The sequence below is a fragment of the Arthrobacter sp. SPG23 genome, from assembly GCF_000876655.1.
Classification (GTDB): Bacteria; Actinomycetota; Actinomycetes; order Actinomycetales; family Micrococcaceae; genus Arthrobacter.
In genome coordinates, this window is sequence record NZ_JYCN01000018.1 from 55,944 (window position 1) to 112,413 (window position 56,470).

Consider the following 56,470-nt stretch of genomic DNA (forward strand, 5'->3'; position numbering starts at 1 on the left):
CACGAATTCGGAATGGCTGGTGGTGACTCGCACTTTGCCGCGCTCTGTAGTGATGGCCACGGCTTCATGGCCCAGCATGATCAGCCCGCCGGCAGTCCGGATATCCCCGGCCATGGATTCCGTGATGGCGGCAAAGTCGACGGCGGCGGTATGCGGTGAGTGAAGCGCTGCCACTCCTGCGACGTGCGGTTCGACGTCGCGCATGGCGTCGGCACCGAGGCGGCGCAGCCCGGGTACTCCGTTTGCGATCGACCTCTTTTCAATGTTGGCAAGGGCGGGAAGTTCATCCTCCGTAACGGCAACCACGAGTTTGCCCAGTTCCCGGTACGGCAGGTTCCTCTCCCGGCAGTAGTCCCGGGTCAGCACCCGGCCGCGTTTGCACAGCATGGCTTTCAATGATCCCGGGGTGTAATAAAGGCCCGCGTGCACCACCCCGGAGTTGTGCCCCGTCTGGTGCACGGCAACCCGCTGCTCCTTCTCCAAGACGGTGACGTCTGCCAGGCCGCGGCTGCTGAGGGCCCGTGCAATCGCGATTCCGACGATGCCGCCTCCAATGACGCCGATGTGCTCAGTCATTGATCCGAAACCCCCGGCGGGCCCTCTTCAGCGGCCACGCTTCGGCACCCTGCGGCAGCATCAAAGCCATGCGTGCCGCCGCAGCGGAGGTTGGGCCCCGCCGGGGCGTTGTACCAGCACCTGATTGACGCCGGTCAGGCCATCCTCGAAGCCCAGCGCACTGGCTGCCATATAGAGCCTCCACACGCGTGCCCGCCCGGGGCCGCCGGCGCTAACGGCTTCGTCCCAGTTCGCTTCCAGGTTGCGCACCCATTCGCGGAGGGTCAGGGCGTAGTGGCGCCGAAGCGCCTCAACGTCAAGCACTTCCAGCCCACCGGCCTCCAGGGCACCGATCATGTCGGCGAGGCTGAGCATTTCGCCGTCGGGGAAGACGTAGCGGGGTATGAAGGAGTCCGGGTCCGGGCTCGTGGGGCCGGCGTTCCACGAGATGGCGTGGTTCAGCAGCCGGCCGCCGGGACGCAGGAGGCCGTGGAGCTGGGATACATATCGGGAAATCTGCTCGCGGCCCACGTGCTCGGACATGCCGATCGAGCTGATCGCATCGAACGGCCCGTCGTCCACGTCGCGGTAGTCCTGGACCCGGATGTCGACACGGTCCGTCAGGCCGGCGTCTGCCACGCGCTTGCGGGCCAGCCCGGCCTGCTCGTTGGAAAGCGTTACACCGACAACGTCGACACCGAAGCGTTCGGCAGCGTGGAGTGCGAAACTGCCCCAGCCGCAGCCGACGTCCAGTACGCGCATGCCGGGCTGCAGTCCCAGCTTGCGGCAGACAAGGTCGATTTTGGCCTCCTGGGCGGCTTCGAGGCTGTTGGCCCGGTCACCGTGCCCGTCCGTTTGGTCGTTCCAGACAGCGCACGAGTAGACCATCGAAGGGCCAAGAACCAGGGCATAGAAATCATTGCCCACGTCATAGTGGTGCGAGATCGCAGCCGCATCCCGGCTCTTCGAGTGGCGCCGGCCTTGTCGATGGACCTTGGATTCCTCCGGAGGCGGGGCCGGGTTCGGGCCGAGCGCGCCGACCCTGATTGCGGTCCTGAGCAGTGTCCACATTTCTTTCGCGTTCAACGGGGGGAACGGCCCGGGTTCGGCGAACTTTCCTGCAGAGCTCAGCGCGGCGAAGCTGGCGAAGATGTCGCCCGGCGCGTCGATGTCCCCTGCCACATACGCCCGGCTGAGGCCGAGCTGCCCGGGCGACCACAGCATACGCCGCAGGGCCCGCCGGGAGCGGAACTCGAGTATGGGGGCGTCGGCCGGTCCCGCCTCCGAGCCGTCCCAGGCCCGCAGCCTTAGCGGGATCCCTTCAGTGCCGAGGACGATGGCCAGTGCTTCGGCCAGCCGTGCTGCCGCACCCGTTGTCTTCCCCATGTACATTGCCTCTCATCCGTGCCGAAACCGGTGCCTGTCCGTTCCTCATCTCATGGCTGCGTGAGCGCTCTGCCTGCCCTCATGCGCACCTGTAGTTGTTCAATCTATGGTGCAACCCCATCCGATGTCTTGGGCCGAACGACACCCCTCGCCTTCCGACCCGAAAAATGGTCGACCTGCGCGCACATTGGGAGGAGGATTAAAGGGCATTCACTATAAGGAGGCCAGTGATGTGCTATCCGTATAACAAGGAGTTCCGGAGGGACGTTCGGAAAGAAGAGCCGCGGGAACCAGCAAAGCAACCCGAACCGCGCGTGGAGGCCAAGGAGTTCAAGTTCTGGGCTTTTCCGCGCCGTGAGCGGAAGTTCACGGGCTCGGAACCGGTGGTGGACCGCACCCCCGAAAAGGTCTAGGGAACCCGGACAAGGATAAGGAAAGGCCCCGCAGATGCGGGGCCTTTCCCAGGCTCTGGACCCCCGGGGGTCAGCATCCCGGGGATCTCCGGCCTAGAGGTCTTCTTGCCTAGAGGTCTTCTTGCCTAGAGGTCTTCTTGGGAGAGCGCCTTGGTCTCTGCCGGCGTCGGGCGACCCAGACGTTCGTCGAGCGCCACACGGAGCTTTGCTGCGGCAACCTGGACTCTGTGCTCGGATGGCGTCAGCTGCCTTCCGCGGGGAGTGGAGACGTGACGGGGTGTCCGGGATTTCTTCTGCTCCGGTGTGCTGGTGCTCATGGCCTTCCCTCCTCCGCTCGGTCCTTACTCGTGGTTCCATTGTCGCCGATCGGTTCCCCGGAGTCCACGGCCTCGACGTCTTCGTCCCACGAGCCGTCGCCGCCGTTGGCCTCCGTCACCGATTGCCACGCGATGTCCAGCAGCTCAAGTTCTTCTTCGCGGGCGAGATCGCTCCGCGCCAGGACCGCCAGGGAAGCAAGGCCCAGGGCCTTTGCATCCTGGTCTGCCTCCAAGGCCTTGTCCAGTGCCCACTGTGTGCGCTTCCACCACTCTGCCCGGTCGTCAGCCCGCGTCCTTTGCCTGAGCGCCTGTGCGTCAGCCACGGCTTTTTGCCGAATTGTGCGCCATCCGATGAACGCGGCGAGGACGGCGCCGGCCAGGACCGCCAGCGGCCCCAGGGCGGCCACGATCTGCCACCATTCGGCAGGAGCCGAAAGTGCTGCTTCGAGCGGGGCCGCGGAGAACTTCACATAGCCAGCCTAGGCCTTGGCCTTTCGCATGGGCTGCATTTGATCTGGCCCGGCAGCGAGTCTCCTGATCCGGTGCATCATTGGCCGGTACCGTTACTTAGGGGGTGCATGATATGGAGAACGGCGTTACGGACCGGCTGTGGGATAAGGACGTTCAGGGGTTCATTTCTGCCTGCCGGCAGGAGAAGCTGTGCGACATTGCGTTGGACCACCGGGACGGGAACGGGAAGGCGCTGCTGACCGTGGCGGCCACGTACCGGTCCCGGAAAGGGCGCATCGTACCCGTAGGTTACCGGTGGGCGGATTCGAAATCGGGCCTGACAGCCGAGGTCTACGTCGGCAAGGCAAAGGCTCCGGCGGAGCTGGAACTGGACGGGCTGTTCAGGCTTGCCCTGAGGGCGGGGCTGTGGGGGGAGCGGCGACACGTCGCCTTCGCGCTCATGGCGATCACTGACGTTCAGGCAAAGGCCGACGGCGTCCGCGGCCGCCTGCAGCTTGAGTACCTGAAGGCGCTGGGCGGCGATGAGCCGAATTCTGCGGTGTCGGGCCGGGTCGACGCAGCCGGGACACCGGAACGCAAGGCGCTGATGGCGCAGGCGGACGGGCTGACCATGCAAACACTCAACGATCTTGCCTACTTGTACGGCGCCCGCTCGGGACATGGAGCGCACTAGGCTCATTCCGGGACGCGCGGGGCAGCCGCCCCCGCGCACGCCAGGGCCGGTTGTGACCGGCGCCATCATGTGGCCTGCAGTGGCGGTCCCTGCAACGGCGATACCCTGAGTTGCAGGTTCCGCTTCAATGAAGGACACAACGATTCCACGCCGCAGTACCAAAGCACTGACCCTTGTGACCGCTCTACTTCTCATGGGAAGCCTTTCCGGTTGCGGGGCCGTGGAATCCGCCGGAACTGCAGTCGCGAAGGCTCTACGCAGCGCAGCACCGTCCTCTGGCGAGCACAATCCTGCCGCGCCGCCTGCAGGGAACACGGATGAAATTTCTGCCGCCATCGCGCGGATTGCCGCCATCCCGGTAAAGGGGCGTGCGCCGAAAACCGGCTACAGCCGCGACCAGTTCGGCCCTGCCTGGGCTGATACGGACCACAATGGCTGCGACACGCGCAACGACATCCTTGCCCGCGACCTCACCGGGGAATCGTTCAAACCCGGCACTCACAACTGCGTTGTTACAACCGGCACGCTTGCTGATAAATACACCGGCAAGACGATCCACTTCGTCCGCGGGGCGGATAGCAGCTCGGCCGTCCAGATAGACCACATCATTCCGCTGTCCCTCGCTTGGCAGACCGGCGCCCAGCAGATCAGCCAAGACCAGCGCAAGGAGCTTGCCAACGACCCGCTAAACCTCATGGCCGCCGACGGCACGGCAAATTCATCCAAGGGCGACAAGGACGCGGCCACCTGGCTGCCGCCGAACAAGGCCTTTCGGTGCGAATACACGGCCCGGATGACGGCAGTGAAGGCGAAATACAAGCTGTGGGTCACTCAACCTGAACGCGACGCAATCCAAGGGATCCTGGCTGCCTGCGCGGCGGACGGCGTCGTCAACAGGTGAGTGCTCTTCTGCCCGGCGAATGTGGGCGCGGGAGCGGCGGCCCGTGTTTGTACTGGCCGGGCATCCCTCGCAAGTCACGGCGCCCAGGGAGGTAGCCCGGTACTTTTGACTCTGGAGCCCGGCACCGAGCAAAGCCACACTGATGCCATGAGTAGTGTGCTGACGCTGTTTCCCCCGGTCGAACGCAACGTGGGTGCCAACCGGGCGCTGCATCCTGATTGTTCCTGGATCCGTCTGGTGCGCAGCGGGGCCGGACTTGCAATGCTCGCCGCCCTGGCCCAGGAGCTCTACGACGCGACGCAGCCGGGCAACTCCGTCGACATTCCCCAGCTCATCTCCCAGTTCACGTTCCACTCAAACCTCGTCCTTGCGCTCGTGCTCCTTGTTTCCGCCGGGCGCCCGCGTGCGCGGCTGCCGCAGTGGTGGGATCACCTGTTCGGCGCGCTTGCGTTCTACCTGGTGATGACGGGCATTATCTACGTGGTGCTCGTGGCCCCGCCCGGTGAGCCGTGGTGGACGCTGGACATGTACTGGCCCTGGATGATCACCCACCGCATCGCACCGCTGGTTGCGGGGCTCGACTGGCTCCTCGTCACTCGCACCGTCCGCGGCCCGTGGGTGCGGCCCCTCGTCTGGCTTTGCTACCCGGTCGCGTTCCTGATCTTCTCGTGGGTGCGCGGCGCCCTCGACGGCTGGTATCCCTATGACTTCCTCGACCCGGGGGTCGACGGCGGCTGGCCGGCGGTGATCGCCACGAGCGCCCAGGTGCTCGCGGCGTTCCTCGTGGTCGGGGTGCTCGTGCACCTCGCCGGCAATGCCCGGGTGGGCCTCGCCCGCCGCCTCGGAAAGGATTCCCGTGCCTAATCGCCGGTTGTGGCCGCCTCGCCTCTGCGCCACGCTCGTGGGCCTGGCGGCCCTGCTTCTCGCCGCGTGCTCTCCTCCGGCTGGCCCAAGCGGACCGTCGTCGACCCCGCCCTCATCCGGCACGGGCAACCCCGCCTGCGATCTCCTCACCCCGGAGATCGCGGCGAAGGCTGTGCCGGGGATAGTGCCTGTGGGCCAGATCATCCCGGCCAAGCCGCCGGGAAGCAAAGCGTACGTGTGCACCTATTCGAGCAAGTCCGATACAGGCATGACGGCCCTGTCTGTAGCGCTCACGTCTCCCGCGTCGGCCGCCGACATCTCGAAAGCGAAATCGACGTCGGACTGCTCACCTGTCACAGGCATCGGTGACTTTGCCTGCCTGCAGTGGACAGGCTACTTCCGCGGTGAAGCCGGCGGCGCGTCCGCGAATGTCGTCCTGACGGCAGTGCGGGGCAACGAGGCCCTCGAGATGCCCTACGTGACCGGACCACCCATGGCCGGGGGCGGCCACCCCGACGGGGACGCCATGGCCCGGGCGCTGTCGCAGGCAGCAGTGGACGCCGGCTGGGGCAACGGCACTGCGCTCAACGTACCCGCCGCTCCGCGCGTGGGTCCGCCGGCCACGACGAACAACGCGGTCTGTGCACTGATCAGTACCGAAGAGGTCAGGCGGGCATTCGGGGCGAAGACCCAACCGCAGATCCTCCCGGGCGAGGTCAGTTGCCGCTACACGTTCGGCGACCTGGGCACACCGGGCCCGGACTCCCTTGTCTTCTCGGTTGAAGTCCTGAAGGGCGCAGCGTCGACGCTGGACGGTCCCGGCTTTCGCGGCGAGCCGCTCGACGGCGTCGGGGACAGGGCGGCCTTCATGATGACAACCGAACCCGCCGGCCCCAAGTCCCTCCGTCCCGCCGGAGATGTACCGATTACGATCCTGTCCGTCATGGTGGTCAGGGGCCAGAACCTCGCGACGTTCACCGCGCAGGTCCTGATCTCCCCGGCTGGCCCCTCGGCCGAGCAGATGAAGGATCAACTCATTACCCTCGTGCGCGGCGTCGAGTTCTGACTGACCAAGCGGCATGGACATCCGCTCACGTGGACTTGGGCCCGTGTGGTTGGAAACAGAAAAAAACCCCAGGAATCATGATTCCTGGGGTTTTCCCTTGTGCGCGGAGGGGGACTTGAACCCCCACCCCCTTTCGAGGACTAGCACCTCAAGCTAGCGCGTCTGCCATTCCGCCACCCGCGCAGGTGGTAATTCGGAGATCGTTTCCGCCTTTCAGCGTTTTGGATTTCTCCGAAGCAGCGAGAAAGACTCTAGCACGACTTTTCGGGAAACAAATAATCGAGGGTTGGAGGGGGCTTGTGGGTAGGCTGAAACCAGCATTCAAGCCGCCCCCACGAGGAGTGAAACATGACTGAAGTACGCCCCGAGGATGAAGTCGTCAGGATCTGCCAGGAACTGATCCGGATAGATACTTCGAACTACGGCGACGGAACAGGACCGGGGGAGCGCGCGGCTGCGGAATACGCCGCCGGCCTCATCACGGACGTGGGGCTGGATGCGGAGATCTTCGAATCGGCGCCGGGGCGGGCCAACGTCGTAACCCGTATTGCGGGGGAGGACCCCTCCGCCAGCGCCCTGGTGGTGCACGGGCACCTCGACGTCGTGCCCGCCTTCGGGATCAGTGGTCAGTCGATCCCTTCGGAGCCGAACTCAAGGACGGCATGATCTGGGGACGCGGCGCCGTGGACATGAAGGATATGGACGCCATGATCCTCTCCGTCCTGCGGAACTTCGCCCGCACCGGCCGCAAGCCCAAGCGGGACCTGATCTTCGCGTTCTTCGCCGACGAGGAGGCCGGCGGCACCTACGGCGCCCGGTACGCCATCGAGAAGCGGCCGGAACTCTTCGACGGCGCCACCGAGGCCATCTCCGAGGTGGGTGGCTTCTCCGCCACCATCGGCGGGCAGCGCACCTACCTGCTGCAGACCGCCGAGAAGGGCCTCTCCTGGCTCCGCCTCGTCGCCCACGGGCGCGCCGGCCACGGCTCCCAGATCAACACCGACAACGCCGTTACGCGGCTCGCCGGCGCAGTGTCCCGCATCGGGGAATACAACTGGCCGGTGGAGCTCACCCCCACCACACGGCAGTTCCTCGACGGCGTGACGGAACTCACGGGCGTGGAATTCGATCCGGACGACCCGGAGAAGCTCCTCAAGGAACTCGGAACCGTTGCACGGTTCGTGGGAGCCACGCTTCAGAACACCACCAACCCCACCCTGCTCAAGGGAGGCTACAAGCACAACGTCATCCCCGAGTCGGCTGAGGCCCTCGTGGATTGCCGGACACTTCCGGGCCAGGAACAGCAGGTACTGGAGATCGTCAAGGAGCTGGCGGGTACCGGAGTCGACGTTTCCTACGTCCACAACGACGTCTCGCTTGAGGTGCCGTTTGCCGGGAACCTGGTGGACTCCATGATCGATGCCCTGCACGCCGAGGACCCCGGCGCCAAGGTCCTTCCCTACACGCTGTCAGGCGGCACGGACAACAAGTCTCTGAGCCGGCTGGGCATCACCGGATACGGCTTCGCTCCGCTGCAACTCCCGGATGAGCTGGATTTCACCGGCATGTTCCACGGCGTGGATGAGCGCGTGCCCGCTGACTCACTCAAGTTCGGCGCCCGCGTACTGGACAGGCTGCTGACCACCTACTGAGTCCGCCGGCACCCGAAAAAAGAAGCGCCCACGAAAGCCAGGCCATGACACCGGACCAGATCCTCACCGAGCCCCTGCTGGAGCGCATCCGCGCCCGTGCAGCCCGCTACGACAGGGAGAACGAATTCTTCACCGAGGACCTTGCGGAACTCGCCGCCGCGGGCTATCTCAAGATCTTTGTCCCCGCGTCCGACGGCGGCCTGGGCCTTGGCCTCGCCGAGGCCGCCCAGCTGCAAAGGAGGCTGGCGACGGCGGCCCCGGCCACCGCGTTGGCGATCAACATGCATTTGGTGTGGACCGGCGTCGCGCACGTCCTCGCCGCCCGCGGCGATTCGTCCCTGGACTTCGTCCTCCGCGAGGCGGCACAGGGTGAGATCTTCGCCTTCGGGAATTCGGAAGCCGGCAACGACTCGGTGCTCTTCGATTCACGGACGGTAGCCACGCCGAAGGCAGATGGCAGCTACAGCTTCACCGGGCGGAAGATCTTCACCAGCCTGTCGCCGGCGTGGACCAGGCTGGGCATCTTCGGCAAGGACGGTTCGGCCAGGGACGGCGAAGGGGAGCTGGTGCATGGCTTCCTCAGCAGGGAGTCCGCCGGCTACGACATCCTGGAAGACTGGGACACCCTGGGTATGCGGGCGAGCCAGTCCAACACCACGGTGCTGGACGGCGCCGTGGTGCCCGCGGACCGGATCTTCCGGAAACTCCCGGTGGGGCCGAACGCGGACCCCTTGATCTTCGCGATCTTCGCCTGCTTCGAGACCTTGCTGGCCGCCGTCTACACCGGCCTCGGCGAGCGGGCGCTGGTCCTGGGCGTGGACGCCGTCAAACGCCGGACCTCGTTCAAGAACGATGGGCGCAGTTATGCCCAGGACCCCGACATCCGGTGGAAGGTGGCGGAAGCCGCCATGGCCATGGACGCGCTGTATCCCCAGCTTGCGGAGCTCTCGCGTGACGTTGATGGCTTAGTGGATCACGGGACCCAGTGGTTCCCGCGGCTGGTGGGCCTCAAGGTCCGGGCGACGGAGACGGCGCGTACGGTAGTCGACCTGGCAATCCGGGTATCAGGGGGATCCAGCTACTTCCGGGGCTCGGAACTGGAACGGTTGTACCGTGATGTGCTCGCGGGAATGTTCCACCCTTCGGATGACGAGTCGGCGCACAATACGGTGGCCAACGCCTGGCTGGGCCCGTTGGCCACTCCTTAGCGCGCTAAACCGTGCGCTGCACCTGGATGACTTTGCGGCGCAACCAGAAGCGCCTGCCTCCGCCCACGTAGAGCCTGCTGCGTTCCAGCTCCCACTTGCCGTATTCGGAATGTTCAACAAGGCGGCGGCGCGCCTCCGGAAGGGAATCCTCAGGGCCGACCGTCAGTACGAGGTACTCGTACTGCCTCGCGTAGTCCCGCTCCCGCTGGACTGAACTGCTCAGAAAATGTTCTTTCATTGCTCTCCATTTTCGTCCTTTTCCGGCTAACGTGAAGTCATGAGCATCGATCCGCGTGTCGCGCTTCAGTCCTTGACCACAGCCCTGGAAGAACACCTGATCGCAGCCTCCGCACGGCGGGGCGAGGGAGACCCGACGGTCGAAGCGGCGTTCTTTGCCGTTGCTGATGCTTTCGAAGTCTACGACGATTCCCTCTACGAGGCCTACGGCGAGGTTACCCCGCTTGAGGTGATCGACGACGTGGAAGACGACGACGATGAAGTGGAAGCCGAGGACGACGAAGACCTGGAGATCGTCGACGACTAGGCCGGGTCAGGCGCCGCCTTAGTCCACCGCAGAAACATCTTCCAGCGCCCGCGCGATTTCGGCAGGCACGTGAGTCAGTTGCGAATCCAGAATTTCCTTAAGCTGCACGGGAGACCTGGCACCCACCACCGCTGTGGCCACGCCATGCTGTGACAGCAGCCAACTCAGGGCAACGTCGATGGACGACCGGCCCAGGCCCCTCGCGGCCATCGAGACCGCCTCAACGATCCTCGAGGCACGCTCCTCCAGGTAGGGCTCCACGTAGCTGGCAAGCCTCGTCTGTGCCGCCCGGGAATCCGCCGGAATGTGCCCGCGGTATTTCCCCGTCAGGACGCCGCGGCCCAGCGGCGCCCAGGCAAACAATCCCAGGCCGGCGTCCTCGACGGCGGGGATGAGTTCTGCTTCGGGTTTCCGCTGCAGCAACGAGTACTCCGTCTGGCTCGCCACCAGCGGGAAGCCGGCCACGGCCGCGGCCTTGGCGGTCTGCCACCCGGTGAAATTCGAAACTCCCACATAGCGGGCGCGGCCCGTGCGCACCGCGAACTCGAGGGCTGACAACGTCTCTTCCAACGGGACATTGGCATCCCACGCCTGGGCAAACCAGACGTCAACATAGTCGGTGCCGAGCCGGGCCAGGCTGGCCTCCAGGCCGGAGAGCATGCCGTTACGTGAGGTGTCCACGCTGCGCCGGCCGTCCGACGTCGAAATGCCCGCCTTGGTGGAAATCACCACTTCCGAGCGGGAGACGACGTCACCCAACATGGACCCCAGAAGGGCTTCCGCCTGGCCGTCGGCGTAGGAGGCGGCGGTGTCGATCAGGGTTCCGCCGGCGTCAACGAACGACCGCAGCAGTTCGGAGGCGTCCTGCTCATCCGTCTCCCGGGCCCACGACATTGTTCCAAGGGAGAGTGAGGACACGCGCAACCCACTGTTGCCGACATAACGCTGCTGCATAGCAGTTAGCTTACGGGGATTCACCATGCTTCATGACGTAGGGTCTATAAACGTGAACTGGTTTGAAGCGGCCCTGCTGGGTCTTGTCCAAGGGCTGACCGAATTCCTCCCGATTTCCTCAAGCGCCCACCTGCGCATCGTCGGATCGTTCCTGCCGGATGCGGCGGACCCCGGGGCGGCCTTTACCGCCATCACCCAGCTCGGAACCGAGACCGCGGTGATCATCTACTTCTGGCGGGATATCGTCCGGATCGTCAAGGCCTGGTTTGGTTCCTTAACGCGGCGCGTGCCGTCGGATGACCCGGATGCCCGCATGGGCTGGCTGGTGATCCTGGGCAGCCTCCCCATCATCGTCCTGGGCCTGATCTTCCAGGACCAGATCGAGTCCGTCCTCCGCAGCCTCTGGATCGTGGCCACCATGCTGATCGTTTTCGGCCTGATCCTCGCCGTGGCAGACGCGGTGGGCCGCCAGGAGCGCGACCTGACGAAGCTGACGTATAAGCACGGCATCCTCTACGGGTTCGCGCAGGCCTTGGCACTCATCCCCGGTGTGTCACGGTCCGGTGGAACCATTACCGCCGGACTGCTGATGGGGTACACCCGCGAGGCCGCAGCCCGGTATTCGTTCCTCCTCGCTATTCCGGCCGTATTCGGCAGCGGGCTGTACCAGCTGTACAAAGTGGTGTCCAAGGACGGCATCACGGGCCCCTACGGCCTGCCGGAAACGGCTTTGGCCACCGTGATCGCCCTCGTTGTTGGCTACGTCATCATCGGCTGGTTCCTGAAGTTCGTCTCCACCCGGAGCTACCGGCTCTTCGTCTGGTACCGGATTTTCCTTGGCCTGGCGCTGTACTTGCTGCTCGGTTTCAATGTCATCAGCGCCTAGCACTAGGCTTGGCCTGTGAAATCCTGGATCTCCCGCCCTGTCCCTCAGCTCCCGGGCCGCATGCCCGCCGTTCGGATTTTCGACACCGCCGAGGGCGCCTACAGCACCCTCGAAGCCACGGGTGAGCAATCACTGTACGTCTGCGGCATCACCCCCTACGACGCAACCCACATGGGGCACGCGGCCAGCTACGTCGCCTTCGACCTGCTGAACCGTGCGTGGCGCGACGGCGGCCAGCGCGTCGCCTACGTCCAGAACGTGACCGACGTCGACGATCCGCTCCTCGAGCGGGCCACGGCAACGGGCGTTGACTGGCGCGAGCTCGCCACAAGCCAGATCAAGCTGTTCCAGACCGACATGGCCGCCCTCAACGTCCTGGCACCGGATCATTACGTCGGGGCGGTTGAATCCATTCCGGAAATCGTTCCCGCCATTGAACGCCTCCTGCACCTCGGCCTGGCCTACCGCGTCCCCGGCTCTGGCGGGGAGCCCGACGGCGACGTTTATTACGACGTCGAGGCCGCCAGCAAGCACTCCGCGGAGGCCCGTGACGCCTGGACCCTCGGCTCGGTGTCCGGCCTCTCCGAGACTGAGATGCTGGAGCTCTTCGCCGAACGCGGGGGCGATCCCGGCCGCCAGGGTAAGCGGCAGGCCCTGGATCCGCTGCTGTGGCGCGTGGCCCGCGAGGGTGAACCCCGCTGGCCCGGCGGGGAACTGGGGGAGGGAAGGCCCGGCTGGCACATTGAGTGCACGGTCATTGCGCAGAAGTACCTGCCGGCACCGTTCACCGTCCAGGGCGGAGGATCAGACCTCATCTTCCCGCACCACGAGATGGGCGCAGGTCATGCCTATTCCTTGGCCGGCGTCCCCCTGGCACGGCACTTTGCCCACGCCGGAATGGTGGGCCTCGACGGCGAAAAGATGAGCAAGTCCAAGGGGAACCTGGTGCTCGTGTCCAAGCTCCGGGCCGCCGGCGAAGAACCTGCCGCCATCCGCCTGGCAATCCTGGCCCACCATTACCGCACGGACTGGTCCTGGACGGAAGCGGGCTTCGCCGAAGCGAAGACCAGGCTTGGCGAGTGGCGCGACGCCCTGACCATAGCCCCGGAGGGTTCCGCCGCCACGCTCATTGCGGAGATGCGGAGCGAGCTGGCCAACGACCTGAACGCCCCCGGCGCCCTCGCGGCCGTGGACCGCTGGGCCGCCGATGCGCGGAAGCACACAGGTGCCGGCTCGCCGATGGACCAGGCGCTGGCCAGCGACGCCGTCAACGCCCTGCTCGGCGTCGAACTCTAAATCTCTTTAAACAAAACGCGGTCCCGGGCGAACTTCGCCGGGGACCGCGTCCTGTTTAACGCTGCGCCCTACTGCTTGTCCTTGCCGCGGCGTTTGAGGTACCGCTCGAATTCGCGGGCAATGGACTCGCCGCTCGCCTCCGGAAGGTCAGCGGTGTCCTTTGCTTCCTCCAGCTGCCGCACGTAGGCCGCAATCTCCGGGTCCTCGGTGGCGAGCTCATCCACCCCGCGCTCCCAGGCGTCGGCTTCTTCCGCCAGTTCGTGCGTGTCGAGCGGCACCTGCAGCAGCTCCTCGATCCTGTGGAGAAGGGCCAGCTGCGCCTTGGGCGAGGGGGCCTGGGCAACGTAATGCGGGACGGCCGCCCAGAGGGACACGGTGGGCAGTCCGGCCAGCAGGGCCACTTCCGACAGCACACCGACGATTCCAACCGGCCCCTCGTACTGCGATGCCTCCAGGTTCATGCGTTCCCGGAGGGCGCTGTCGTCCGTGGACGTGCTCACCGGAATCGGGCGACTGTGAGGCACGTCAGCGAGCAGCGCGCCCACCAGGATGACGTAATCCACGTGCAGGGCCTCGGCATGGACCAGCAGTTCAGCAGTGTATGCCCGCCATTTATAGGACGGCTCCGTGCCCTGGACAAAGATCACATCGACATTCGCGTCCGGCGCACTGGCTTTGTAAATCCGCGTGGATGGCCATTTGATCTTGCGTTCCCCGGATGAGGTCCGCCGGATCGTGGGCCGTGTGAACTGGAAGTCGTAGTACTCGTCGGCATCAATCGATGCCACTTTCTTGCCGCCCCACAGTTTGTTCAGGTAACGCAGGGCATCGCTCGCTGCTTCGCCGGCATCATTCCAGCCTTCAAAGGCGGCGAGCATCACCGTGATGCGCTGGCCTTCCGGCACGGGCTGCAGCAGCCGCTCCGGCTCGGGCGTGGCACCCGGTTCGCTGGTGTCTCCGTCGAAGCTATTCATTTCTTCACCCTACGTCCAAGACACCGCCGGGTGCATGGAATGAAGCGCCACAAATCTTCCGCGGGGCGCAGCAGCGCCGCGGCAACACAGCAGCATCCTGCAGGATATTCGCCGAGGGCGTAGTGCAGGCACCCTCCCGATTGCCGCACCGTAGACTTGGAGCTATGCGATCCTCAGCCTCCGAGCCACTTCTCAAAGCCGCTTTATGGGACATGGATGGCACCATCGTCGACACTGAACCGTACTGGATCGAAGCTGAGCACGCGCTCGTTGCCGCCCACGGCGGCCAGTGGTCCCACGCGCAGGCCATGCAGCTGGTGGGACAGTCGCTGGTCTTTTCAGCCGGAATTCTCCAGGAGGCCGGAGTCAGGCTCGAAGCGCGGGAAATCATCGACTCATTGACGGCCCAGGTGGTCAGCAAAGTCCGCAAGTCGGTTCCCTGGCGGCCGGGTGCGCGTGAACTGCTGGACCAGCTCCACGAGGCAGGCATCCGTTGCGCGCTGGTGACGATGTCCGAGGGGCCGCTTGCACGCGAGGTTGTCGCAGCGCTGCCGAAGCCCTACTTCGAATTCCTGGTCACCGGCGACACCGTCACCAACGGCAAGCCCCACCCGGAGGCCTACCTCAAAGCGGTCGAACTGCTCCAGCAAGGGGACCCCGCACTGACCATCCACGACTGCGTTGCGCTCGAAGATTCGGCGCCCGGCGTGGCTGCCGCTATGGCCTCGGGAGTGGCGACCGTGGCGATCCCGCACATCGTGCCGCTTCCGAACGATCCGGCCCGGGCCACGTGGCATTCCCTCGAGGGCCGCACCGTGGCCGACCTGCAGCAGCTGGTGGCCCGGCGCGGTGAGTTCCCGGCAGGGGACATCGGCCTGCAGGACGCAGCCGTGCGGAGCCACGGCCTTGACTGATCCGGCAGGCGGCGGCGACCCGAAGGTCGCCAACGGCCGCAGGGAAGGCATATCACTGGGCCGCATCGCCGGGATCCGCGTGGTCCTGGCGTATTCATGGTTCATCATTGCGGCGTTCACGGTGATTGTGTACGGACCGGTGCTTGAGGGCCAGTACCCGGACATGGGCATCGCGGCCTACTACGTGGCCTTCGCCTATGCTTTGCTCCTGCTCATCTCAGTCCTCGTCCACGAGCTCGCGCACGCACTGACGGCCAAGATCTTCCATTGGCCCACCGAGAAGATCGTGCTGAACCTCTGGGGCGGGCACACCCAGTTCGAGGGCTTCACCGCCACGCCCGGCCGCTCTGTGCTGGTGGCGATGGCCGGGCCTGCTGCGAACATCGTCCTGGCCGGTGCCGGCTGGCTGTTTATCGTTGCAACGGATCCCTCCGGCGTGGCGGGGATCCTGTCCAACATCTTTGTCTGGGCGAACCTGCTGATCGGCATCTTCAACGTCCTCCCCGGGCTTCCGCTCGACGGCGGGCGCCTCGTTGAGTCCGCGGTCTGGAAGGCCACCGGCAGCCAGGAAAAGGGGACCGTGGCTGCGGGCTGGGCGGGCCGGATCATCGTTATTGCCCTGGCTGCCTGGTTCGTCCTGCTTCCGTTGCTGCGCGGCGACCGCCCCGACGTGTCGCTCATGCTCATCACGGTGCTGGTGGGAAGCTTCCTCTGGATGGGGGCCTCGGCCTCCATCCAGCACGGGCGGCTCCGGAGCCGGCTGCACCTCGTCAATGCGGCGGCCCTCGCTGAACCGGCCGTCGGAATACCGGAATCCTCCACGGTGGCCGATGTCCTCCGGCTTGCCCCGCAGGGCACTCCGGCCATTGTCCTGTGCGGACCGGACGGACGGCCGGCGGGAATCGTTTCCGACGTCGCCGCCGCCTCCGTTCCGGCCGGCGCAGCAGCTGGAACGCCAGCCACAGCCGTATCGCACGCCCTCAGCCCCGGCGCCTATGTGCCCGAGTGGTCCCAAGGCCAGGAACTGGTGCAGTACCTTGCCCAGCTTGACGGCCACGAGTATGCAGTGGTCGATCACCACGGAAAAGTGACCGGACTGCTCCGCCAGCAGGCCGTGGTGAGCGCCATTACAGGCAAAGAAGCGCGCCGCAGCGGGCGCGCAAAGGCGCAGAACCGGTAGAGTTACCTGCCGGTCGTGAAATACCGCCGCCCGGGGCCGGCGTCTGGTGCCCGGCCGTCTTGATGCACGGCCCACAGGTTTACAAAAGCGAGGAATATTCCATGAGCAGCGAAACTGCCGCCAACAACATCACGTCGGGTCACACCGCAGAGACTGCCGGTACCACCGCAGTAGTTCCGGTGGGCGCCGCCCGGCGTCGGGGTCCGTTCCGCGAAGGCGAGCGTGTGCAGCTGACTGACGAGCGCGGCCGGATGAACACCATCACCTTGGAAGCAGGGGGAGCATTCCATACCCACCGGGGCTTCCTGAACCATGACGAAATCATCGGCAAGGTGGACGGCTCCGTCGTCACCAACAATGTCGGCCAGCAGTACCAGACCCTCCGTCCGCTGCTCTCTGACTTCGTTCTGTCCATGCCCCGCGGAGCTGCAGTGGTTTACCCGAAGGATGCCGGCCAGATCGTCACCATGGCGGACATCTTCCCGGGCGCCCGCGTGGTGGAGGCCGGCGTGGGTTCGGGTGCGTTGTCGATTTCGCTACTGCGTGCAGTCGGCGACAACGGCTACCTGCACTCTTTTGAGCGACGCGAGGAATTCGCGGACATTGCCCGCGGCAATGTGGAAACAATCTTTGGCGGCCCGCACCCCGCCTGGAAGATTTCCCTCGGCGATTTCCAGGAGGAAGTTGTCCGCAGCGAAGCTCCCGGGTCCGTGGACCGGGTCGTACTGGACATGCTGGCACCGTGGGAGTGCCTTGATGCCGTCGCCACCGTCCTGGCTCCCGGCGGCGTGTGGATCAACTACGTTGCCACCGTGACCCAGCTGTCCCGCACGGCGGAAGCGATCCGCGCCGACGGCCGCTTTACCGAACCCGACGCCTGGGAATCCATGGTCCGCGGGTGGCACCTGGAAGGCCTGGCCGTGCGGCCGGACCACCGCATGGTTGCCCACACAGGCTTCCTGTTGGTCACCCGCAGGCTCGCAGACGGCGTTACCGGCATCTCGGTCAAGCGCCGGCCTTCCAAGACCGACTTCAACGAAGAGGATGTGAACGCCTGGACCCCGGGAGCCGTTGGCGAGCGGCTCGTCTCCGACAAGAAACTGCGCCGCGCAGCACGCGATGCGATCGCCGGAACCAACGTCAAGGACGACCCGGAGGTCACGAACTAGTCCGTATTTCGGATGTCTCCAGCAGTACCCGGCTTCTTGGGGCTAAGGTCTTAATAGAAGCGCAGGAAGGGGCTGATGCATGATGGAGACTCCGAACAACGACTCCTCACGGACACCGGACGAGGCCGCAGGGGCAGTGGAACCTGAGAATGCCCGCTATGTGGCCAACGAACTCTCAGTTGCGGACCGTCAGGTGAACATCCTTCGGGACAAACTGCGGCACATAGACCGCCAGCTTGCCGCCGCGACGCAGAACAACTCAAAACTGGTGGGCATGCTGGAAACCGCGAAGGCGGAGATCCTGCGTCTAAAGAACGCCCTGGACCAGGAAGGCCAGCCGCCCTACAGCTTTGGCACCATTCTGCAGCTGAACCCCAAACGGCAGCCCACAGCCGGAAACAGCGGGCAGGCGGCCACGGAAGAGTCAGTGGACATCTTCAATGCCGGCCGCAAAATGCGCGTCGGGGTGAGCCCGCTGGTGAACATGAACCAGCTTGCCGTCGGGCAGGAAGTCCTCCTCAACGAAGCACTGCTGGTGGTGGCAGGACTCGGTTACGAACGCGCCGGGGAACTGGTCACACTCAAGGAAATGCTGGGCACCGACCGGGCCCTCGTTGTGGGACGCGCCGACGAGGAACGCGTCATCCGCCTTTCCGGAGCGCTGATGTCGGAGAAGCTCCGTGTCGGCGACGCCCTCTCCATCGACTCCCGGACGGGGTATGCCCTCGAGAAGGTTCCGCGCTCGGAAGTGGAGAACCTTGTGCTCGAGGAGGTTCCGGACATCACGTACGAGGACATCGGCGGCCTGGGCCCGCAGATTGAACAGATCCGGGATGCCGTTGAGCTCCCGTTCCTGCACCCGGACCTCTACCGTGAACACGGCCTGAAAGCTCCCAAGGGCATACTCCTCTACGGCCCGCCGGGATGCGGCAAGACGCTGATCGCGAAGGCCGTGGCCAATTCCCTCGCCGCCAGGGCCGCCGAGCGCACCGGGAACGTGGACCTGAAGAGCTACTTCCTGAACATCAAGGGCCCGGAGCTCCTGGACAAGTACGTCGGCGAGACCGAGCGGCACATCCGCCTGATCTTCTCGCGGGCACGGGAGAAGGCCTCAGACGGCAGCCCCGTCGTCGTGTTCTTCGACGAGATGGATTCGCTGTTCCGCACCCGCGGCACCGGCATCTCCTCGGACGTCGAAACAACCATCGTGCCGCAGCTCCTGAGCGAAATCGACGGCGTTGAACGCCTGGACAATGTCATTGTCATCGGTGCGTCGAACCGTGAGGACATGATCGACCCGGCCATCCTGCGTCCGGGCCGGCTGGACGTCAAGGTCAAGATCCAGCGGCCGGATGCGGAAGCCGCCGCCGATATCTTCTACAAGTACATCACCACGGACCTTCCGTTCCACGAGTCCGACCTCGCGGAACATGGCGGTGACGTCCAGGCGACCGTCGACGCCATGATCCAGCGCACCGTTGAAGCGATGTACTCCACCGAGAAATCCAACGAGTACCTCGAGGTCACCTACGCCAACGGCGACACAGAGATGCTGTACTTCAAGGACTTTAACTCCGGGGCCGTCGTGCAGAACGTGGTGGACCGCGCCAAGAAGTACGCCATCAAGGACCTGCTGACCTCGCAGCAAAAGGGCATTCGCATCGACCACCTGCTGCGCGCCGTCGTCGATGAATTCCGCGAGCACGAGGATATGCCCAACACCACCAACCCGGATGACTGGGCGCGCATCTCCGGCAAGAAGGGTGAACGCATCACCTACATCCGCACTATCGTCCAAGGCAAGGCAGGACAGGAGCCCGGCAAATCCATCGAGACAATGCCCAGTACGGGCCAGTACCTGTGACGCCCCGCGGCGCAGGGGGTGCCCGGGGGTCCGCTGCCGGCAGGCGGGGCGATGCGGGTGATGGGTTCGGAAACCGAGTACGGCATCCACGCGCCGTCAGCGCCGGGCGCCAACGCCACGATGATGTCAGCCCGGGTGATTCAGGCCTATGCCCAGCTGACGCGCCAGCGCGCCGCCGGGGGCGCGGAGACACGGTGGGACTACACAGACGAGGAACCGCTGCATGATGCGCGCGGGTGGACCCTGGAACGCAACCAGGCCGACCCCAGCCAGCTGACGGACCAGCCTCCGGTCCTGGATGCCGAAGCTGTGGCGCTGGCCTACGGACGTGAGGAACTGGAGCAGGACGGCGAGGACGAAACGGGCTCGCTCCTCATGAACATGGTGTTAGGCAACGGCGCGCGCCTGTACGTGGACCACGCGCATCCGGAGTACTCCAGTCCGGAGGTCACGAACCCTCGGGATGCCGTCGCCTGGGACGCCGCGGGAGATGTGGTGGCACTTTCCGCAGTTCGCCGCATGGCCGCCGATCCCCAGCTTCCGCCGGTAAACCTGTACAAGAACAACACGGACAACAAGTCGGTGTCCTACGGCTCGCACGAGAACTACCTCATGCCGCGCGTGGTGCCCTTCGGCGATATCGTCCGGGGACTCACGCCGTTCTTCATCACGCGCCAGGTCATGTGCGGGGCCGGCCGCGTGGGCCTTGGACAGGACAGCTCCCGGGCGGGGTACCAGATCAGCCAACGGGCGGATTTCTTCGAGGCCGAAGTTGGCCTGGAAACGACCATCCGCCGGCCGATCATCAATACGCGGGACGAGCCGCACGCCACGGCGGACAAATACCGCCGGCTGCATGTGATCATCGGTGATGCGAACCTCAGCCAGGCCGCGAACTACCTCAAGTTTGGTACGACGGCCATGGTGCTCAGCCTGATCGAGGCGGGACTGGCTCCCCGCGTGGAGGTCCATGAGCCGGTGGCGGCCCTGCAGGCGGTCAGCCACGACACCTCGCTGACCGCCACCCTGCGGCTTCTGGATGGCCGCCGGGTCACGGCGCTGGACCTGCAGTGGATGTATCACGAGGCCGCCGCCAAGCTCGCCCAGGACACCGGGGTGGGCGATGCCGTGGACGGTGACGGACACACGCACGCCCTCCTTGAACGCTGGGCTGCGACGTTGACGGATCTCGACAGCGACCGCACGGCTGCTGCCTCATCGGTGGAGTGGCTGGCCAAGCTTTCCCTGCTGGAAGGCTACCGGCAGCGGGACGGACTGGAATGGAACGACGCCCGCCTGGGGCTGGTGGACCTTCAGTGGGCCGACGTCCGGCCTGAAAAGGGGCTGTACTACCGGATGCTCGCCCGCGGCCGGATGGACCGGATCGTCGACGACGAAACGATCGCCCGTGCGGTAACGGCACCGCCGTCGGACACGCGTGCCTATTTCCGCGGCCGCTGCGTCAGCAGCTTCAGCAAGGACGTGGTAGGTGCCAGTTGGGACTCGGTGATCTTCGACGTACCCGGCCACGGACGGCTCCAGCGTGTGCCCACCCGCGAGCCCCTGCGGGGTACGGAGGCCCTCACCGGAGGCCTCTTTGCGAGGCACAAGGACACCGGATCTTTCCTGGCCGAATTACTCGGACAAACTCCACCTCCGCCACCGGCATAAAGCACCCCACCACGGCTTAAGGCGTGGCAATATGGGCTTACAGGATGTCCCCTCTCACCAGGGACGGATAGAAGGAGAAGGAAATGGCAGGCCAGGAGCAGCAACAGCCGCAGTCACGGGAAACCGAATTCGAAGACGACGCTCCCGCAACGCCGCCCGCGACCGGGGACGCCCAGGCATCGGCGGCCACCCAGGGCGTGGACGATCTCCTGGACGAAATCGACGGCGTCCTCGAATCGAATGCCGAAGAATTCGTCCGCGCCTTCGTTCAAAAGGGCGGCCAGTAGGGCTCAGGCTGCCATCGCCTGAACGGAGGGACGGCAGCCCGGACGCCCGCAGAGACGTTGATCCACCACGTTGAAGGAGTGCATCAGTGCAGGACACCACAGCCAACCAGGTAGCTGCCAACGCGACGTCATCATTCACTGAACACCTCCAACGCAACAGGCCCGGCTTACTTCCCTACAATCAGCCGTTCCAGGCCGCGTCCACCGGCTCGCAGCCGCTGCAGGTGCCGCACGCCACCACCATCGTCGCGCTGACCTACGGCGGGGGCGTCCTGATGGCAGGAGACCGCCGCGCCACGATGGGGAACGTCATTGCCAGCAGGCACATCGAAAAGGTGTTCCCTGCCGACAGCTATTCCGTGTTGGGAATTGCCGGCACCGCGGGCATCGCCATCGACCTCACCCGGCTGTTCCAGGTTGAACTGGAGCACTACGAGAAGATCGAGGGCACCCTGCTGAGTCTCGAGGGCAAAGCCAACCGGCTTGGTGCCATGATCCGCGGAAACCTGGCCATGGCCATGCAGGGCCTGGCCGTGGTGCCACTCTTTGCCGGGTTCGACTTGCCTGCGGGCATCGGCCGCCTGTTTTCTTACGATGTCACCGGCGGACGGTACGAAGAAAAGGAACACCACGCCGTGGGCTCCGGGTCGGTGTTTGCGCGGGGGGCACTCAAGAAACTCTGGCGGCCCGGGCTCACGGCCGACGAGGCGGTGGCCGTGGCCGTGGAATCCCTGTATGACGCGGCGGACGACGACTCGGCAACAGGCGGGCCGGACCCCGTCCGGCAGTTGTGGCCGGTCGTTTACACCGTGGAACGCAGCGGTGCAAGGCGTGTACCGGACCACAACCTCGCCGCCGTAGCCGGGGCCATCATCGAGGCCCGGACAACAGCACGGCGGGAGGCCTGATATGACTCAACAGTTTTATGTGTCACCCGAACAGCTGATGAAGGACCGTGCGGATTTCGCACGGAAGGGCATCGCCCGTGGCCGTTCAGTAGTGGTCATCAGCTGCGAGGAGGGGATTGCCCTCGTCGCGGAAAATCCGTCCCCGTCGCTGCACAAGATCGGTGAAATCTACGACAAAATCGCCTTCGCCGCCGTCGGAAAATACAACGAGTTTGAAAGCCTTCGCCAGGCCGGGGTCAGGTACGCCGACGTTCGCGGCTACTCCTACGACCGGGAGGATGTCACAGCCAGGGGGCTGGCCAGCGTTTACGCGCAGAGCCTGGGGGCAGTGTTCACGGCCGAGCAGAAACCCTTCGAAGTCGAACTCGCTGTCGCGGAGGTCGGGGGGAGTCCTGCCGACGACCACCTGTACAGGCTGACGTTCGATGGTTCGATTGCCGACGAAAAACGATTCATCGTGATGGGCGGTCAGGCCGACAAAGTCGCCGAGACGGTGGAAGGCGGCTGGCAGCAGGAACTGAACTTCGCCGGTGCAATCAGGCTCGCAATGAAGGGCCTCGTCACCGACAAGGAAGCCGGCGAATTGCCGGCGTCAGCCCTGGAAGTTGCAGTACTGGACCGCGCTTCGGAAAGCACCCGGGGATCCCGGCGGGCCTTCCGGCGCCTCGGCGACGACGAAATCGCCGCCCTGCTGTCTGAGGAGAACTGAAATGGACAAGCGCATTTTCGGCATTGAAACCGAGTTCGGCATCTCATACTCGAGCCCGGACTCGCGTCCGCTGGCACCGGAGGAAGTGGCACGCTACCTCTTCCGCAAGGTGGTCAGCTGGGGCCGTTCCTCCAATGTCTTCCTGACGAACGGGTCCCGGCTATACCTGGACGTCGGTTCCCACCCCGAGTACGCCACCGCCGAATGCGACGACCTGGGACAGCTGATCGCCCATGACCGCGCGGGCGAACTGATCCTGGACGACCTCGTGGACGAGGCCCAGGAAAGGCTCGCCGCGGAGGGATTCAACGGCACGGTTTACCTGTTCAAGAACAACACCGACTCCGCGGGCAATTCGTACGGCAGCCACGAAAATTACCTCATTCCCCGCCGTGGTGAATTCTCCAGGCTGGCGGAGATCCTGATCCCGTTCCTGGTGACACGCCAGCTCATCGCCGGTGCCGGCAAGATCCTGAAGACCCCGCACGGCGCCACATTCGCCTTTTCCCAGCGCGCGGACCACATCTGGGAAGGCGTTTCCTCCGCCACCACCAGGTCCCGTCCCATCATCAACACCCGGGACGAGCCCCACGCCGATGCGGAGTTCTACCGACGCCTCCACGTCATCGTGGGCGACTCCAACATGTCGGAAACCACGGCGCTCATGAAGGTCGGCACTGTGGACCTGATCCTGCGGATGATCGAGGCCGGCGTGATCATGCGGGACATGCGGATGGAGAATCCGATCCGCAGCATCCGTGAGATCTCCCACGACCTCAGCGGACGGGCGCTCATCCGGCTTGCCAACGGCCGCCAGCTCACGGCCCTCGAGATCCAGCGCGAGTACCTGAACAAAGTGACGTCGTTTGTCGCCGAGAACGGCGCCCACAACCAACATGTGCCCCTCATCCTGGACCTGTGGGAGCGGACGCTCACGGCCATAGAAAGCGGAGATACGAGCACGATCGACACGGAGATCGACTGGGCCATCAAGAAGAAACTGATGGACAGCTATCGGAACCGGCACGGGCTGGGACTGGATGCTCCGAGGATCGCCCAGCTCGACCTCACCTACCACGACATTTCGCGCACCCGCGGGCTTTACTACCTGCTGCAGTCCCGCGGGGCAGTCCGCCGGGTGGTGGATGACACGGCAGTCAAGGACGCTGTCGATGCGCCGCCGCAGACAACGCGGGCAAAGCTCCGCGGCGACTTTGTCCGCCGCGCCCAGGAACTCGGCCGCGACTACACGGTTGACTGGGTTCATCTGAAGCTCAATGACCGCGCCCACCAGACGATCCTGTGCAAGGATCCGTTCCGCAATGTGGATGAGCGCGTAGATGCCCTCCTGGACTCTATGGGCTGATACCCAGCTTCAGGGGCTATTCTGGATGGGGCCGTTTAACCGGCCACCGACTGCGTTGCCGCGCGCACCACTCGCGGCATCGCATCCATCTTGCCCCGACGAAAGTTCTTACGTGCGCCGACTACTAGCAATTCTCATTCCCGGACTGCTGCTGATTACCGCCTGCGGCGGAACGCCTGCAGCCCCGGAACCCACCAGCCAGTCTGCTGGCGAGACCGCCAAGCTCGACTCCCTGAAGCTTACGGACAACGGGGACAAGAAGGCACCCCGAGTCGAATTCGACAAGCCCCTGGACGTGAAGGAACCCACCGTCAAGGTGGTCACCGAAGGCGACGGGGAACGCCTTAAGGCCAACCAGATCGCCGATATCTCGATCCTCGCCGTTAGCGGCAAGGACGGCTCCACTCTCGAAGACACCTTCGCCAAGGACCCCGAGCCCCTCGAGTTGAACGATGCCCTCAAGACCGGAAACGCCGTGATTTACAACGCGTTTGTGGGCGCAAAGGTCGGCTCGCAGCTTGCCCTCGCCGTGCCGGGCCAGGCCACCCAGGAAGGTGCCGAAGCCGGCCCCACGCAGTTGCTCGTGGTGAAGGTCCTCTCCGCGAAGGACGCCCCGAAGGTGCTCGACAAGCCGGAGGGTGAGACGGTCACGCCTCCCGCCGGGCTTCCCACGGTCAAAGAAAACGACAAGGGAATTCCGGAGATCTCCGTTGACGGCGTCAAGGCCCCCACGGCACTCGTCTCCCAGGACCTGATCAAGGGCACCGGTCCCGCCGTCAAGGAAACCGACACCCTGACAGTGAACTACGTCGGAGTCACCCTGAACGGTGGAAAGAAGTTCGATTCCAGCTTCGACCGCGGAGAAAAGGCCAGCTTCCCGTTGACCGGCGTCATCAAGGGCTGGACACAGGGCCTTGCAGGCAAGACCGTGGGCTCACGCGTCCTGCTGGTCATTCCGAAGGATCTTGCCTACGGTGATGCGGGACAGGGCGAGGCCAAGGGCGACCTTGTGTTCGTCGTCGACATCCTCGGCGTCAAGTAAGCCAACCCAACCACAAAAAGGAGCAAACATGTCATTTGGACAACGCAATTTCGACCGCCAGAAGCCGGAAATTGACTTCCCCGAAGGTGATGTACCCACCGAGCTGGTCATCACGGACCTCATCGAGGGCGAAGGAGCCGAAGCCAAGCCGGGCGACACCGTCTCCACCCACTACGTCGGAGTCGCCTGGTCCACCGGCGAAGAATTTGACGCTTCCTGGGGCCGGGGCGCTCCGCTGGACTTCCGCGTCGGCGTCGGCCAGGTCATCCAGGGCTGGGACCAGGGCCTGCTGGGAATGAAGGTCGGCGGACGCCGCCGCCTTGAGATCCCCTCCGAACTCGCTTACGGTTCCCGCGGTGCCGGCGGAGCGATCGCCCCCAACGAAGCACTGATCTTCGTTGTGGACCTGGTCGGAGTCCGCTAAGCGGATCCCTGCCCGTCGCCGGCCGGACAGCTGTGGGGAGCGCGGTAACAATCGGAAGGAAATTTCCGTTTGTTGCCGCGCTTCCGGCGTTAAGCCGCGGCGGCTTTAGTAACGTAGCCAAGGTGTCCGCCCTACGTACAGAACGCCTCCTTAACCTGCTCATCGCGCTGCTCAACACCCGCTACGGCCTGCGGCGCAGCGAGCTGCGCGAAAAGGTCTACCACGACACCACCAGCACCGAGGTGGCCTTCGGCCGCATGTTCGAGCGAGACAAAAGCGACCTCCGCCAGTTCGGCTTCGACGTCGAAGCGGTCATGGACCACGGCTGGAGTTCCGACGATCCTGCCACGACGCGCTACCGGATCGGCAAGGAGTCCAACCGGCTCCCTGACGTCAACCTCAGCTCCGCCGAATGCACCGTGCTCATCCTGGCGGCGCAGCTGTGGGAGCAGGCCGCCCTCGGCTCGGCAGCGCAGAACGCCATGCGCAAGCTGCAGGCGGCCGGCGGGCTCACTGAAGCAGAGCTGCCGGCAGGCGTCCAGCCCCGGATCAAGCCTGCCGGCCAAGCCTTCGAGGACCTCGTGACGGCAATGCACGCACAGCATCCAGTGACCTTCAAGTACCTGGCGGGCAGCACCGGCCGAGAGGAACTCAGGACAGTTGAGCCTTGGGGCCTGGGGAGCCGTTTCGGGCAGTGGTACCTGGTGGGCTTCGACCGGGGCCGTGGCGCGAAGCGCTTCTTCCGCCTGTCCCGCTTCACCTCCGCCGTGGCTGTGCAGGAAAAGGAACACTATTCCCCGCCGCAAGGCTTCAACGTCCGGAAGGAGCTGGACTCCCTTCCCGAGCTGCCGGTGCAGTCTGCCATCGTGGACGTGGCGCCGGCCAAGGTGCTCGGCCTGCGGAAGCGCGCCACCGACGCCCCTGCCGCCGGCCCGCCCGTCAACATGCCCGACGCCGGCTGGGACCGGCTCAGCCTCCCTTTTCGGGACGCTGAGGTGCTCGGTGAAGAACTCGCATCCTACGGGCCGAATGTCGTGGTGGTCGCACCGGCAGAACTTGTCACCGCTGTCCGGAGGAGGCTGACGGCCGCTGCCGACTTCGCGGCGTCTCCGGCTCCGGCCATCGTCTTTCCGGATACCGTTCCCGCGAAGCGCCCGCGCAAGCGGACGTCCGAGGACCAGCTCAAGCGCATGCTTCAGCTCGTGCCGTTCCTGGTCCACAACCAGGGCCTGCATATCAGCGAGGTTGCGTCCAGTTTCGGAGTTACCCGGAAAGAGCTGGAGGACGACCTGCGGATCCTGATCTGCTCCGGCCTTCCCGAGGGATACCCGGATGATCTCCTGGACATCCAGTGGGAGGATGACCACGTCTTCATCACGCAGGACCTTGACCTCAATCGTCCGGTCCGCTTTACCGTGGACGAGGCATGCGCCCTGCTGACCGGCCTGGAGACCCTCAACGGCCTGCCTGAGCTCGCCGAGGGTAGTGCGCTGGAGTCTGTCACGGTGAAACTGATGGCGGCAGCGGGGGAGGAGGGCCTGAAGGCGGCGTCCATCGCCGGCCCCGAAGTGGGTCCGGCGAATTCCGCGCATCTTGCGACCATCCGCCAGGCCATTGCGGACGGCCTGCAACTGCACCTCACGTACTTTTCCGCGCAGCGCGACTCCATGTCCGAACGGGACGTCGACCCCCTGCGGCTCTACTCGCTGGACAACACCTGGTACTTCGAGGCGTACTGCCACAGCGCACGCGGACTGCGCAATTTCCGGCTGGACCGCATCGAGGCCCTGGCGCCGAACGGACGGAGGGTCACCGACGCGGCAAAACCCGCCGACGGTTTTCCGGTGAAGCTATTCACCCCGAACGACGACGACGCTTTGGTGATCGTCGAACTGGCGCCCCAGGGAATCGGACTCGCGGACGACTACTACGCCGAACGGACGGCGCCGCTCCCGGGCGGCGGGCTCATAGCGGAAATCAGGTTCGGCAACACCGCGTGGCTGCCCATGTTCGTTGCCCAGCACGGCGGCACCGTCCGCATTTTGGCACCGACGAGCCTGGCCGACGCAGCCCGGGGTTGGATCGAGGCAGCCCTGGCCCGTTACGGCGACTAGACTACTCAGCATGCCTTGGTGGTCTTGGATCCTGATCTGGATAGCGCTCGTAGCCGTTTCCCTGCTCTTCTATGTGCTCCTGGGCATCAGGCTGTTCAGGCAGTTCATGGCCACGGTCAAGGACCTGGGCGCCGCCGGAGAGCGGTTCGGGGCCCCTCTGGCCAGCCTCACGGACGCGGACCCGCAGGGGGAGCCGGCGCCGGGCGGGGAGCCACGTGCGCAGCCCGGTTCAGCAGTTTTTGCCTCGCCGATGCAGATGAGACATGATTACCTCACGTCCAAATCCTCCCGCAGGGAAGCGCGCCGCCAGCGGCGCGTTCAGCGCAAAGCGGACCGTGGCCAGCCCCAGGCGCTGCGCGACATCGAATTCGGTTAGACGTAGGATGTATTTCGAGGAAAGGACTTCCAGTGGGACGACTCTTTGATGGCCCTTGGCCCATCGTCATTATTATCATCGTGGCTCTGTTGCTGTTTGCCGCGCCCAAGCTTCCGGCCATGGCCCGCAGCCTCGGCCAGTCAATGCGCATCATCAAATCCGAGGTCAAGGAAATGAAGAACGACGGCAAGCCCGAGGCCAAGGAGGGCACGGATCCGGTCGAAGGCAAGATCGTCAACCACCCGCAGTCCCGGCCGCACAACGGTGACTCCGGCAGCGCAGACGGCACCGACGTTCCGCCGTCGAACCGCGTTTGACCTGAAGTGGCACTGACGAAGGGCCGCAAATCCAACCCTGAGGGTCGGATGGCCCTGATGGATCACCTTAAGGAGCTCAAGAACCGGCTCATTAAGTCGGCGATTGGCCTGGTCATTGGCGGCATTGGCGGCTGGATCCTCTACGACCCGGTATTGAGCGCCCTCAAGGAACCGGTTGATCGGATTGCCGAGAACACCGGCGGCACTTCTTCGGTGAATTTCTCGAGCATTGCGTCGCCGTTCGACTTCAAGCTGCAGCTCTCGCTGCTGATCGGCGCCGTCATCTCCAGCCCCATCTGGATCTACCAGCTGTGGGCTTTCATCACGCCCGGCCTCACCAAGAAGGAACGGCACTATACGCTCGGCTACATGGCCGCCGCCGTGCCGCTGTTCCTCGCGGGTGTGTGGGTTGGCTGGATGGTGACCCCACAGGTAGTGCGGGCACTGACGCAGTTCACCCCTGCCGGGTTCTCCAACCTGATCGATGCCCGCGACTACGTCGATTTCGTCACCCGCATGGTTTTGTTCCTTGGCCTCGCTTTCCTGGTGCCCGTGGTTCTGGTGGGAATCAACATGGCCGGCATCATCAGGGGTGAAACCATCCTGAAGGCCTGGCGCATCACGGTGTTCCTCGTCTTTGTGCTTGCCGCTGTGGCTGCCCCGGGCGCGGATGCCCTGTCCATGTTCCTGCTGGCCGGACCGCTGCTTGCACTGTTTTTCGCCGCTATCGGACTCTGTATCTTCAATGACCGGCGCCGGGACCGGAAGGCCGCGAAAATCGCCGCCGAAACTGAAGCGACGGCCGACGTCGCAACGCCCGGCACCGAACTGGGGAAACTGTAGTCCCACGCCCACTAGGCTGGAAGTATGTCCTCCACAACCGGGCCACAGTCGCCGTCCGAACTCTATCGGGCCAGTGCCGAACGGACCGCAGAAGCTAAAACGTACCTCGGCGCATTCGTGCGGTCGCTGGATTTCGAACTCGACGATTTCCAACGCCAGGCATGCCAGTCCCTGCAGCAGGGGAGGGGTGTCCTGGTTGCGGCCCCTACCGGCGCCGGCAAGACCATTGTTGGGGAGTTCGCCATCTATCTGGCACTCCAGCGGGGACTGAAAGCCTTCTACACCACCCCGATCAAGGCGCTCAGCAACCAGAAGTACTCCGAGTTGGCAGATAAGTACGGCCCGGAAAACGTCGGACTCCTCACCGGGGATACCAGCATCAACGGCGACGCCCCGGTAGTCGTGATGACAACCGAGGTGCTGCGGAACATGCTCTACGCGGATTCGGACACCCTGGATGACCTCGGCTTCGTGGTCATGGACGAGGTCCACTACCTCGCGGACCGGTTCCGCGGCGCCGTCTGGGAAGAAGTCATCATCCACCTTCCCAGCGAGGTCCAAGTGGCATCGCTGAGCGCCACTGTCTCGAACGCCGAGGAATTCGGTGCGTGGCTGGACACTGTCCGCGGGCACACCGACGTCATCGTTTCCGAGCACCGGCCGGTACCGCTGTGGCAGCACGTCATGGTGGGGCGCGAAATCGTGGATCTGTTTGCCGGAGAAACGACGTTTGACGAGATCGCCCCCGAAGGCGAAGCGGATCCCGCCGCGACGGCAATGACGGCGAACGCTGCCCTTGAACGGGGCTTCGAAGTGAACCCCGACCTGCTGGCGATGGCGCGCACCGAGAGCCAGATGAATTCACGGGCCCGATTCGGCCATGGCGGACGAAACCAGCGCCGCCAGCAAAGCCAGCGGGGGGATAGCCGCCACGGCCAGGGCGGCCAGCAGAGCCCTGTCAGAAAGGCCAGCCGCCCGCAGGTAATTGCCAGCCTGGACCGCCAGGACCTGCTGCCCTCCATCACCTTCATCTTTTCCCGCGCCGGCTGCGACGCCGCTGTGGCCCAGTGCGTCTCAGCCGGTCTATGGCTGACCACTGAGCGTGAACAACAGGTCATCGCCCGCCGCGTTGACGAAGCCGCGCAGGACATTCCGTCGGACGATCTTGACGTACTTGGCTTCTGGAGCTGGCGGGACGGCCTCCTGCGCGGGCTGGCAGCCCACCACGCGGGGATGCTCCCCACCTTCAAGGAGGTCGTGGAGAAGCTGTTCGTCGAGGGCCTGGTGAAGGCGGTGTTCGCCACCGAAACCCTCGCGCTGGGCGTCAATATGCCGGCACGGTCCGTGGTGCTCGAAAAGCTGGACAAGTTCAACGGTGAAGCACACGTTGGGATCACCGCCGGCGAATACACCCAGCTGACGGGCCGCGCCGGCCGCCGCGGCATAGACGTGGAAGGCCACGCCGTGGTGCTGTGGCAGCCCGGGACCGACCCGACTGCGGTGGCAGGCCTGGCATCGCGCCGCACCTACCCGCTGAACTCCAGCTTCCGTCCCACGTACAACATGAGTATCAACCTCCTGGCGCAGTTCGGCAGGCCGCGCGCCCGCGAAATCCTGGAGTCCTCTTTTGCCCAGTTCCAGGCGGACCGATCAGTGGTGGGCCTGGCCAGGCAGGTCCGGAGCAGGGAGGAATCCCTGGCCGGCTTTCAGAAGTCAATGACCTGCCATCTGGGCGATTTCACCGAATACTCACGGCTGCGGCGGGAGCTGTCGGACGCGGAAAATGTCGCATCGCGCAGCACCTCCAAGGCCCGCAAGTCCATCGCCGAGGACTCGTTGAGCAGGTTGCTGCCCGGCGATGTGGTGGATGTGCCAACGGGGAGGGCTCCCGGATTGGCTGTTGTGCTCGGCTCCGACCACAACTCCCGTGAACCGCGGCCTGCAGTGTTGACGCTGGACAACCAGCTTCGGAGGATAGGCGTCCAGGACCTGGAGGGGCCCATCACGCCGGTCACCCGGGTCCGGATACCTAAGTCGTTCAACGCAAAGGTGCCCAAGTCGCGCAAGGACCTCGCGTCGTCGGTCCGCAACGCAATCCGGGAAAACCGTCCCCCGGCTCCCGGGAACGCCCGCAATGCTGATTTCGGCAGGGCAGCGGCCCTGCCGGATCTCGAGAAGCGGATCAGCGATCTGCGGCTGGCGTTGCGTTCCCATCCCTGCCACGGCTGCAGTGAACGCGAGGATCATACACGGTGGTCGGAACGCTGGTTGAAGCTTCGCCGCGAAACGGACGGACTGATCCGCGAAATCCAGGGCCGGACCAACACCATCGCCAAGACCTTCGACCGGGTCTGCGACCTTCTTTCCAGCTACGGTTACCTCGAAACATCCGACTCCGGAAAGGTGACCATCAACGCGGACGGCCAAAAGCTTCGCCGCATCTACGGCGAGAAGGACCTGCTTATTTCGCAGTCGCTGCGGCAAGGCGCATTCAGCGACCTCGATGCCACCGAAGTGGCTGCCCTCGCCAGCGTTTTGGTTTACCAGGCAAAACGGGAGGAACGCGGACTCCGGCCCAGGATGCCCAGCGTTTCGCTGGAGACGGCGGTGGACATCGTCGTCCGGGAATGGTCCGTGCTGGAAGACGCCGAGGAAGAGAACAAGCTTCCGTTGACCGGGGAGCCGGAACTGGGGCTCGTCTGGCCGATCTATAAGTGGGCCAAAGGCAGGCACCTCCAGGAAGTCCTTAACGGCACGGACCTTGCCGCGGGCGACTTTGTCCGGTGGGTCAAACAGGTCATCGACCTGCTCGATCAATTGGCAAAGATCCCCGGCCTGGATCCGAGGCTTTCACGGCTCTGCTCGGAGGCCATCATCCTGGTGCGACGCGGTGTGGTCGCCTACTCCACCGTGGTGTGACGCCGCAGGCGCCGCCCCGCACACTTCCACCCATTTCAAGGCTGCTTAGGAGCACCACACACCATGACGGACGCACGGGCGGACCTGCCAGACGGAAAACGCAAGGTAACGCTGTACCGCAACGGTTCGGTCTACACCGCCGCCGACCCCTTTGCCACCGCCATTCTGGTGGACGGTGACACCGTGGCGTGGGTCGGTTCAGAGCAGGCGGCAACGTCGATCGCGGATTCGTCCATGGACATCATCGACCTTCAGGGCGCACTGCTGGCCCCCGGCTTCGTCGATTCACATGTGCACCTGACGGAAACAGGCATTGCGCTGGACTCGCTGCAGCTGGGGAAGGTGCGTTCTGCGGCCGAAATGCTGGATGCCGTAGCTGCCTCCGTGGCGGCCAAGCCAGTCGACGCCGGCGCAACAGTGCTCGGCCATGGCTGGGACGAGAGCAGCTGGGCGGATCAGTCCCTGCCCAGCCGTGAGGAACTGGAGCGGGCAGCGGGCGGCCGTCGCGTGTATCTGTCGCGGGTGGACGCCCATTCCGCCCTGGTGTCGTCCTCGCTGGCCGAGTCAGCGGGACTGGCCGGCCTGGATGGCTTTTCGTCCGGCAGCCAGATAAAGGGCCGCGCCCACACGTCAGCCAGGCTTGCTGCCCGGCAATTGCCGGACGACGTACTGCAAAGCTTTCAGGCACGGGCCCTGGCCGAAGCCGCCGCCAACGGCTACGTGGCCGTGGCCGAAATGGCAGCACCGCATATCGGCAGCGCTGCGGACCTGCGGATTGCAGCCGGGTGGAACAGCCCGGAGGGCTCGCGGAAGGCCGTGCCTGAAGTGCTCCCGTACTGGGGCCAGCTGGCCGGGTCCGAGGACGAGGCCCGCGGCATCCTCGAAAGCCTGGGGGCCGGTGTGCGCGGCCTCGCGGGGGACCTGAACATTGACGGATCCCTGGGGTCCCGCACAGCCGCCCTGCGGGACGACTACAGCGATGCCCCGGGGGAGCGGGGCAACCTCTACCTGTCCGTGGACGAAGCAGCAGCCCATCTGGCAGCGTGCTCGCTGCTGGGCATTCAAGCCGGGTTCCACGTCATTGGCGACGCCGGACTCGATGCGGCGTTGGACGCCCTGGACCAGGCAGCAGCCGAAGTGGGGGAGCCACGGGTCAGGGCAGCCGGCCACCGGTTCGAACATGTGGAAATGGCCGATCCAGGGGCAATCAGCCGGCTCGCCAAGTACTCAGTGACCGTCAGCGTGCAGCCGGGATTCGACGCCATCTGGGGCGGACCGGGACGCCTCTACCACGAACGGCTGGGGCGCCGGGAGCGCGGTATGAACGCCTTCGCATCCTTCTACGCGGCGGGCGTGCCCATCTGCTTCGGCAGCGACAGCCCGGTCACGCCGTTTAGCCCCTGGGCCAGTGTCCGCGCCTGCCTTGAGCACAGCAACCCGGACCAGCGCATCTCAGCCCGTGCGGCGTTCCTCGGCCATACAAGGGCCGGCTGGCGGGCAGCCAAGTACAGCAATCCAATGGCCGGACAGCTGGTTCCGGGTGCGCCAGCCAGCTTTGCTGTCTGGGAAGTGGAGGAACTCATGGTCCAGGTTGCGGACGGCCGGGTGCAGTCGTGGAGTACGGACCCCCGGGCACGCACACCATTGCTCCCCGCGCTGGACACCGGCGCCAGCCCGGTATGCCTGCAGACCGTCCGGGACGGGAAAGAGTTGTTCACAAACGGCTCCCTGCAGTCATAGACGGGAAAGCTACCGGCGCGCCGTATGCCACTGACCTGCGGTAACACCTAAAACCGCACGTCAAGCGCGGGTTGACACTCCGGGGCCTGTCCGTAGCATTGAGTCGCAACGGACGGATCCACAGTCGAAGGGCTCCGTCTGGCCACGTGACCTTCCAGCAGGATCCTTAGCCCGGGACTGCCGGCAGGCCAGACTGTGGCAGTCCCAGGGGCAGGTCCACTTCGCAGCAGAAAACAGTTCCGCCGAGGCATATCGCATCCGTCCGAAACTGGCCCGAGGCGCGTGGACCTGCCCGCGGCTCCCCGTGGACGGCGCCCGGAGTGCGCAAACTCCCTATAATGGTGACTTGCGCCTTAAAGCCGGCAGTCCTGTTGAGCTTCCTGGCGCGTGACCGCTCCCATCAAGGAAAGGGCCCCGCTGTGCGTGTCCTCACCATCATCCCCACCTACAACGAGCTGGAATCGTTGCCCAAGACACTCGCGCGCCTGCGTGCGGCGGTCCCGGCTTCCGATGTGCTGGTGGTGGACGACAACAGCCCGGACGGAACCGGACGGCTGGCGGACGGCATCGCGGCTGAGGACAGCCAGGTCCACGTCCTGCACCGTGAAGGCAAGGCCGGATTGGGCGCTGCCTATATCGCCGGTTTCAAGTGGGGGCTGGAGGCCGGGTACGACATCCTCGTGGAAATGGACGCCGACGGCTCACACCAGCCCGAGCAGCTGCAGCAGCTCCTTGACGCGGTGGAAGAGGGCGCCGACCTGGCCATGGGTTCCCGCTGGGTGCCGGGCGGCAGCGTGGTCAACTGGCCGCTGTACAGGCAGGCAATCTCACGCATCGGCAGCACGTACGCCCGGCTTATGCTCGGCATCAGGATCAAGGACGTCACCGGCGGGTACCGTGCCTTCCGACGCACCACGCTTGAGAAGCTCAACCTCGACCAGGTGGACTCCGTCGGCTACGGTTTCCAGGTGGACCTCGCCTGGCGTGTGGCCAAGATGGGCCTGAAGATCGTGGAACGCCCCATCACCTTCGTGGAGCGGGAACTCGGCGCCTCCAAGATGAGCGGAAACATTGTGGTGGAAGCCATGATCAACGTGACTAAATGGGGACTTACCGCCCGGTGGCAGAAGCTGACGGGCCGGGGTTCCGCCGCGGCCTAGGCGAGAGTTGCGAAGGTCCCGCGGCCGCCGGAAAGGGCAGGCCGAAGCAACCGGGCCCCATACACCAAAGGGCTGGGCCCGTAGCCTCCTATGGAGCTACGGGCCCAGCCCTTTGTCCTGCGCTTTGGTCTGCGCCGGGCCTAAGCCGAGCGCCGTTCGCCGCGGCGTTCCCGCAGAATGGTCAGGCGGTCTTCGAGGATCTGCTCGAGCTCAGGCAGTGAACGGCGTTCCAGGAGCATGTCCCAGTGCGTGCGGACGGCCTTCTCGTTGCTGTTGACGGGGCGTTCGCCGTCGACGAGCAAGGCTTCCTTGCCGGTCTTCGAAACCCACACCGGGGGGATCTCGGCTTCGGAAGAGAAGGTGACGAAGACCTGCTCGCCGTCCTCGCAACGGTACTCAACCCGCTGGCGCGGAGCCGGCTCAACGCCGGATTCCGTCTCCATGCTCTGTGCGCCAAGACGCATGCCCCGAAGGCTGCGATCGCTCATGATTTCTCCCTTTGGTCGGTTCGCGGAGTCAGGCTCCGCGCTAGCCGGGGCAGCTCACGCCTCGGACTACTGTTTGCACTGCGCTGCATCAATAAATACAACGCTTTGCCAGGCTTGGTTGTTCCAGCAGGCCTGAACCGGCCGGACAAATATACTATTATACGGGCTTTCGTCCCGGCGAGTAAAGCGGGGACTCCCGGGACAAGTTCATCCGGGACGAAACCGGGGGAGGCACCCGCAATGCGGATACCTCCCCTGGTCGGTGGTTGACGGGGTTGCCTACAGCGGCTGGCCCGAGGTGTTTGGTTCGGCACCGCCAGGCCGGGCCTCGGAAGCAGCATTAGTGCCGGCGTCCGCGTCGAAAAGGCCGCCGCTGCGGGGGTCCGGATTGGTGCCTCCAAGGGCGTTGCCGATGCCCTTCAGCGCTTCGCCGACTTCGCTGGGGATGATCCACAGCTTGTTGGAGGGACCTTCGGCCAGCTTGGGCAGTGTCTGCAGGTACTGGTACGCCAGGAGCTTCTGGTCAGGGTTGCCCTTGTGGATTGCGTCGAACACCTTCTGGATGGCCTGGGCTTCGCCGTCTGCACGGAGGATGGCAGCCTTGGCGTCACCTTCGGCCTTGAGGATGGAGGACTGGCGCTGGCCTTCAGCGGTGAGGATGGCCGACTGTTTGGTGCCCTCGGCGGTGAGGATGGCAGCGCGCCGGTCACGTTCCGCCCGCATCTGCTTCTCCATCGAGTCCTGGATGGAGTGGGGCGGATCAATGGCCTTCAGCTCCACCCGGGAAACGCGGATGCCCCAGCGGCCGGTCGCTTCGTCCAGGACGCCGCGAAGCTGGCCGTTGATCTGGTCGCGGGAGGTCAGGGCCTCTTCGAGGTTGAGGCCGCCGACGACGTTTCGCAGCGTGGTGGTGGTGAGCTGTTCCACCGCCTGGATGTAATTGGCAATCTCGTACGTGGCTGCCCGCGCGTCCGTGACCTGGAAATAGACCACGGTGTCAATGGAGACAACGAGGTTGTCCTCGGTGATGACCGGTTGCGGGGGAAAAGAGACAACCTGCTCGCGAAGGTCCAAAAGCGGCAGGAGCCTGTCCACGAAGGGAATCAGGATGGTGAGTCCGGGCAGCAGTGTCCGCTGGTACTTGCCTAGCCGTTCCACGACGCCGGCGCGGGCTTGCGGGACAATCCGCACCGACCGGACCAGCACTATTATTACGAACGCTACGAGAACCAGCAGCACGATTGTGACTGCGATATCCATACATCACCTATTCCCCAGTTATGTGTCTTGCCATGTGTTGCGGCGGCGCCCTGCCGCCTGCCCGGCGCCGGTGGCGGCCGCCGGGAGAGTGTGACTGCTGGTATTACTGGACGGCTGTTTCCGGCTGCGGCGCCACCACGGCGGTGGCCCCTTCGATGGCGGAAACCACCACACGCTGCCCGGCGTTGAGGACTCCGTTCTCCGAACGTGCGCTCCAGACGTCCCCGCCGATCTTGACCAGGCCGGAGGACGTGCTGACGGTCTCCATGACGAGGGCGGATTCGCCAATCAGGCGGTCGATGTTGGTCCGCTGTTCCGCAGGGCCCTTTTTCAGGTGTTTGAGCGCAACGGGACGAACAAAGACCACCATCAGCAGGGAAACGACGCAGAAGACGACAATCTGCAGCCAGAAGTCGGCGCCGGCGAAGTCAGCCAGCAGGCCCGCCAGGGCCCCGCCTCCGAGCATGATGAAGAAGAGATCCAGCGTCAGCATCTCCACCACGGCAAACGCCAGGAATACGGTGAGCCACAGTGCCCACCAGTTCTCGCCGAGCCATTCGAACATGCGCTCCCCCTTTGTTTCCGGGGCCGCGGACGCAGGCCCTCAGTAACTGTCCTTCCATCCTAGACCGAAGGTGCGGGGCTTAGGAGGCGGCCCTGAGGGACGTTCCGAAAGTAGTCAAGTCGTTATGCGGGCGGCGGCGTCAGGGGCTCAAATACGCTGATTCGGAACCGGGCTGAGACCTTTGTCAGCGGCGGCAGGGCGGCGGTGATGGTGTCCAGCGCCGTCGGGTCCAGGTGGTGGCCGGCGGGACCCATCAGGGCAAGGTGGCCGACGTCCGCGGGTTCAAGCCCAAGGTCGAGGTCCAGCTCCCGTGTGGAGTGCGGAGCGAAATGACCTTCGAGGGAGGCGGCAAGCCGCTCCTCCTTGGCGGGTTCGATGCCGAGCATGCCGGTTTGTCCGGCGATTTCCGCCAGGTGGCCGGGGCGCGGGGTCACCACGATCAGCCGGCCGCCGGGACGAAGCACACGGGCGAATTCCGCAGCGTTCCTCGGGGCGAAGACCACCGTGACGACGTCGACGGCGGCGTCAGCGACCGGAAGCGGTTGCCAGACGTCGCAGACCAGGTTCACGGCATCGGGATTCAGCCGGGCGGCACGCCGCAGCGCGAACTTGGATATATCCAGTCCGACGGCGGAGGCGGGGCTGGCGTCCAATATTGCCTTCAGGTAATGGCCGGTCCCCGTACCGGCGTCGAGTACCGCGGCGTGCGGCCCGCGCAGCGCGGGCATTGCCAGTTCCGCTACTGCCTCCGCCAGGGGCTTGTAGTGCCCCTTGGACAGGAAGTCGAAGCGGGCGGCCACCATGGCAGCGGTATCGGCTTCGAAGACGGTCCCCTTGCCCACCAGCAAGTTGAAATATCCCTGCCTGGCAGCGTCAAAGCTGTGGCCCTCCGCGCAGGCCAGCCGGTTGCCGCCCAGGGCGGGGACCAGGCTGTTCCTGCAGACGGGGCACAGGAGGGATCGGGCGGCGTCGGGGAGCATGCAACCCATCCTAGGGGCCCTGGCGGCGGCCGGCTCCCGGCGCCCGACCGCCAGCAGCCGCGGATCCCGGCCGCAGGGTCCGGTGCGGCGTGAGTTATTTCACAGACCATGCACGAGCCGTTAGGCTCACACACGTGAAACCTGAACATCTGCCCCTGCTGAAGTCCGTTTCCGCCCCCGCCGTCCACCCCGACGGCAGCCGGGCCGTGGTCTCGGTCATCCGCCCGGATTTCGACGCCGACACCTACGTGGGCCAGTTGTGGACCGTGCCGCTGGACCCCGGGAAGCTGCCCCGCCGGCTGACCCGCGGCTTCCGCGACACCGCCCCGGCTTTTTCACCGGACGGCCTCGTGCTGGCTTTCCTGCGGGCTACTGCCGACGGGAAACCTCAGCTCTACGTCGTGGAGGCAACCGGCGGCGAACCCCAGGTCCTGACCAACGCCAAACTCGGTGTTTCATCCTTCGCCTGGTCACCCGACTCGCACAGCATCGTCTTCGGCGCCAGGACGCCGGACGACGGCCGGTACGGCACCCTGGACGGCGTCTCCGCCGCGGCCGAGGACGCGCGGCTCATCACGGACTTCAAGTACAGGATGAACGGCGTCGGGTACACGGCGGACAAACCGCTCCAGCTCTTCATCGTGGACGTGCCCGAGCTGGACGACGAACCACGCGTCGCGCCGGCAGGGCGTGCTCTTCACGCCCGAAAGACCGCCGCGACGGGTACCGGAGCGGAATCCGGTCCGGTACCGGACGCCGACACCGCCGAGACGCTGCTCCCGCCGGCCCGGCAGCTGACGTTCGCGGCAACTGACCATAGCGGCGAATCGTTCAGCGCGGACGGTCGTTACGTGTACTTCATTGCCGCGCTTCATGAGGGCAGCGACGACGACCTTGAGACCGGCGTCTACCGGGTTTCCGTCTCGGGAGGAGAGCCGGAACCCGTCAGGGCTGCCAACAGCAGCCGCCAGACAGTGGGCGCGGCACGCCAGTCCAGGAACGGGAAGTGGCTGTTCTACACCGCCCAGGAACTAGGCGAATCCGGCAAGGACTTCGTGGCGCGCAATACGGCTCTTTACGTGATGCCGGCTGCCGGCGGCGACGCCAGTGTCCTGAGTGACGTCGAAATGATGGATCTCTCGGGCGCAGCCGCCGGACTGGAGCTCCGCGGACCTGAGTCGGTCTTGATGCTGAACAACGCGCAGGGCACGGTGGAGCTTCTGGAGTTCGGGGCCACGGGGAACCACTCACTCCTGGTCCATGGCGACCGGGTTGTCACCGGCGCCGCCTCGGCCGCCGGCTCAGTGTTCGTCAGTTTCGCCGACCCCGCCACTGCGGGCGACGTCGCGGCCCTGGAGGACGGGCAGCTGCGCCTGTTGACGGATTTCTCAGCGGAACTGCGGCTTCAGGCCGAGATCATCGAGCCGCGGGCGCTGACCTTCGATGGGGCTGACGGCTATCCGGTCCACGGCTGGCTGGTGCTGCCGCCCGGGAAAGGTCCGCACCCGGTGCTGCTCAACATCCACGGCGGCCCCTTCGCGCAATACACTGTGGCCCTGTTCGACGAGGCCCAGGTGTACGCCGCTGCCGGTTACGCGGTGCTTATGTGCAACCCCCGGGGCTCTGCCGGCTACGGCCAGGCCCACGGGCGGGCCATCAAGGAAAAGATGGGCACCGTTGACATGCAGGACGTGCTGTCCTTCCTCGACGGCGCCCTGATAAAGTTCCAGGAGCTCGACGGCGGTGCCCTCGGGATCATGGGGGGCTCCTACGGCGGGTACCTCACGGCGTGGACCATTAGCCAGGACCACCGTTTCAAGGCGGCCGTCGTGGAGCGCGGCTTCCTGGATCCGGTCAGCTTCATCGGTTCCTCGGATATCGGCTGGTTCTTCGGCGGCGAGTACACCGGCACCTCGGCCGAGCAGATGGCGGCCCAAAGTCCCATGGCCACGGTCAGCAACGTGCGCACGCCCTCGCTGGTGGTGCACAGTGAAGAGGACCTCCGTTGCCCCGTGGAACAGGGCCAGCGTTACTTCACCGCGCTGAAGCAGCAGGGTGTGGACGCGGCGTTCCTCGTGTTCCCGGGCGAAAACCACGAACTTTCCCGTTCCGGCACCCCGCACCACCGGAAGCAGCGCTTCGAGGAGATCCTGCGCTGGTGGTCCCGTTACCTGCCCACGGCGGCCAACAGCCAATCGTCCTAGTCGGCGGGCCGGCCCGGCAGAAAACCCAATCCCTGCCGGGCGAGGCCGATGTCCGGATGCGCCCAGCGGGCACCGTATTCGGCATTGTTGCTGAGGGAGCGCAACTCGGCCTTGTCCACGTAGAGGATTCCCTGCAGGTGGTCTGTCTCGTGCTGCACGATCCGCGCCTGCCACCCGGAGAAATCCTGCCGCCGCGCGGTTCCGGCGGGGTCGGTAAAATTGAGGCGCACGGTTTCGTGACGCGACACCACGGCCTGCAGGCCCTGGAGCGAAAGGCACCCTTCATAAAACGCCGCGGTGCCCGTCCCGAGCGGGGAGTACGAAGGGTTGATGACCGCAAAGAACTCCAGCGGTGACCGGTGGCGGACGGCCGCCGTCTCGGCGTCGACGTCGTACTGGTCCTCCAGGACCGCAAGCTGCAGGGGTATGCCGAGCTGCGGCGCGGCCAGACCGACGCCCGGCGCGTCATGCATCACATCACGCATCAGGGCGATCAGCGCCGCAAGTTCAGCGCCATCCAGTTGGCCGTCGTACGGAGCGGCCTGTTGCCGGAGCACCGGATGGCCGGCCTGGACAATGGGGGGAAGCCCGCCTGTTTCGAGGATTTCCTGGACAGTCTCCCTGATCCGGGCGGTGCTGAACGGCGTGGGCTTGGCTACATGAAGCATGGGAAAATCCTAGTGGGCTGTGCAGGCCGCCGTGACGAATTCGTGAATCCGGGCCTTCAGGAGGGTTCCGGCAGCAACCTTGAGCACACCTTTCCGGCCGCCGGCATCAACGCGGACCGGCAGCAGGGTGCCCACCTTGTCCTCCGCGACAGCGTGCGGATCGCAGCGGGCAGGTCGGATGCGGAGACTCAACTTCAGGGGACCCGCGCCGGCAGCAACCGTCAAGCCGCGAGGCCAGGGGCTCTCCGGTGCTTCGGCCAGAAGAGTGGTGCCCTCGATGCGTTCAATAATCAGTGTGCGTAGTGTTCCGGGACCGGCTGCGCGCGGCGTGACCTGAAGGCGTACGACGGCGGTGCGGCCGTCCGCCGCAACCTCCAGGTCCGGGGCCAGGCCTATGTCGGCAATCTGCCCGGCGTCCTGCGCGAGGCACAGCTCAGAATGGTTCCGGGCCAGGACTCCGAACGGGTCCGCAGCCGGCAGGTGCTCCTCGCTGGTTGTGGAGCCCTGCCGGACGGATACAGTTACCTCGGCCGGCGCGGCGCCGGAGCCGGCGTACGCCTCGTTATCCGTCCCGGGTATATCGGTTCCCGGCCGGCCGCAGGAAGGTGCAGGCAGCCTGGCCGGCAGGCTCTTGGTCTGGCCCGGCGGCACCTCGGTGCCCTCCGGCCGCGCCCGCCAGGCGGTGCCCGCCGGGAACAGCGGGCTCGAGACTTCGGCGCTGAGGACCGTGACCGACACGTTCCGTGCATTGCTGATCTGGATCTCGATGACCTGCGTGCCGTAGTTGTCCCTGAACTGGCTGAGCCCGGCAGTCAGCGGAGCGGCCGCCGGCGGTTGGGGACTGCACCCTTGCACGGCCGGAACCGCCATCAGGGCGCCCAGAGCGAGGACGGCAGCCGCGAACCGCCGTCGACCGGCCTGCAGGACGCCGTTCATGCCAGCAGTCTAAGGCCGGTGCCCGGGGTCGTCATGCGGACGGGTCGCCCGGCCGCTGGCAGGCAGGCGACCGGCACTGAAAACAGTCGCCGGCCAATGGACTACCCTCGTTGCATGACTGAACAGACGCCGCTCACCTGTGTCCTTGGATTCGTCCGCGCCATTGAGGCAGGCGGCGGCGCCGCTGACGTGGACGGATTCCTGGCAGAGGACTTCACACTGGTGGAAGCGCCGCACGTGCTTGCTCCGGAGGGATCCACGCGCAGCCGCGAGCAGGTGCTGGCAGGTGCCGAGCAAAGCCGCCAGGTGGTGTCCAACCAGAGGTTCGACGTTCGGCGGACCACCTGCGAAGGAAACCGCGTTGTACTGGAAGTGGACTGGTCCGCCACGCTGTTGATGGATCTCCGCTATTGGGACGCCGGCGAAACCATCCGGGCACGGACCACGTCGGTCTTCGAAGTCCGCGAGGGCCGGATCACCAGCCAGGACAGTTACGACTGCTATTTCACCGGTAATGCAGATGACGAAGAGACGGCAGTGGAGTAAGCCGGAAGGCGTATTAGTGCATCGTGAACCGGGCGGCAACGCGTGAATTGATGGCCGGCACACCGGCGGCGCATCCGATCAGCCGGTTCCGGACCTGCCACAGCGGACGCGGCAGCGGCCTGCCCAGCGCCATATTGATTTCGGATTGCCGGGCGGCCTTCGCAGCCGCCCGCAGCTGGTGACGTTCAAAAGACCGGAGCTCCGGCTCACGGGCAGTGTGCGCCAACTGGCTAAGGATGAGCGGTGCCAGTTCAGCAGCGTCCAGCCAGCCCAGGTTCATGCCCTGGCCGCCGATAGGGCTGATTTCATGGGCGGCATCACCGATGAGTGAAATCCGGCCGTGGATCATGCGGTTCACCAGTCGTGAGCGGACGCCAAAACTGCTCAGCATCGAATTGCTGCCGGCGTCGACGGCGATCCCGGTCCGATCCCGCACGATCCGCGCCAAGGAACCGGCGGTAGGCGGCTCCGGCAGGGCTTCCGGCAGCCGGGCCACCCAACGACGTACACCGCCCGGCAACGGAAAGGACTCCACGATTCCGGGTACCTCCAGGAAAAGAGCCGCAACGGGGCCGAACGCCGTGCCGTCGGTGAAGTCGCCCATCAGGTACCTGTCGGGATACATCTTCAGCCGGGCACGGGTGCCCAGCAACTCCCGGACCGTGGAGCGGACCCCGTCCGCGGCCACGGCCAGGGAGGCCTGAATCCGGGATTCCCCGGCGGCGGTGAGGACGTCCACCACAACCGCGGAGCCGTCGTCGTGAATTCCCGTCACGGTAACTCCGCGGTGTATCGCCCCGCCGTCCAGTTCCCTGACGCGCCGCTCCAGGGCGGCTTCCGTGCGAGCCTGCGGGACTGACAGCACAAAAGGGTAGCGGCCGGACACGGAGTCAAAGGACATTTCGGCCACTTCCACGCCGCCGCAGATCGCAACGCCGCAGCGGATCGCCACGCCGTCCTCCACCAGGCCTGCCGCGACTCCGGTCTGGTCGAGTGCTTCCAGCGACGGGGGATGGATGCCGATGGCGCGGGAGTGGGTGTCCGCTACCGCGCGGCGCTCCAGAACTGAAACGGATACGCCGTGCTGTAGAAGCACGGCCGCAAGGTACAGCCCCACCGGTCCGCCGCCCACGACGACGACGTCAATCATCGTTCCGGTCCAGGTCGGCCTGGTTCAGGGTTAGCAGGTTGCGGAAGGGCAGGCGCGGCGCCACGGCCCAGCCCGGGGGAGCTGCGGCCCGGAGTTCCGCAGTTGTGTAGCTGCGGCGGATGGAGGTCAGTCCGTCTTCCCGAATGAAGGAACCGGGGAACGGCCATGATGCCGCGTAGAAGAGTGCATAGGCGGCCGGGCTGCGGCGTATGTCGTTGTGGAGGACGCTGCCGCGGGACAGCAGCGCCGACTCGGCGAGGAACTGCGGCAGCTCCGACGCGCCCAGGTGGTGCAGCACGTGGTTGGAGACGACGACGTCGTAGCGTTGCCCTTCGTCCGCCAGTTCGGCAGTGGACGCCTGCCGAAAGGTCACTCCGACGACGCGCCTGCGGCGCCGGGCGAACTCGAAGGCACGACGGTCCGGGTCGATGGCGGTGATCTCCAGCTTCAGCCGGTCCCTGGCCGCCCACGCCGCCAGCAGTACCGGCACGTCCCCGCCGCCGCAGCCGATGTCCAACAAAGTGGTCACCCTGCTGGCCGAAAGGACCGGCCGGAGGTGCGTCCGGTAGATTCCGCGCCATCCGGCCACCGCCCTGTTGACCACGGAAAATTGTGCGTAGGTACGGTCCAGCCGCTCAGGATCACAACCTGGACGGTCCATTTCCTCCACTGCGTGGACGTCGCGCTGACGCAGCATTCCCAAGGCTGCCGCCACGTGCATGGCCATCAGATGAGCGACGGCTCTGTCCGTGCTGCTGCTTCCTCCGTCCCGGACGACTCCCGGGCCGCCGCGGGCGACGCTTCCGGCTGCGGGGTGCGCACCTTGGTGAACATCGCCGTTTCCACCGTCAGGCCCGGTCCGAACGCCATGGAGCACACGCGTTCATCGCCCTCCTGCGGCGGGAGCCCGGCAATGTGCTTGAGGACGAAGAGCACCGTGGCGCTGCTCATGTTGCCGAAGTTGCGGAGTGTTTCGCGGGCCGGAACAAGCTGCTCGTCCGTGAGCTCGAGCCGGGACTGCACCTTGTCCAGGATGCTGCGCCCGCCGGGGTGGATGGCCCAGTGGGTGATGTTCCGATAGGGGAGTCCCCGCAGTGTTTCGTCGCGCGAAAGCAGCGGCTCAAGCGCCCCGATGATGTGGTCGTCAATGATGTGCGGGACATAATTGCCCAGCACCATCTCGAAGCCTTCGTCGCCGATGTTCCACGCCATGGATTCCTCGCCGACGGGAGTGAGCACAGTCTCGAAGTGGTCCAGCTGCAACAGCGGGCTTCCTTCCGGAATGTCCCTGGCCGAGATGACAGCAGCTGCGGCGCCGTCGGCAAATAAGGCCGAGCCCATGATGGTGTCCGGGTCGTTGGAGGTGCGGACGTGGAGCGAACAGAGCTCGGCGCAGACCACCAGGACAACGGCGTCCGGATCTGCCTCGCAGAAGGACTTGGCGGCGCGCAACGCCGGAAACGCCGCGTAGCAGCCCATGAAGCCCAGGTGGTAGCGCTGCACGGCCGGATTCAAACCCAGGGCACGGACGATCTTGTAGTCCGGACCGGGGTTGAAGAACCCGGTGCACGAGACTGTCACGAGGTGGGTTATGTCAGCTGCCTCGATACCGGCACAGGCATCCAACGCGGCCTTGGCGGATTCCACGAAGAGCTTGGTGGCTTCGCGGCCGAAGATGTCGTTCCGGACCTTCGTGCTGGGACTCAGTACAAGGCCGGCATCCGGGTCAAAGAACTGCGGATCGTCCGCACGGCTGTCCCGGGTGAGCTCGGTGACGGCCGTGTACCGGGTGTCGATGGCTGCGGAATCAAAGCAGGTATTGACCAGCCGCGAACCCAGCCTGGTAAGCCCTGGCTGGGCGGCGAACACATCGCGGGCCTCAGATTGAATGAGTACGGTGGGCGGGACAGCAGTTTCGAGGGACCTCATGTAGACCGTCATGGTTCATTCTCAGTGAGCATCGCCCTTAAGACAATGGTGGTTACCAAACGGTACGGCGCCCCGGAGGACCGCCCAAAGCTGGTTAGATTGAACCGGGCGACGCCGGCGGAACCCACGCCGGCTGCCCGGATGAGCAGATGGAGACACGATGAGCATGGCCACCCAGACGGACCCGCAGTCGCCAGCGCAGCACGTGGCGGACAGCCACGATTTGATCCGCGTGCAGGGCGCACGCGAGAACAACCTCAAGGACATCAGCCTTGAGATCCCGAAGCGCCGGCTGACAGTGTTCACGGGTGTCTCCGGCTCGGGCAAGAGCTCCCTGGTGTTCGCCACGATCGCAGCCGAGTCGCAACGGATGATCAACGAGACCTACAGTGCATTCGTGCAGGGCTTCATGCCGGCGCTGGCGCGGCCCGACGTCGACCTGCTGGAGGGCCTGACCACCGCAATCATCGTGGACCAGGAGCGGATGGGTGCCAACCCCCGCTCCACCGTGGGCACGGCAACCGACGCCAACGCGATGCTGCGAATCCTCTTCAGCCGGCTGGGCAGGCCGCACATCGGGCCGCCCACGGCGTTCTCCTTCAACGTCCCGACGCGGAAGGCCAGCGGCGTCATGAGCACCGAGAAAGCCGGCGGCCGGGTGGAAAAGAGCGTGGTGCAGAACGCGGTGTATCTGGGCGGGATGTGTCCGCGCTGCGAGGGCATGGGCTCGGTCTCGGATTTTGATCTCACGGCGCTTTACGACGACAGCAAGTCGCTTGGCGAGGGTGCCCTGACCGTTCCCGGCTACAGCATGGACGGGTGGTACGGCCGCATCTTCAGCGGCGCCGGGTTCGACATGGACAAGCCGATCGCGAAGTTCACCAAGAAGGAGCTGGACAACCTTCTCTACAAGGAGCCAACCAAGATCAAGGTCGAGGGCATCAACCTCACCTACGAGGGCCTGATCCCGAAAATCCAGAAGTCGATGCTCTCCAAGGACGTCGACGCGATGCAGCCCCACATCAGGGCTTTCGTGGAGCGTGCCATCACCTTCCAGGCCTGCCCCGAGTGCGACGGCACGCGGCTCAGCCCGGAAGCAAGGTCCTCGAAGATCCAGGGCAGGAACATCGCCGACCTGTGCGGGATGCAGATCAGCGACCTGGCCGGGTGGGTCCGTGACCTCAAGGAGCCCTCGGTCGCTCCGCTCCTGAAAGGCCTGCAGCACCTGCTCGACTCGTTCGCCGAAATCGGGCTGGGTTACCTCTCGCTGGACCGGCCTGCGGGCACGCTTTCCGGGGGAGAGGCACAGCGGACCAAGATGATCCGGCACCTGGGCTCGTCCCTTACGGACATCACCTATGTCTTCGACGAGCCGACGATCGGCCTCCACCCGCATGACATCGAACGGATGAACCAGCTGCTGCTGCAGCTGCGTGACAAGGGAAACACCGTACTCGTCGTCGAACACAAACCGGAGACCATCGCGATCGCCGACCACGTCGTTGACCTCGGTCCCGGCGCAGGCACCGAAGGCGGCAGCGTCTGCTTCGAGGGAAACATTGAGGGGCTGCGGGGGAGTGACACCATCACCGGCCGCCACCTCGACGACCGCGCCACTGTCAAGGCTTCCGTGCGCACGCCGTCCGGCGCGCTCGAGGTGCGGGACGCCTCGACGCATAACCTTCAGGACGTAAACGTCGACATTCCGCTCGGCGTACTCTGCGTCCTGACGGGAGTCGCGGGTTCGGGCAAGAGTTCGCTGATCCAGGGTTCGGTGGCCGGCCGCGACGGTGTCGTGGTGATCGACCAGGGCGCCATCAGGGGATCGCGCCGCAGCAACCCGGCGACGTACACCGGCCTTCTCGAACCCATCCGCAAAGCGTTCGCGAAGGCCAACGGGGTGAAGCCGGCGCTCTTCAGCTCCAACTCCGAGGGTGCCTGCCCCACCTGCAATGGCGCCGGTGTGATCTTCACGGAATTGGGCGTTATGGCAACCGTCGAGTCCGTCTGCGAAGACTGTGAGGGCAGGAGGTTCCAAGCGTCGGTCCTGGAATATCAATTGGGCGGCCGCAACATCGCCGAAGTGCTGGCAATGTCCATGACCGAAGCCGAGGCCTTCTTCGGCGAAGGCGAGGCGCGCACGCCGGCGGCCCACAAAATCCTCGACCGGCTCGTGGACGTCGGCCTCGGGTACCTGACCCTCGGCCAGCCGTTGACCACGCTGTCCGGCGGCGAGCGGCAGCGCGTCAAGCTGGCCACCCAAATGGCGGAGAAGGGCGAAGTCTACGTTCTGGACGAACCGACCACCGGCCTCCATCTCGCCGACGTCCGGAACCTGCTGGGCCTGTTGGACAGGTTGGTGGATTCCGGCAAGTCGGTCATTGTGATCGAGCATCACCAGGCCGTCATGGCGCACGCCGACTGGATTATCGACCTTGGCCCGGGCGCCGGGCACGACGGCGGCCGGATCGTCTTCGAGGGCACCCCCGCCGAGCTCGTTGACGGCCGGTCGACGCTCACCGGCGAACATCTCGCGGCCTATGTGGGAGCCTGACGGGGGGAGAAGCCGCAGGCCTGCCGCAACGCTAGCGGCCGCCCTTGGCAAGGTAGTCAGCCGCGTCGTACTGGATGCGCAGCTCGCGGATCTTGTCGCCGTCGAACTCGAAGAACTCCGAAAATCGGACCTCGCCGCCGGGCAGTTCGGCGTTGTACAGCACAGCTGCGCCGCCTTCCCCGCTGACCGCCTGCAGGACGGCAATGTCCTTGACGTTCTCGATGAACCCCCGCACACCCTTGGCGAATCTGGTGCCGCCGGCTAGACGGCCGGCGATCGGCCCTTCGAACACGAAGTCATCAGCCAGAAGCGGGAGCAGGTCGCGGCCATCCTGGTAAGCGTCCGCACCTCCGCGCAGGACCGCATAGTAGCTCCGGAGGGTGGCGTGGCCTTCGATGACGGCCACTGAGGCGGTTGACATAACATCTCCTGACGTCGCGGTTTTGATGCTTGAGATAAGCAAGCGGGCGCTTGAGCATGTCACGCACGTTGCTTTCTTCGGGTTGTTACGACTTATGGGCAGTATTTGCAGCGGCACGGGAGCTCGGCCTGGTCCGTCAGGGTTCAGCTGGGGCGGCGTTCTGTAGTCGAGGCATTAGATGACGTGACCTGAGCTGCGGTAACCCCGAATTCGTTCACGGACGGGAGTTCTCGCAGCTGCTTCCGCCTCCATGGTTCTAACGCCGATAATCTACATTATGTAAAGTAGAATAGTGACTATTGCATCTGATGCATGATCACCGCTCCTCCGGCTGCGACTCGCCGCCACGTAGTCATTCAGCTTCGTAAAGCGCCTTTGCCCGACGGTCCCACAACCAGACATGCCATCAGAACCTTTTTCGTCTGGGCGATGAAGAACCGGACCTGCACCAACATCACCATCGGCTTCCGGCAGGCCAAGACCGTGCCGCTGCTCACCCAAGGTCAGCGGCTGGCCATGCTCAAGGCCTGCCTCACCGACGACATCGACACCCTGTCCCACCGAGTCGCCGCCACTCTCTTGCTGCTCTACGCCCAACCAGTAGTGAAGATCGCCGCGATGAAAAGCACCGACGTGATCCTCACACCCGGTGGCCTTCGCCTGTCACTCGGGGAAGAGCATCCAGCGCCAGTGCCCGAACCTTTCGCCTCACTGCTCACAGAACACCTCGCCTCACGCCCCAACATGCGTACCGGCAGCAGCTCCGGCAGTCCGTGGCTCTTCCCGGGCTACCGCGCCGGGCAACACATGCACCCCAACACGCTCATGATGCGTCTCAGGGAAATTGGAATAGACCTCCTAGGCGCACGCAACGCATCCCTCCGCAGCCTAGTCAAAGAAGTCCCCGCACCGCTCGTCGCAGAAATGCTCGGCTACAGCTACCAAGTCACCCAAAAACATGGCGCGGCCGCCGCCGACCCATGGTCCCGCTATGCACCAATCGCTCCTGTCAGAGTGAATTAGAAGCGACTGCCGGCTCCTCAATGGCGAAGGAGCAGGTTCAAACCAACAAGAAGGAGCCCAGCGCCCATGAGTGCTGCTAGAACTCCTATCGCCAGCCACCTGCCTGGAGCCATTGCTTCGTCTGATGGACGCCCAGGACGGCCGCCCATCATGCTCATCCATTTACGATGCCCCTTGGAAACGGCGGACCGAAAGAAGGCTACGGCCAGCCCCATAAGAAGGAACAGGATGCCAAATAGTGCGAGAACTGCTCCCTGCAAGAGCACCCTTGCTCCCTTCGCTCAGGGCGTCCGTTGAGCACACTTTGCCACAGCAAAGGGCTAACTCGCATCAGATTCACCGAAGTCCCAGGAGCATATTCATCGTTGCCAGTACGAGAAAGCCGATGTTGCATGTGATGCATCCAACGGGGGCTTCGCCAAATGCGCGGACTCCGATGCCTTCATCTCCTAACGTGCCCAAACTTTCAAGACCTGCTCCTTCCGGGCGGCCCTTCGAGAGACATCCCCTATCGCTATCTGAGCGTCCTCCTGTATCCCGATGCGGAAGAATGTACCCCCTTTGTGTCGCTGATACGGCGGGCGGATGCAGGTACGATGCGTTCAGCACTGACGCTGATCGACCCGGACATCAGTGCCTGCACTGATGGCTTGGGGGAACACAGTGAAGCGGATTGTCGGAATTGTCCTGGCGGCGGTACTGGTCGTGGGGCTTGGTGCGTTCTTCGTGATCCGGTCCGCAGAGGACAAGGTTACTGACGATATGCTTTCCCGCGCCGGACGCTTCGCCATCCCGTCGGACTGGAAGCTGACCGACGAGACTGTCCGCCCGGAGCGGTTCATGTGCATCAGTACGAACCCATGCCCCAGCCTCTCCCGTCGCTGGGATACCGGGAAAGAGCTCACCGATGACGACATCAAGGCAATGTTCTCCGGGCTTGGTTTCGAGATGAAGTCGGATGGACCGTGCAGGCGACAGTCCAACGTCATCGGAAGCAGCCCTATCTGCATTTTGAGTGGAACCGATGGCGAGTTCGAGTACTCCTTCACCGTCTTTAGCCCTGCCCCAGGGGCACCTCAGCGTGTAGCCCTGGCCGCTGAGCAAGCACCCTGAATCTTGGGAAATCTTGAGGATTCTTTATCTAGTCACTGGAAAAAACTAGCCGGTACTCTGAGACCATTCAGGCCGCGTCCGCTGCCTTGGGCCGCAGAACAAGGCGGCAATTCCGTTCAGTAACCGTGGGGGTAATACTGTGCGCTCAAAAACTCCTTTCCACCTGACCGTTCTACGTCTGGCTGCTGCCATCGCCGCAGTCACGCTGACGGTTCTCCACCCCGCAGGTGATGGTAGTCAACCGGGACCTCGGTCCACCGGTGCCGCTCCGCCCGGATGACCGCGCCATGGAACAGCCGACGAAATCCGGCGTCTTCAACAGGACCAATTGGGACCGGCTGCACCCTGCGCTCGACGAAACTCTGGTGGACTCGAATGCCTCCCCTGTGCTTCTCTGGATCCCCGCCGAAACCGGCAGTGAAGTCATAGGCGTCAGCCAGCGAGCACTTAGAGCACTCGAGCAAGGTGCGGGCGGACGCTAACGGATCACTCAAGGAACGGTCGCCAAACCGGTTGATTCGTGGTGAGATGCTTCCAACGTCGCCCGCGGTTCGTACCGCCTGATGAGGGAATCACCATGACTGCCGAGGAACACCGCATGCCGCACGGGTCGCGCCGCCACGGTGCGGCGATGGATGGGCGGTTAGCTCTTGTCACTGGTGCGACGGGCGGCATCGGACAGGCCGTCGCGACCGCCCTTGCCCGCGAGGGCGCAACCGTTGTGGTTGTCGGACGGTCAATCGCGCGCGCGAACGACGCGATACGCACCATCCGCGCGATTGTCCCCGGTGCGAAGCTTGAGCCGCTTGCCTGCGACCTGTCCGACCAGGCGTCGATCCGATCGGCCGCACGGGAGTTCCTTGGTCAACACGACAAGCTCAACGTCCTTGTGAACTCCGCGGGCGTCTTCCGCAAGGAACGCCATGAGACGCCCGACGGGCTCGAACTCACCTTCGCCACCAACGTGATGAGCTACTTTTTGCTCACGACCCAGCTCGAAGCAGCGCTCAAGCGGGCCGCGACTGCCGGAAGCCCCGCCGCCGGCAATCGTGACGCCGCCCCGGGCGCATCGGGGACCTCGCGGGTCATCAACATTGCCTCGAAGTACTCAAACGGGCCCTGGGTCACCAAACTCGACTTCGACGATCTCCAGACGGCGAAGGGCAGGTACAGCTTTCTCCGCTCCACTCCCCCTACGATGCTCGCCCGTGTTCTCTTGACCCAGGAGCTCGCCGAGCGCTTCAGCGGTACTGGCGTGGTTGTAAATGCCGTACACCCGGGACTTGTCAAGAACACGGCCCTTCTCCACGACGTCGGCGGCGCATTCCGCTGGCTCACGAACACGCTCGGCGCGACCGCCGAGAAGGGCGCCGACACCGCAGTGTGGCTGGCCACTTCACCCGAGGCGGTCTCTGTCTCCGGCAAGCTCTGGGCGAAGCGCAAGGAACTGAAGACGCCCGGCATGGGTTTGGATCCGGATGCCCGGAAGCGGTTGTGGGACGAGTGCACGCGCCTATCCAAGCCGCACATAGGCACGGTGTGAGCGTGTCGTCTCCGGCCGGGATCAGCCGATAGTCGCCGCTTCATCCAGGGTGTGCGGTTCGAAGTGCTCCAGCATTTCGCGGATGGCTTCATAGCCCTGGGTAAATGCGGGTGAGGCCCGCCACACGTCGACCTGTTCAAGCGACTCCCAGGGGCCGGTACTGATGAACCTGTTGGGAACATCGCGATCGTGCATCAGTACGGCTTTCGCACCGGGAAAATCCTCTTCAGTCTTCCGGGCGAGATCGCGCCATGCCTGGACGAAGTCATTTTCCCTGCCGGGTTTCACCAGCCAGATTCCGAGCGTGTAAACAGACATCGCGAAGGCCTCCAATCGCGTGCGGGGTGGGTATTCCCGATTATCGTCCCGCCAGCCGGAGCCGGGTAGGGCCACATGGCACGTGGTCCGCTCCCCCGGCACCCAACCTGGTACTTGGCCCCTGACCCCGCAAGGTCCTTCAGGCCCCGTCGTAGGCGGCCTGCAGCTCGCTGATCACCAGCTTGCGCATTCCCAGCATTGCCTGCATGGCACGCTGCGCACCCTCAGGATCCGGCCCGCCCAGCAATTGCCCCATGGCGGAAGGCACTACTTGCCACGAAAGGCCGAACTTGTCCTTGAGCCAGCCGCACTGGCCCTCCGAACCGCCGGCCGTGAGTGCCGTCCAGCATCGGTCCACTTCTTCCTGTGAGGAGCAGTTGATTACGAAGGAAACAGCTTCAGTGAACGTGAATGCAGGCCCACCGTTGAGACCCAGGAATTTGCGGCCGTCAATTTCGAACTCCACGGTCATCGCCTGGCCTGCGGTGCCGGGTCCAACGTCGCCATAACGGGCTACATTAAGAATTTTCGAGTCATCAAAGACCGAGACATAGAAGTCCGCGGCTTCCTCGGCCTGGGTGTCAAACCATAGGCAGGTGGTGATCTTTTCAGTCACTTGGTTCCCTCATCTCGCTGGCTTCATCTCACTGGCTTCGCCGGAATGGACTCCCGACGGCGATCCTTCGGTTGCGTGTGCGAGCCTAGCGGCGGGTGATTCGCGGCACAATGGGGCCGGTAAGCCGGCCGCTAATGCGGCAGCTGGCTGACCAGCCCAACGGTGTTCCCTTCGCTGTCGCGGATGAAAGCCATCCATTCGTCGGTTCCGGCCGGACCCAGACGGTCATCTGCATGGCTGAAGATCACCTTGGGCTCCTCAACTATCTCCACTCCCCTGCCCCGGAGCCCGGTCACGGATTCCCTGACGTCAGGCACTGCCAGGTAGAGCAAGGCGGACGGCGCCCCGGTTTCGAGCAGCAAGCGCACGCCGTCCAGGTCAAAAAAGAGGAGCCCGGGCGGATCGAATAATGCCCGGGCCTTGACGCCGAGCAGGGCGGCGTAAAACTCCCCTGCCCGCGGGAGGTCGCTGGCATGTTGCGCGATCTGGACAAGTCTCATGGTGCCGTCCGGTTTGTCGTTGCGTGATGAATTGGTGCAGTGGGGCGCGAAGAGAGACGCCGGAAATATTGGTGGCGGTGTTTCCGGTCACAGTCTAGAGCCGCCGACGACGGTCACGCAGGCTTACATCGGCTCGTCCCGGCGGCAAACCGCAACTAGGGTGGAGATATGCCTTCCCGCCCTGACCCGACACCCGTCCGCGCCGCTGCCAGGAACGCGGCAGTACTTGCCGCCCTCGCTGATACCGTCCTGATCCTGGCGTTTGCGGCCATCGGCCGGGACGCGCACCAGCGCGGAGACGTGATCACCGGGGTCCTCTCGACGGCCTGGCCGTTTCTGGCCGGGGCTGCCATCGCGTGGCTTGCCTTGCGGGTGTGGCGGGGGCCGTTGCGCGTCTGGCCGGAAGGCGTCGCTGTGTGGCTTGGCGCCGTGGCCCTGGGCATGGTTCTGCGGGCGGCGACCGGACAGACAGTGGTCCTGCCGTTCGTGATTGTTGCCACGCTGAGCCTGGGCGTTTTCCTTGTGGGCTACCGTCTGATTGTGGCCGCTGCCGGCCGGCTCAAAGGACGCCGGCAGCTCCGCTGATTCACCCTGAATGTACTAGGCTGGCAGCACACAGCATCGCCTGCCGTCCCCCTCAAGGGCCCACCCATCCGAAAGGTCAAGAGTGATCACCGCATTCGTCCTGATCAAGACAGACGCCTCCCGAATTCCGGAGACGGCCGAGGAAATTTCGGCGATTCCGGGCATCAGCGAGGTCTACTCCGTGACCGGGGAATGGGACCTGATTGCTGTGGCGCGGGTGGCGAAGCACGATGACCTGGCGGACGTTATTGCGGACAAGCTGTCGAAGGTACCCGCGGTGGTGCACACGACGACGCACATCGCGTTCCGCGCCTACTCCCAGCACGACCTCGATGCGGCATTCTCACTGGGCTTCGAGCAGTAAGCCCGGCGGGGCTCCTAACCCTGGGTGAGGGCAACCCACTTTTCCAGCACGGCCGCCGCGGCACCCGAGTCAATGGCCTTTTCCGCGCGCTTCAACGCGGCCGCCATCCGGTCGGTCAGCGGACCGTTGGCGTCGACGTCGAACGCCACCAGACCTGCGGCCGCATTCAGCAGGACGGCGTCACGCGCCGGACCCGCTACGCCGCTCAAAACATCACGAACGACGGCGGCATTGGCTGTGGCGTCCCCGCCGCGGAGCTCTTCGACAGTTGCGGGACGGATGCCCAGCGCCTGCGGATCAAACGTCTGCTCGGTCACCTCGCCGTTCCGGATCTCCCAGACGGTGGACGGCCCGGTGGTTGTCAGTTCGTCCAGGCCGTCGCTCCCCCTGAATACCAACCCGCGGCTGCCGCGCTTGGCCAGGACCCCGGCCACCAAGGGCGCCATCCTCGCATTGGCGACGCCGACTGCGGAGGCCTGAACGCGCGCCGGGTTTGTCAACGGACCGAGGAAGTTGAACGCCGTCGGAATGGCAAGCTCCCGTCGGGGCACGGCGGTGTGACGGAACGACGGGTGGAACACCTGAGCGAAGCAGAACGTGATGCCCGCCTCGTCGGCGTTGCGTGCAACCCGGTCAATCGGCAGGTCAAGCCGGACGCCGAGTGCTTCCAGCACGTCCGCTGACCCGGACGACGACGACGACGCACGGTTGCCATGCTTGACCACTTTTGCGCCGGCTCCCGCGCAGACGAGGGCAGCCATGGTGGAAATGTTGACGGTGTTCAGCTGGTCGCCGCCGGTGCCCACGATATCCAGCTTCTCGCCGCCGATCTCGACGGGGTTCGCGTGCGCCAGCATGGCCTCAACAAGCCCGGCGATCTCATCCACCGTCTCGCCCTTTGATCGCAGCGCCACCAGGAATCCGGCGATCTGCGAAGGAGTAGCCTCCCCGGACATGATGGTATCCATGGCCCATTCCGTGTTGTCGGCCGTGAGGTCCGTGCCGTTGATCAGTGCCGAAATGAGCCGCGGCCAGGTGTTGCCCGCCGCCTGTGCAGATGCCTGTGAAGTCACCTCCTGATGCTATCGAGGCACCCGCCCCGATGACCAATGTGAACCGGCCGGGGAACTTTTCCGCGCGAATTCGCGTCTTTGTAGAAAAAGTCTCCGCAAAAGGCGGTTTGCGTTGGGCAGGAGGAACTTTTACAGACATAATGTCTATGTGACATCTGCGACCCATGCCCCCAGTACCCCGGCGCACCCGACGCTGAACCGCCCGAATATGGTTTCCGTAGGAACCGTTGTCTGGTTGTCCAGTGAGTTGATGTTCTTCGCCGGTCTCTTTGCCATGTACTTCACACTCCGTTCGACGTCCGGACAGATGTGGGCCGAAGAGACAGCCAAGCTCAACTTCCCCTTTGCGCTCGTAAACACGATCGTCCTCGTGGCAAGTTCCTTCACTTGCCAGATGGGCGTCTTCGCCGCTGAGCGGCTCCAGCCGCGCCGCGCCGGCGGCCCCCTTGCCTTTACGCGTTGGGGGATGAA

At 64.9% G+C, this 56,470-nt stretch carries 58 protein-coding genes, 1 tRNA gene and 1 pseudogene (2 of these 60 only partly in view); 38 read left to right on the forward strand and 22 right to left on the reverse strand.

Annotated elements, in window-relative coordinates:
• Both lhgO and TV39_RS11025 read right to left on the reverse strand, forming a co-directional pair.
• A protein-coding gene (gene lhgO / locus TV39_RS11020; RefSeq protein WP_043481597.1) for an L-2-hydroxyglutarate oxidase crosses the window boundary here: on the reverse strand, positions 1-576 show its 5' end (the start). It extends 654 nt beyond the left edge of the window; only the first 576 of its 1,230 coding nucleotides appear in the window; the start codon lies at positions 574-576; the stop codon falls past the left edge of the window.
• A 60-nt stretch (positions 577-636) separates the two neighbouring features.
• Complete coding sequence (locus TV39_RS11025; RefSeq protein ID WP_043482194.1) at positions 637-1,941, reverse strand: SAM-dependent methyltransferase; 1,305 nt, start codon at positions 1,939-1,941, stop codon at positions 637-639.
• 230 nt (positions 1,942-2,171) lie between these two features.
• Here TV39_RS11025 and TV39_RS11030 point away from each other — a divergent pair, with 230 nt between their 5' ends.
• Positions 2,172-2,354: a hypothetical protein gene (locus TV39_RS11030; protein WP_043481598.1), complete on the forward strand. Its 183-nt coding sequence runs from the start codon at positions 2,172-2,174 to the stop codon at positions 2,352-2,354.
• A 125-nt stretch (positions 2,355-2,479) separates the two neighbouring features.
• On the opposite strand, the gene TV39_RS21715 is transcribed toward TV39_RS11030, so the two are convergent.
• Both TV39_RS21715 and TV39_RS11035 read right to left on the reverse strand, forming a co-directional pair.
• Complete coding sequence (locus tag TV39_RS21715; RefSeq protein WP_082049681.1) at positions 2,480-2,671, reverse strand: hypothetical protein; 192 nt, start codon at positions 2,669-2,671, stop codon at positions 2,480-2,482.
• Complete coding sequence (locus TV39_RS11035; protein WP_043481600.1) at positions 2,668-3,141, reverse strand: hypothetical protein; 474 nt, start codon at positions 3,139-3,141, stop codon at positions 2,668-2,670. Before TV39_RS11035 ends, TV39_RS21715 begins: the two co-directional genes overlap by 4 nt.
• A 113-nt stretch (positions 3,142-3,254) precedes the next feature.
• Here TV39_RS11035 and TV39_RS11040 point away from each other — a divergent pair, with 113 nt between their 5' ends.
• The 4 genes from TV39_RS11040 (at position 3,255) to TV39_RS11055 (ending at position 6,646) form a co-directional block, all read left to right on the forward strand.
• The gene (locus tag TV39_RS11040; protein ID WP_043481602.1) at positions 3,255-3,815 is read left to right on the forward strand and encodes a hypothetical protein; all 561 of its coding nucleotides are present in this window, start codon (positions 3,255-3,257) and stop codon (positions 3,813-3,815) included.
• 127 nt (positions 3,816-3,942) lie between these two features.
• Positions 3,943-4,716 carry an HNH endonuclease family protein gene (locus TV39_RS11045; RefSeq protein WP_043481604.1) on the forward strand — a complete coding sequence of 258 codons (774 nt, stop codon included), beginning with the start codon at positions 3,943-3,945 and terminating at the stop codon, positions 4,714-4,716.
• A gap of 147 nt (positions 4,717-4,863) precedes the next feature.
• On the forward strand, positions 4,864-5,580 hold the full coding sequence (locus TV39_RS11050; RefSeq protein WP_043481606.1) for a Pr6Pr family membrane protein: 717 nt from the start codon (positions 4,864-4,866) through the stop codon (positions 5,578-5,580).
• Positions 5,573-6,646 (forward strand): hypothetical protein, encoded by a 1,074-nt coding sequence (locus TV39_RS11055; RefSeq protein ID WP_043481608.1) that lies wholly within the window; start codon positions 5,573-5,575, stop codon positions 6,644-6,646. The genes TV39_RS11050 and TV39_RS11055 overlap by 8 nt, the downstream gene beginning before the upstream one ends.
• A 100-nt stretch (positions 6,647-6,746) precedes the next feature.
• On the opposite strand, the gene TV39_RS11060 is transcribed toward TV39_RS11055, so the two are convergent.
• Positions 6,747-6,829 (reverse strand) — tRNA-Leu (locus TV39_RS11060).
• 165 nt (positions 6,830-6,994) lie between these two features.
• Here TV39_RS11060 and TV39_RS11065 point away from each other — a divergent pair.
• A pseudogene (locus TV39_RS11065) lies at positions 6,995-8,298 on the forward strand (M20/M25/M40 family metallo-hydrolase).
• Positions 8,299-8,342: 44 nt separating this feature from the next.
• The gene (locus TV39_RS11070; protein WP_043481610.1) at positions 8,343-9,506 is read left to right on the forward strand and encodes an acyl-CoA dehydrogenase family protein; all 1,164 of its coding nucleotides are present in this window, start codon (positions 8,343-8,345) and stop codon (positions 9,504-9,506) included.
• A 4-nt stretch (positions 9,507-9,510) separates the two neighbouring features.
• Here TV39_RS11070 and TV39_RS11075 read toward each other — a convergent pair whose 3' ends face one another.
• On the reverse strand, positions 9,511-9,744 hold the full coding sequence (locus TV39_RS11075; RefSeq protein ID WP_011692010.1) for a DUF5703 family protein: 234 nt from the start codon (positions 9,742-9,744) through the stop codon (positions 9,511-9,513).
• A 39-nt stretch (positions 9,745-9,783) separates the two neighbouring features.
• On the opposite strand from TV39_RS11075, the gene TV39_RS11080 reads away from it, so the two are divergent.
• Positions 9,784-10,050 (forward strand): hypothetical protein, encoded by a 267-nt coding sequence (locus TV39_RS11080; protein WP_043481612.1) that lies wholly within the window; start codon positions 9,784-9,786, stop codon positions 10,048-10,050.
• 18 nt (positions 10,051-10,068) lie between these two features.
• Here TV39_RS11080 and TV39_RS11085 read toward each other — a convergent pair whose 3' ends face one another.
• Entirely contained in the window at positions 10,069-11,004 is a 936-nt protein-coding gene (locus TV39_RS11085; protein ID WP_043481614.1) for an aldo/keto reductase, read from the reverse strand.
• Between the two features lie 52 nt (positions 11,005-11,056).
• Here TV39_RS11085 and TV39_RS11090 point away from each other — a divergent pair, with 52 nt between their 5' ends.
• Positions 11,057-11,890 carry an undecaprenyl-diphosphate phosphatase gene (locus TV39_RS11090; RefSeq protein WP_043481616.1) on the forward strand — a complete coding sequence of 278 codons (834 nt, stop codon included), beginning with the start codon at positions 11,057-11,059 and terminating at the stop codon, positions 11,888-11,890.
• A 15-nt stretch (positions 11,891-11,905) separates the two neighbouring features.
• A complete protein-coding gene (mshC, locus tag TV39_RS11095; RefSeq protein WP_043481618.1) occupies positions 11,906-13,186 on the forward strand; it encodes a cysteine--1-D-myo-inosityl 2-amino-2-deoxy-alpha-D-glucopyranoside ligase in 1,281 nt (426 codons plus the stop codon).
• 68 nt (positions 13,187-13,254) lie between these two features.
• Here mshC and TV39_RS11100 read toward each other — a convergent pair whose 3' ends face one another.
• The gene (locus TV39_RS11100; RefSeq protein WP_028269220.1) at positions 13,255-14,160 is read right to left on the reverse strand and encodes a PAC2 family protein; all 906 of its coding nucleotides are present in this window, start codon (positions 14,158-14,160) and stop codon (positions 13,255-13,257) included.
• Positions 14,161-14,324: 164 nt separating this feature from the next.
• On the opposite strand from TV39_RS11100, the gene TV39_RS11105 reads away from it, so the two are divergent.
• The 18 genes from TV39_RS11105 (at position 14,325) to TV39_RS11190 (ending at position 35,163) form a co-directional block, all read left to right on the forward strand.
• On the forward strand, positions 14,325-15,074 hold the full coding sequence (locus TV39_RS11105; protein WP_043481620.1) for an HAD family hydrolase: 750 nt from the start codon (positions 14,325-14,327) through the stop codon (positions 15,072-15,074).
• Positions 15,067-16,254 (forward strand): site-2 protease family protein, encoded by a 1,188-nt coding sequence (locus TV39_RS11110; RefSeq protein ID WP_043481622.1) that lies wholly within the window; start codon positions 15,067-15,069, stop codon positions 16,252-16,254. Before TV39_RS11105 ends, TV39_RS11110 begins: the two co-directional genes overlap by 8 nt.
• Positions 16,255-16,355: 101 nt before the next feature.
• Entirely contained in the window at positions 16,356-17,423 is a 1,068-nt protein-coding gene (locus TV39_RS11115; protein ID WP_043481623.1) for a tRNA (adenine-N1)-methyltransferase, read from the forward strand.
• An 82-nt stretch (positions 17,424-17,505) separates the two neighbouring features.
• Positions 17,506-19,287 (forward strand): proteasome ATPase, encoded by a 1,782-nt coding sequence (gene arc / locus TV39_RS11120; RefSeq protein WP_043482196.1) that lies wholly within the window; start codon positions 17,506-17,508, stop codon positions 19,285-19,287.
• A gap of 51 nt (positions 19,288-19,338) precedes the next feature.
• Positions 19,339-20,958, forward strand: a complete 1,620-nt coding sequence (dop, locus tag TV39_RS11125) for a depupylase/deamidase Dop (RefSeq protein ID WP_043481625.1) — start codon at positions 19,339-19,341, stop codon at positions 20,956-20,958.
• Positions 20,959-21,041: 83 nt separating this feature from the next.
• Positions 21,042-21,245 carry a ubiquitin-like protein Pup gene (locus TV39_RS11130; RefSeq protein ID WP_043481627.1) on the forward strand — a complete coding sequence of 68 codons (204 nt, stop codon included), beginning with the start codon at positions 21,042-21,044 and terminating at the stop codon, positions 21,243-21,245.
• Between the two features lie 86 nt (positions 21,246-21,331).
• Positions 21,332-22,153: a proteasome subunit beta gene (gene prcB / locus TV39_RS11135; RefSeq protein ID WP_043481629.1), complete on the forward strand. Its 822-nt coding sequence runs from the start codon at positions 21,332-21,334 to the stop codon at positions 22,151-22,153.
• Position 22,154: 1 nt separating this feature from the next.
• Positions 22,155-22,862: a proteasome subunit alpha gene (gene prcA / locus TV39_RS11140; RefSeq protein ID WP_043481630.1), complete on the forward strand. Its 708-nt coding sequence runs from the start codon at positions 22,155-22,157 to the stop codon at positions 22,860-22,862.
• A 1-nt stretch (position 22,863) separates the two neighbouring features.
• A complete protein-coding gene (pafA, locus tag TV39_RS11145) occupies positions 22,864-24,228 on the forward strand; it encodes a Pup--protein ligase (protein ID WP_043481632.1) in 1,365 nt (454 codons plus the stop codon).
• Positions 24,229-24,340: 112 nt separating this feature from the next.
• Complete coding sequence (locus TV39_RS11150; protein WP_043481634.1) at positions 24,341-25,270, forward strand: FKBP-type peptidyl-prolyl cis-trans isomerase; 930 nt, start codon at positions 24,341-24,343, stop codon at positions 25,268-25,270.
• A 28-nt stretch (positions 25,271-25,298) separates the two neighbouring features.
• On the forward strand, positions 25,299-25,694 hold the full coding sequence (locus TV39_RS11155; RefSeq protein ID WP_043481636.1) for an FKBP-type peptidyl-prolyl cis-trans isomerase: 396 nt from the start codon (positions 25,299-25,301) through the stop codon (positions 25,692-25,694).
• Between the two features lie 122 nt (positions 25,695-25,816).
• The gene (locus TV39_RS11160) at positions 25,817-27,808 is read left to right on the forward strand and encodes a helix-turn-helix transcriptional regulator (protein WP_043481638.1); all 1,992 of its coding nucleotides are present in this window, start codon (positions 25,817-25,819) and stop codon (positions 27,806-27,808) included.
• 10 nt (positions 27,809-27,818) lie between these two features.
• A complete protein-coding gene (locus TV39_RS11165; RefSeq protein ID WP_043481640.1) occupies positions 27,819-28,184 on the forward strand; it encodes a hypothetical protein in 366 nt (121 codons plus the stop codon).
• Between the two features lie 32 nt (positions 28,185-28,216).
• The gene (tatA, locus tag TV39_RS11170; protein ID WP_043481642.1) at positions 28,217-28,501 is read left to right on the forward strand and encodes a Sec-independent protein translocase subunit TatA; all 285 of its coding nucleotides are present in this window, start codon (positions 28,217-28,219) and stop codon (positions 28,499-28,501) included.
• 48 nt (positions 28,502-28,549) lie between these two features.
• Complete coding sequence (gene tatC, locus TV39_RS11175) at positions 28,550-29,344, forward strand: twin-arginine translocase subunit TatC (RefSeq protein WP_043481644.1); 795 nt, start codon at positions 28,550-28,552, stop codon at positions 29,342-29,344.
• 24 nt (positions 29,345-29,368) lie between these two features.
• A complete protein-coding gene (locus TV39_RS11180; protein ID WP_043481646.1) occupies positions 29,369-32,263 on the forward strand; it encodes a DEAD/DEAH box helicase in 2,895 nt (964 codons plus the stop codon).
• A gap of 63 nt (positions 32,264-32,326) precedes the next feature.
• A complete protein-coding gene (locus TV39_RS11185; protein ID WP_043481648.1) occupies positions 32,327-34,003 on the forward strand; it encodes an amidohydrolase in 1,677 nt (558 codons plus the stop codon).
• Between the two features lie 419 nt (positions 34,004-34,422).
• A complete protein-coding gene (locus TV39_RS11190; RefSeq protein WP_043481650.1) occupies positions 34,423-35,163 on the forward strand; it encodes a polyprenol monophosphomannose synthase in 741 nt (246 codons plus the stop codon).
• Between the two features lie 140 nt (positions 35,164-35,303).
• Here the strand turns inward: TV39_RS11190 and TV39_RS11195 are convergent, their stop codons facing one another.
• The 4 genes from TV39_RS11195 to TV39_RS11210 all read right to left on the reverse strand — a co-directional run bounded on the left by TV39_RS11195 (position 35,304) and on the right by TV39_RS11210 (position 38,456).
• Positions 35,304-35,651 (reverse strand): RNA polymerase-binding protein RbpA, encoded by a 348-nt coding sequence (locus TV39_RS11195; protein WP_026266329.1) that lies wholly within the window; start codon positions 35,649-35,651, stop codon positions 35,304-35,306.
• Between the two features lie 279 nt (positions 35,652-35,930).
• A complete protein-coding gene (locus tag TV39_RS11200; RefSeq protein WP_043481652.1) occupies positions 35,931-36,911 on the reverse strand; it encodes an SPFH domain-containing protein in 981 nt (326 codons plus the stop codon).
• A gap of 103 nt (positions 36,912-37,014) precedes the next feature.
• Positions 37,015-37,476, reverse strand: coding sequence for an NfeD family protein (locus TV39_RS11205; protein WP_011692036.1), 462 nt, complete (start codon positions 37,474-37,476; stop codon positions 37,015-37,017).
• Between the two features lie 122 nt (positions 37,477-37,598).
• Positions 37,599-38,456, reverse strand: coding sequence for a methyltransferase domain-containing protein (locus tag TV39_RS11210; RefSeq protein ID WP_043481653.1), 858 nt, complete (start codon positions 38,454-38,456; stop codon positions 37,599-37,601).
• Between the two features lie 134 nt (positions 38,457-38,590).
• Between TV39_RS11210 and TV39_RS11215 the strand changes: the two genes are divergently transcribed.
• Positions 38,591-40,660: a S9 family peptidase gene (locus TV39_RS11215; RefSeq protein WP_043481655.1), complete on the forward strand. Its 2,070-nt coding sequence runs from the start codon at positions 38,591-38,593 to the stop codon at positions 40,658-40,660.
• Here the strand turns inward: TV39_RS11215 and TV39_RS11220 are convergent.
• Positions 40,657-41,328: a peptide deformylase gene (locus TV39_RS11220; protein ID WP_043481656.1), complete on the reverse strand. Its 672-nt coding sequence runs from the start codon at positions 41,326-41,328 to the stop codon at positions 40,657-40,659. The genes TV39_RS11215 and TV39_RS11220 overlap by 4 nt on opposite strands.
• A 9-nt stretch (positions 41,329-41,337) precedes the next feature.
• Positions 41,338-42,264, reverse strand: a complete 927-nt coding sequence (locus tag TV39_RS11225; RefSeq protein ID WP_235347367.1) for a hypothetical protein — start codon at positions 42,262-42,264, stop codon at positions 41,338-41,340.
• Positions 42,265-42,378: 114 nt separating this feature from the next.
• Between TV39_RS11225 and TV39_RS11230 the strand changes: the two genes are divergently transcribed.
• On the forward strand, positions 42,379-42,810 hold the full coding sequence (locus tag TV39_RS11230; protein WP_043481658.1) for a nuclear transport factor 2 family protein: 432 nt from the start codon (positions 42,379-42,381) through the stop codon (positions 42,808-42,810).
• Between the two features lie 13 nt (positions 42,811-42,823).
• On the opposite strand, the gene TV39_RS11235 is transcribed toward TV39_RS11230, so the two are convergent.
• The 3 genes from TV39_RS11235 to TV39_RS11245 are packed head-to-tail and all read right to left on the reverse strand — an operon-like array spanning position 42,824 to position 45,901.
• Positions 42,824-43,960: an FAD-dependent oxidoreductase gene (locus tag TV39_RS11235; protein WP_043481660.1), complete on the reverse strand. Its 1,137-nt coding sequence runs from the start codon at positions 43,958-43,960 to the stop codon at positions 42,824-42,826.
• Positions 43,953-44,687 carry a class I SAM-dependent methyltransferase gene (locus TV39_RS11240; protein ID WP_082049683.1) on the reverse strand — a complete coding sequence of 245 codons (735 nt, stop codon included), beginning with the start codon at positions 44,685-44,687 and terminating at the stop codon, positions 43,953-43,955. Before TV39_RS11240 ends, TV39_RS11235 begins: the two co-directional genes overlap by 8 nt.
• Entirely contained in the window at positions 44,687-45,901 is a 1,215-nt protein-coding gene (locus TV39_RS11245) for a type III polyketide synthase (RefSeq protein ID WP_043481662.1), read from the reverse strand. Before TV39_RS11245 ends, TV39_RS11240 begins: the two co-directional genes overlap by 1 nt.
• 148 nt (positions 45,902-46,049) lie before the next feature.
• Here TV39_RS11245 and TV39_RS11250 point away from each other — a divergent pair, with 148 nt between their 5' ends.
• Positions 46,050-48,443 carry an ATP-binding cassette domain-containing protein gene (locus TV39_RS11250; protein ID WP_043481665.1) on the forward strand — a complete coding sequence of 798 codons (2,394 nt, stop codon included), beginning with the start codon at positions 46,050-46,052 and terminating at the stop codon, positions 48,441-48,443.
• A gap of 31 nt (positions 48,444-48,474) precedes the next feature.
• Here the strand turns inward: TV39_RS11250 and TV39_RS11255 are convergent, their stop codons facing one another.
• Positions 48,475-48,864 carry a nuclear transport factor 2 family protein gene (locus TV39_RS11255; protein ID WP_043481667.1) on the reverse strand — a complete coding sequence of 130 codons (390 nt, stop codon included), beginning with the start codon at positions 48,862-48,864 and terminating at the stop codon, positions 48,475-48,477.
• Positions 48,865-49,176: 312 nt separating this feature from the next.
• Between TV39_RS11255 and TV39_RS11260 the strand changes: the two genes are divergently transcribed.
• The 4 genes from TV39_RS11260 (at position 49,177) to TV39_RS11275 (ending at position 52,543) form a co-directional block, all read left to right on the forward strand.
• Positions 49,177-49,887, forward strand: coding sequence for a hypothetical protein (locus TV39_RS11260; RefSeq protein ID WP_200891001.1), 711 nt, complete (start codon positions 49,177-49,179; stop codon positions 49,885-49,887).
• A 663-nt stretch (positions 49,888-50,550) separates the two neighbouring features.
• The gene (locus TV39_RS11265; RefSeq protein ID WP_144406392.1) at positions 50,551-51,000 is read left to right on the forward strand and encodes a hypothetical protein; all 450 of its coding nucleotides are present in this window, start codon (positions 50,551-50,553) and stop codon (positions 50,998-51,000) included.
• Between the two features lie 227 nt (positions 51,001-51,227).
• Positions 51,228-51,482 (forward strand): hypothetical protein, encoded by a 255-nt coding sequence (locus tag TV39_RS22270; RefSeq protein WP_160292501.1) that lies wholly within the window; start codon positions 51,228-51,230, stop codon positions 51,480-51,482.
• Between the two features lie 95 nt (positions 51,483-51,577).
• Positions 51,578-52,543, forward strand: coding sequence for an SDR family NAD(P)-dependent oxidoreductase (locus TV39_RS11275; protein ID WP_235347368.1), 966 nt, complete (start codon positions 51,578-51,580; stop codon positions 52,541-52,543).
• Positions 52,544-52,564: 21 nt separating this feature from the next.
• Here the strand turns inward: TV39_RS11275 and TV39_RS11280 are convergent, their stop codons facing one another.
• The 3 genes from TV39_RS11280 to TV39_RS11290 all read right to left on the reverse strand — a co-directional run bounded on the left by TV39_RS11280 (position 52,565) and on the right by TV39_RS11290 (position 53,977).
• Positions 52,565-52,861: an antibiotic biosynthesis monooxygenase family protein gene (locus tag TV39_RS11280; RefSeq protein WP_043481673.1), complete on the reverse strand. Its 297-nt coding sequence runs from the start codon at positions 52,859-52,861 to the stop codon at positions 52,565-52,567.
• 139 nt (positions 52,862-53,000) lie between these two features.
• Entirely contained in the window at positions 53,001-53,477 is a 477-nt protein-coding gene (locus tag TV39_RS11285; protein WP_043481675.1) for a VOC family protein, read from the reverse strand.
• 131 nt (positions 53,478-53,608) lie between these two features.
• Entirely contained in the window at positions 53,609-53,977 is a 369-nt protein-coding gene (locus TV39_RS11290) for a VOC family protein (RefSeq protein ID WP_043481677.1), read from the reverse strand.
• A 168-nt stretch (positions 53,978-54,145) separates the two neighbouring features.
• Here TV39_RS11290 and TV39_RS11295 point away from each other — a divergent pair, with 168 nt between their 5' ends.
• Positions 54,146-54,562: a DUF3054 domain-containing protein gene (locus tag TV39_RS11295; RefSeq protein ID WP_043481680.1), complete on the forward strand. Its 417-nt coding sequence runs from the start codon at positions 54,146-54,148 to the stop codon at positions 54,560-54,562.
• 82 nt (positions 54,563-54,644) lie between these two features.
• Positions 54,645-54,926, forward strand: a complete 282-nt coding sequence (locus TV39_RS11300) for an Lrp/AsnC family transcriptional regulator (protein ID WP_043481683.1) — start codon at positions 54,645-54,647, stop codon at positions 54,924-54,926.
• 14 nt (positions 54,927-54,940) lie between these two features.
• Here the strand turns inward: TV39_RS11300 and trpD are convergent, their stop codons facing one another.
• Positions 54,941-55,999: an anthranilate phosphoribosyltransferase gene (trpD, locus tag TV39_RS11305; RefSeq protein WP_043481685.1), complete on the reverse strand. Its 1,059-nt coding sequence runs from the start codon at positions 55,997-55,999 to the stop codon at positions 54,941-54,943.
• Positions 56,000-56,147: 148 nt separating this feature from the next.
• On the opposite strand from trpD, the gene ctaE reads away from it, so the two are divergent.
• Positions 56,148-56,470: the 5' portion of an aa3-type cytochrome oxidase subunit III gene (gene ctaE, locus TV39_RS11310; RefSeq protein ID WP_011692053.1), read on the forward strand. It continues 316 nt past the right edge of the window; the window shows 323 of its 639 coding nt (coding positions 1-323); it begins with the start codon at positions 56,148-56,150; its stop codon lies off the right edge, out of view.

Coding starts and splice junctions, on each gene's coding strand:
- TV39_RS11025 (WP_043482194.1), bottom strand. CDS start 1,941: ATGGGGAAGACAACGGGTGCGGCAGCACGGCTGGCCGAAGCACTGGCC.
- TV39_RS11030 (WP_043481598.1), top strand. CDS start 2,172: ATGTGCTATCCGTATAACAAGGAGTTCCGGAGGGACGTTCGGAAAGAA.
- TV39_RS21715 (WP_082049681.1), bottom strand. CDS start 2,671: ATGAGCACCAGCACACCGGAGCAGAAGAAATCCCGGACACCCCGTCAC.
- TV39_RS11040 (WP_043481602.1), top strand. CDS start 3,255: ATGGAGAACGGCGTTACGGACCGGCTGTGGGATAAGGACGTTCAGGGG.
- TV39_RS11045 (WP_043481604.1), top strand. CDS start 3,943: ATGAAGGACACAACGATTCCACGCCGCAGTACCAAAGCACTGACCCTT.
- TV39_RS11050 (WP_043481606.1), top strand. CDS start 4,864: ATGAGTAGTGTGCTGACGCTGTTTCCCCCGGTCGAACGCAACGTGGGT.
- TV39_RS11070 (WP_043481610.1), top strand. CDS start 8,343: ATGACACCGGACCAGATCCTCACCGAGCCCCTGCTGGAGCGCATCCGC.
- TV39_RS11075 (WP_011692010.1), bottom strand. CDS start 9,744: ATGAAAGAACATTTTCTGAGCAGTTCAGTCCAGCGGGAGCGGGACTAC.
- TV39_RS11080 (WP_043481612.1), top strand. CDS start 9,784: ATGAGCATCGATCCGCGTGTCGCGCTTCAGTCCTTGACCACAGCCCTG.
- TV39_RS11085 (WP_043481614.1), bottom strand. CDS start 11,004: ATGCAGCAGCGTTATGTCGGCAACAGTGGGTTGCGCGTGTCCTCACTC.
- TV39_RS11100 (WP_028269220.1), bottom strand. CDS start 14,160: ATGAATAGCTTCGACGGAGACACCAGCGAACCGGGTGCCACGCCCGAG.
- TV39_RS11105 (WP_043481620.1), top strand. CDS start 14,325: ATGCGATCCTCAGCCTCCGAGCCACTTCTCAAAGCCGCTTTATGGGAC.
- TV39_RS11115 (WP_043481623.1), top strand. CDS start 16,356: ATGAGCAGCGAAACTGCCGCCAACAACATCACGTCGGGTCACACCGCA.
- arc (WP_043482196.1), top strand. CDS start 17,506: ATGGAGACTCCGAACAACGACTCCTCACGGACACCGGACGAGGCCGCA.
- dop (WP_043481625.1), top strand. CDS start 19,339: ATGCGGGTGATGGGTTCGGAAACCGAGTACGGCATCCACGCGCCGTCA.
- TV39_RS11130 (WP_043481627.1), top strand. CDS start 21,042: ATGGCAGGCCAGGAGCAGCAACAGCCGCAGTCACGGGAAACCGAATTC.
- prcA (WP_043481630.1), top strand. CDS start 22,155: ATGACTCAACAGTTTTATGTGTCACCCGAACAGCTGATGAAGGACCGT.
- pafA (WP_043481632.1), top strand. CDS start 22,864: ATGGACAAGCGCATTTTCGGCATTGAAACCGAGTTCGGCATCTCATAC.
- TV39_RS11155 (WP_043481636.1), top strand. CDS start 25,299: ATGTCATTTGGACAACGCAATTTCGACCGCCAGAAGCCGGAAATTGAC.
- TV39_RS11165 (WP_043481640.1), top strand. CDS start 27,819: ATGCCTTGGTGGTCTTGGATCCTGATCTGGATAGCGCTCGTAGCCGTT.
- tatC (WP_043481644.1), top strand. CDS start 28,550: ATGGCCCTGATGGATCACCTTAAGGAGCTCAAGAACCGGCTCATTAAG.
- TV39_RS11180 (WP_043481646.1), top strand. CDS start 29,369: ATGTCCTCCACAACCGGGCCACAGTCGCCGTCCGAACTCTATCGGGCC.
- TV39_RS11185 (WP_043481648.1), top strand. CDS start 32,327: ATGACGGACGCACGGGCGGACCTGCCAGACGGAAAACGCAAGGTAACG.
- TV39_RS11195 (WP_026266329.1), bottom strand. CDS start 35,651: ATGAGCGATCGCAGCCTTCGGGGCATGCGTCTTGGCGCACAGAGCATG.
- TV39_RS11200 (WP_043481652.1), bottom strand. CDS start 36,911: ATGGATATCGCAGTCACAATCGTGCTGCTGGTTCTCGTAGCGTTCGTA.
- TV39_RS11205 (WP_011692036.1), bottom strand. CDS start 37,476: ATGTTCGAATGGCTCGGCGAGAACTGGTGGGCACTGTGGCTCACCGTA.
- TV39_RS11210 (WP_043481653.1), bottom strand. CDS start 38,456: ATGCTCCCCGACGCCGCCCGATCCCTCCTGTGCCCCGTCTGCAGGAAC.
- TV39_RS11220 (WP_043481656.1), bottom strand. CDS start 41,328: ATGCTTCATGTAGCCAAGCCCACGCCGTTCAGCACCGCCCGGATCAGG.
- TV39_RS11225 (WP_235347367.1), bottom strand. CDS start 42,264: ATGAACGGCGTCCTGCAGGCCGGTCGACGGCGGTTCGCGGCTGCCGTC.
- TV39_RS11230 (WP_043481658.1), top strand. CDS start 42,379: ATGACTGAACAGACGCCGCTCACCTGTGTCCTTGGATTCGTCCGCGCC.
- TV39_RS11235 (WP_043481660.1), bottom strand. CDS start 43,960: ATGATTGACGTCGTCGTCGTGGGCGGCGGACCGGTGGGGCTGTACCTT.
- TV39_RS11240 (WP_082049683.1), bottom strand. CDS start 44,687: ATGGCCATGCACGTGGCGGCAGCCTTGGGAATGCTGCGTCAGCGCGAC.
- TV39_RS11245 (WP_043481662.1), bottom strand. CDS start 45,901: ATGACGGTCTACATGAGGTCCCTCGAAACTGCTGTCCCGCCCACCGTA.
- TV39_RS11250 (WP_043481665.1), top strand. CDS start 46,050: ATGAGCATGGCCACCCAGACGGACCCGCAGTCGCCAGCGCAGCACGTG.
- TV39_RS11255 (WP_043481667.1), bottom strand. CDS start 48,864: ATGTCAACCGCCTCAGTGGCCGTCATCGAAGGCCACGCCACCCTCCGG.
- TV39_RS11260 (WP_200891001.1), top strand. CDS start 49,177: ATGATCACCGCTCCTCCGGCTGCGACTCGCCGCCACGTAGTCATTCAG.
- TV39_RS11275 (WP_235347368.1), top strand. CDS start 51,578: ATGACTGCCGAGGAACACCGCATGCCGCACGGGTCGCGCCGCCACGGT.
- TV39_RS11280 (WP_043481673.1), bottom strand. CDS start 52,861: ATGTCTGTTTACACGCTCGGAATCTGGCTGGTGAAACCCGGCAGGGAA.
- TV39_RS11290 (WP_043481677.1), bottom strand. CDS start 53,977: ATGAGACTTGTCCAGATCGCGCAACATGCCAGCGACCTCCCGCGGGCA.
- TV39_RS11295 (WP_043481680.1), top strand. CDS start 54,146: ATGCCTTCCCGCCCTGACCCGACACCCGTCCGCGCCGCTGCCAGGAAC.